The organism is Ruegeria sp. SAZD011 (assembly GCF_059612545.1).
The window spans coordinates 1-57,671 of sequence record NZ_JBXWQU010000043.1 but is presented as its reverse complement, the minus strand read 5'-3'; the positions used below and the strand labels follow the sequence as shown (position 1 = coordinate 57,671).

General features: G+C 64.6%; 44 protein-coding genes, 1 tRNA gene and 1 pseudogene (1 of these 46 running past the window's edge). 28 read left to right on the top strand and 18 right to left on the bottom strand.

The window, feature by feature from the left end; genetic code table 11:
• The 11 genes from AC2FLM_RS22345 to AC2FLM_RS22295 form a co-directional block, all read left to right on the top strand.
• On the top strand, positions 1 to 353 hold the 3' portion of the coding sequence (locus AC2FLM_RS22345) for a c-type cytochrome (protein WP_234140177.1). Its footprint begins 100 nt before the window's first position; only the last 353 of its 453 coding nucleotides appear in the window; the start codon falls outside the window, past its left edge; it ends in the stop codon at positions 351 to 353.
• 15 nt (positions 354 to 368) lie between these two features.
• Entirely contained in the window at positions 369 to 1,736 is a 1,368-nt protein-coding gene (locus AC2FLM_RS22340; protein WP_496860011.1) for a cbb3-type cytochrome c oxidase subunit I, read from the top strand.
• A gap of 5 nt (positions 1,737 to 1,741) precedes the next feature.
• Positions 1,742 to 2,551, top strand: a complete 810-nt coding sequence (locus AC2FLM_RS22335) for a CbbQ/NirQ/NorQ/GpvN family protein (RefSeq protein ID WP_496860010.1) — start codon at positions 1,742 to 1,744, stop codon at positions 2,549 to 2,551.
• 8 nt (positions 2,552 to 2,559) lie between these two features.
• Positions 2,560 to 4,482: a nitric oxide reductase activation protein NorD gene (locus AC2FLM_RS22330; protein ID WP_496860009.1), complete on the top strand. Its 1,923-nt coding sequence runs from the start codon at positions 2,560 to 2,562 to the stop codon at positions 4,480 to 4,482.
• Positions 4,479 to 5,027 carry a cytochrome c oxidase subunit 3 gene (locus AC2FLM_RS22325; protein ID WP_496860008.1) on the top strand — a complete coding sequence of 183 codons (549 nt, stop codon included), beginning with the start codon at positions 4,479 to 4,481 and terminating at the stop codon, positions 5,025 to 5,027. Before AC2FLM_RS22330 ends, AC2FLM_RS22325 begins: the two co-directional genes overlap by 4 nt.
• A 4-nt stretch (positions 5,028 to 5,031) precedes the next feature.
• Positions 5,032 to 5,289: a cytochrome C oxidase subunit IV family protein gene (locus tag AC2FLM_RS22320; RefSeq protein WP_234145755.1), complete on the top strand. Its 258-nt coding sequence runs from the start codon at positions 5,032 to 5,034 to the stop codon at positions 5,287 to 5,289.
• Between the two features lie 221 nt (positions 5,290 to 5,510).
• Entirely contained in the window at positions 5,511 to 7,193 is a 1,683-nt protein-coding gene (locus AC2FLM_RS22315; RefSeq protein ID WP_496860007.1) for a Na/Pi cotransporter family protein, read from the top strand.
• A gap of 1 nt (position 7,194) precedes the next feature.
• Positions 7,195 to 8,034, top strand: a complete 840-nt coding sequence (locus AC2FLM_RS22310; protein WP_496860006.1) for an EamA family transporter — start codon at positions 7,195 to 7,197, stop codon at positions 8,032 to 8,034.
• A gap of 85 nt (positions 8,035 to 8,119) precedes the next feature.
• Positions 8,120 to 9,421, top strand: a complete 1,302-nt coding sequence (locus AC2FLM_RS22305) for an NAD(P)/FAD-dependent oxidoreductase (RefSeq protein ID WP_496860073.1) — start codon at positions 8,120 to 8,122, stop codon at positions 9,419 to 9,421.
• Positions 9,422 to 9,682: 261 nt separating this feature from the next.
• Complete coding sequence (locus tag AC2FLM_RS22300; RefSeq protein ID WP_496860005.1) at positions 9,683 to 11,128, top strand: FAD-binding oxidoreductase; 1,446 nt, start codon at positions 9,683 to 9,685, stop codon at positions 11,126 to 11,128.
• Between the two features lie 16 nt (positions 11,129 to 11,144).
• Positions 11,145 to 14,168 (top strand): adenylate/guanylate cyclase domain-containing protein, encoded by a 3,024-nt coding sequence (locus AC2FLM_RS22295; RefSeq protein WP_496860004.1) that lies wholly within the window; start codon positions 11,145 to 11,147, stop codon positions 14,166 to 14,168.
• Here the strand turns inward: AC2FLM_RS22295 and AC2FLM_RS22290 are convergent.
• Complete coding sequence (locus tag AC2FLM_RS22290) at positions 14,163 to 14,864, bottom strand: Crp/Fnr family transcriptional regulator (RefSeq protein WP_496860003.1); 702 nt, start codon at positions 14,862 to 14,864, stop codon at positions 14,163 to 14,165. The two genes, AC2FLM_RS22295 and AC2FLM_RS22290, sit on opposite strands and share 6 nt — an antisense overlap.
• A 262-nt stretch (positions 14,865 to 15,126) precedes the next feature.
• Here AC2FLM_RS22290 and AC2FLM_RS22285 point away from each other — a divergent pair, with 262 nt between their 5' ends.
• Genes AC2FLM_RS22285 through AC2FLM_RS22275 form a run of 3 tightly spaced genes read left to right on the top strand, consistent with a single transcriptional unit; the run spans position 15,127 to position 23,194 of the window.
• Positions 15,127 to 17,892 (top strand): S8 family serine peptidase, encoded by a 2,766-nt coding sequence (locus tag AC2FLM_RS22285; protein WP_496860002.1) that lies wholly within the window; start codon positions 15,127 to 15,129, stop codon positions 17,890 to 17,892.
• Positions 17,889 to 19,895, top strand: coding sequence for a trypsin-like serine peptidase (locus tag AC2FLM_RS22280; RefSeq protein ID WP_496860001.1), 2,007 nt, complete (start codon positions 17,889 to 17,891; stop codon positions 19,893 to 19,895). Before AC2FLM_RS22285 ends, AC2FLM_RS22280 begins: the two co-directional genes overlap by 4 nt.
• Entirely contained in the window at positions 19,895 to 23,194 is a 3,300-nt protein-coding gene (locus AC2FLM_RS22275) for a hypothetical protein (RefSeq protein WP_496860000.1), read from the top strand. Before AC2FLM_RS22280 ends, AC2FLM_RS22275 begins: the two co-directional genes overlap by 1 nt.
• Here AC2FLM_RS22275 and hisD read toward each other — a convergent pair.
• From hisD to AC2FLM_RS22250, 5 genes are all read right to left on the bottom strand, one after another.
• The gene (gene hisD / locus AC2FLM_RS22270) at positions 23,191 to 24,492 is read right to left on the bottom strand and encodes a histidinol dehydrogenase (protein ID WP_496859999.1); all 1,302 of its coding nucleotides are present in this window, start codon (positions 24,490 to 24,492) and stop codon (positions 23,191 to 23,193) included. The two genes, AC2FLM_RS22275 and hisD, sit on opposite strands and share 4 nt — an antisense overlap.
• 101 nt (positions 24,493 to 24,593) lie before the next feature.
• Positions 24,594 to 25,133 (bottom strand): GNAT family N-acetyltransferase, encoded by a 540-nt coding sequence (locus AC2FLM_RS22265; protein WP_496859998.1) that lies wholly within the window; start codon positions 25,131 to 25,133, stop codon positions 24,594 to 24,596.
• Positions 25,133 to 25,609: a DUF2948 family protein gene (locus tag AC2FLM_RS22260; protein ID WP_496859997.1), complete on the bottom strand. Its 477-nt coding sequence runs from the start codon at positions 25,607 to 25,609 to the stop codon at positions 25,133 to 25,135. The genes AC2FLM_RS22265 and AC2FLM_RS22260 overlap by 1 nt, the downstream gene beginning before the upstream one ends.
• Positions 25,609 to 26,874: a UDP-N-acetylglucosamine 1-carboxyvinyltransferase gene (gene murA, locus AC2FLM_RS22255; RefSeq protein ID WP_234145744.1), complete on the bottom strand. Its 1,266-nt coding sequence runs from the start codon at positions 26,872 to 26,874 to the stop codon at positions 25,609 to 25,611. Before murA ends, AC2FLM_RS22260 begins: the two co-directional genes overlap by 1 nt.
• Before the next feature lie 6 nt (positions 26,875 to 26,880).
• Positions 26,881 to 27,036 (bottom strand): hypothetical protein, encoded by a 156-nt coding sequence (locus AC2FLM_RS22250; RefSeq protein WP_234145743.1) that lies wholly within the window; start codon positions 27,034 to 27,036, stop codon positions 26,881 to 26,883.
• Between the two features lie 126 nt (positions 27,037 to 27,162).
• On the opposite strand from AC2FLM_RS22250, the gene AC2FLM_RS22245 reads away from it, so the two are divergent.
• Positions 27,163 to 27,237, top strand: a tRNA-Thr gene (locus tag AC2FLM_RS22245).
• Between the two features lie 488 nt (positions 27,238 to 27,725).
• Here the strand turns inward: AC2FLM_RS22245 and AC2FLM_RS22240 are convergent.
• From AC2FLM_RS22240 to cuyA, 4 genes are all read right to left on the bottom strand, one after another.
• Entirely contained in the window at positions 27,726 to 32,162 is a 4,437-nt protein-coding gene (locus tag AC2FLM_RS22240) for a beta strand repeat-containing protein (RefSeq protein WP_496859996.1), read from the bottom strand.
• Between the two features lie 85 nt (positions 32,163 to 32,247).
• On the bottom strand, positions 32,248 to 33,093 hold the full coding sequence (locus AC2FLM_RS22235) for a hypothetical protein (RefSeq protein WP_496859995.1): 846 nt from the start codon (positions 33,091 to 33,093) through the stop codon (positions 32,248 to 32,250).
• 379 nt (positions 33,094 to 33,472) lie between these two features.
• Positions 33,473 to 34,459 carry a YeiH family protein gene (locus tag AC2FLM_RS22230; protein ID WP_496859994.1) on the bottom strand — a complete coding sequence of 329 codons (987 nt, stop codon included), beginning with the start codon at positions 34,457 to 34,459 and terminating at the stop codon, positions 33,473 to 33,475.
• A gap of 40 nt (positions 34,460 to 34,499) precedes the next feature.
• Positions 34,500 to 35,519, bottom strand: a complete 1,020-nt coding sequence (gene cuyA, locus AC2FLM_RS22225) for a D-cysteate sulfo-lyase (RefSeq protein ID WP_011241939.1) — start codon at positions 35,517 to 35,519, stop codon at positions 34,500 to 34,502.
• A 111-nt stretch (positions 35,520 to 35,630) separates the two neighbouring features.
• On the opposite strand from cuyA, the gene AC2FLM_RS22220 reads away from it, so the two are divergent.
• Entirely contained in the window at positions 35,631 to 36,518 is an 888-nt protein-coding gene (locus AC2FLM_RS22220; protein WP_496859993.1) for a LysR family transcriptional regulator, read from the top strand.
• Here AC2FLM_RS22220 and AC2FLM_RS22215 read toward each other — a convergent pair.
• Entirely contained in the window at positions 36,513 to 37,397 is an 885-nt protein-coding gene (locus AC2FLM_RS22215) for a LysR family transcriptional regulator (RefSeq protein WP_496859992.1), read from the bottom strand. The genes AC2FLM_RS22220 and AC2FLM_RS22215 overlap by 6 nt on opposite strands.
• A gap of 216 nt (positions 37,398 to 37,613) precedes the next feature.
• Between AC2FLM_RS22215 and dctP the strand changes: the two genes are divergently transcribed.
• From dctP to AC2FLM_RS22190, 5 genes and pseudogenes are all read left to right on the top strand, one after another.
• Positions 37,614 to 38,609 (top strand): TRAP transporter substrate-binding protein DctP, encoded by a 996-nt coding sequence (gene dctP, locus AC2FLM_RS22210; protein ID WP_234140136.1) that lies wholly within the window; start codon positions 37,614 to 37,616, stop codon positions 38,607 to 38,609.
• A gap of 74 nt (positions 38,610 to 38,683) precedes the next feature.
• Positions 38,684 to 39,193: a TRAP transporter small permease gene (locus AC2FLM_RS22205; protein ID WP_234163300.1), complete on the top strand. Its 510-nt coding sequence runs from the start codon at positions 38,684 to 38,686 to the stop codon at positions 39,191 to 39,193.
• Positions 39,193 to 40,494 carry a TRAP transporter large permease gene (locus AC2FLM_RS22200; RefSeq protein WP_234140138.1) on the top strand — a complete coding sequence of 434 codons (1,302 nt, stop codon included), beginning with the start codon at positions 39,193 to 39,195 and terminating at the stop codon, positions 40,492 to 40,494. The genes AC2FLM_RS22205 and AC2FLM_RS22200 overlap by 1 nt, the downstream gene beginning before the upstream one ends.
• Positions 40,494 to 41,252, top strand: coding sequence for an alpha/beta fold hydrolase (locus tag AC2FLM_RS22195; protein ID WP_496859991.1), 759 nt, complete (start codon positions 40,494 to 40,496; stop codon positions 41,250 to 41,252). The genes AC2FLM_RS22200 and AC2FLM_RS22195 overlap by 1 nt, the downstream gene beginning before the upstream one ends.
• A gap of 65 nt (positions 41,253 to 41,317) precedes the next feature.
• A pseudogene (locus AC2FLM_RS22190) lies at positions 41,318 to 42,261 on the top strand (carbohydrate kinase family protein).
• A 42-nt stretch (positions 42,262 to 42,303) separates the two neighbouring features.
• On the opposite strand, the gene AC2FLM_RS22185 reads toward AC2FLM_RS22190, so the two are convergent.
• The 6 genes from AC2FLM_RS22185 to AC2FLM_RS22160 form a co-directional block, all read right to left on the bottom strand.
• Positions 42,304 to 43,416 carry an S-(hydroxymethyl)glutathione dehydrogenase/class III alcohol dehydrogenase gene (locus AC2FLM_RS22185; protein ID WP_496859990.1) on the bottom strand — a complete coding sequence of 371 codons (1,113 nt, stop codon included), beginning with the start codon at positions 43,414 to 43,416 and terminating at the stop codon, positions 42,304 to 42,306.
• Between the two features lie 30 nt (positions 43,417 to 43,446).
• A complete protein-coding gene (locus AC2FLM_RS22180; RefSeq protein ID WP_496859989.1) occupies positions 43,447 to 44,661 on the bottom strand; it encodes a cytochrome-c peroxidase in 1,215 nt (404 codons plus the stop codon).
• Entirely contained in the window at positions 44,658 to 45,371 is a 714-nt protein-coding gene (locus AC2FLM_RS22175) for an SCO family protein (RefSeq protein ID WP_496859988.1), read from the bottom strand. Before AC2FLM_RS22175 ends, AC2FLM_RS22180 begins: the two co-directional genes overlap by 4 nt.
• 69 nt (positions 45,372 to 45,440) lie before the next feature.
• Positions 45,441 to 46,751, bottom strand: coding sequence for a methanethiol oxidase (mtoX, locus tag AC2FLM_RS22170; protein ID WP_496859987.1), 1,311 nt, complete (start codon positions 46,749 to 46,751; stop codon positions 45,441 to 45,443).
• 23 nt (positions 46,752 to 46,774) lie between these two features.
• Complete coding sequence (locus AC2FLM_RS22165; protein WP_234143615.1) at positions 46,775 to 47,587, bottom strand: IclR family transcriptional regulator; 813 nt, start codon at positions 47,585 to 47,587, stop codon at positions 46,775 to 46,777.
• Positions 47,588 to 47,785: 198 nt separating this feature from the next.
• Positions 47,786 to 48,700 carry a LysR substrate-binding domain-containing protein gene (locus AC2FLM_RS22160; RefSeq protein ID WP_496859986.1) on the bottom strand — a complete coding sequence of 305 codons (915 nt, stop codon included), beginning with the start codon at positions 48,698 to 48,700 and terminating at the stop codon, positions 47,786 to 47,788.
• Between the two features lie 218 nt (positions 48,701 to 48,918).
• On the opposite strand from AC2FLM_RS22160, the gene AC2FLM_RS22155 reads away from it, so the two are divergent.
• The 7 genes from AC2FLM_RS22155 (at position 48,919) to AC2FLM_RS22125 (ending at position 57,283) form a co-directional block, all read left to right on the top strand.
• Entirely contained in the window at positions 48,919 to 49,911 is a 993-nt protein-coding gene (locus AC2FLM_RS22155) for a TAXI family TRAP transporter solute-binding subunit (protein ID WP_234139043.1), read from the top strand.
• 112 nt (positions 49,912 to 50,023) lie between these two features.
• Positions 50,024 to 52,102 (top strand): TRAP transporter permease, encoded by a 2,079-nt coding sequence (locus AC2FLM_RS22150; RefSeq protein ID WP_496859985.1) that lies wholly within the window; start codon positions 50,024 to 50,026, stop codon positions 52,100 to 52,102.
• Positions 52,102 to 53,352, top strand: coding sequence for an NAD(P)/FAD-dependent oxidoreductase (locus AC2FLM_RS22145; RefSeq protein WP_496859984.1), 1,251 nt, complete (start codon positions 52,102 to 52,104; stop codon positions 53,350 to 53,352). Before AC2FLM_RS22150 ends, AC2FLM_RS22145 begins: the two co-directional genes overlap by 1 nt.
• Positions 53,349 to 54,458, top strand: a complete 1,110-nt coding sequence (locus tag AC2FLM_RS22140; protein ID WP_496859983.1) for an NAD(P)/FAD-dependent oxidoreductase — start codon at positions 53,349 to 53,351, stop codon at positions 54,456 to 54,458. Before AC2FLM_RS22145 ends, AC2FLM_RS22140 begins: the two co-directional genes overlap by 4 nt.
• The gene (locus tag AC2FLM_RS22135) at positions 54,442 to 54,765 is read left to right on the top strand and encodes a (2Fe-2S)-binding protein (RefSeq protein WP_234220984.1); all 324 of its coding nucleotides are present in this window, start codon (positions 54,442 to 54,444) and stop codon (positions 54,763 to 54,765) included. The genes AC2FLM_RS22140 and AC2FLM_RS22135 overlap by 17 nt, the downstream gene beginning before the upstream one ends.
• The gene (locus AC2FLM_RS22130) at positions 54,762 to 56,147 is read left to right on the top strand and encodes an FAD/NAD(P)-dependent oxidoreductase (protein WP_496859982.1); all 1,386 of its coding nucleotides are present in this window, start codon (positions 54,762 to 54,764) and stop codon (positions 56,145 to 56,147) included. Before AC2FLM_RS22135 ends, AC2FLM_RS22130 begins: the two co-directional genes overlap by 4 nt.
• A 5-nt stretch (positions 56,148 to 56,152) precedes the next feature.
• Positions 56,153 to 57,283 (top strand): NAD(P)/FAD-dependent oxidoreductase, encoded by a 1,131-nt coding sequence (locus AC2FLM_RS22125; RefSeq protein WP_496859981.1) that lies wholly within the window; start codon positions 56,153 to 56,155, stop codon positions 57,281 to 57,283.
• Between the two features lie 54 nt (positions 57,284 to 57,337).
• Here the strand turns inward: AC2FLM_RS22125 and AC2FLM_RS22120 are convergent.
• A partial coding sequence (locus AC2FLM_RS22120; protein WP_496859980.1) for an IS30 family transposase occupies positions 57,338 to 57,671 on the bottom strand: 334 nt, incomplete at its 5' end.

The window sequence follows — 57,671 nt, the reverse complement described above, 5'->3', positions numbered from 1 at the left end:
TGTATATCAGGTCGACCTCGACCAATGCCGAAACGCTGACCGCCAGTGTCGCCGACGGCAAGCATGTCTGGGAGAAACACGCCTGTATCAACTGCCATTCGATCCTGGGCGAGGGCGCCTATTTCGCCCCCGAACTGGGCAACGTGATGACGCGCTGGGGCGTGCAGGACGATCCCGATGCCGCCTTTGAGATGCTCAAGGGCTGGATGGAGGCACAACCCACCGGCATCGAAGGCCGTCGCCAGATGCCGCGCTTTGACCTCAGCGATACCGAAATGCGGAACCTGTCCGATTTCCTGCTGTGGACGAACACGATCGACACCCAGGGCTGGCCGCCCAACGACGCCGGCTGAGAAGGGAGCACAGAGATGAAATACGAATCCCAGAAAATCGCCCTTGTCTACTTTGCCGTAGCGATGGGCCTGTTTGCGATCCAGGTGCTGGGCGGTCTGCTCGCCGGCTGGATCTATGTGGCTCCCAACACGCTGAGCGAGCTTCTGCCGTTCAACATCGTGCGGATGTTGCACACCAACTCGCTGGTGGTCTGGCTGATCCTCGGCTTCTTCGGGGCGGCCTATTTCCTGATCCCCGAGGAGGCCGAGCGCGAGATACACTCGACCAAGCTGGCCTATATCCAGCTGGCGATCCTGGTTCTGGGCACGCTGGGCGTGGTGGTGACCTATGTGTTCAACCTGTTCGAGGGCCACTGGCTTTTGGGCAAGGAGGGGCGCGAGTTCATCGAACAGCCCAAATGGGTCAAGGCGGGCATCGTCGTGGCGGCGCTGATCTTTCTCTACAACGTCTCGATGACGGTGCTGAAGGGCAAGAAGACCGCGATCACCAACATCCTGCTTCTGGGCCTCTGGGGTCTGGCACTGCTGTTCCTGTTCAGCTTCTACAACCCGTCGAACCTGGCGCTGGACAAGCAGTACTGGTGGTACATCGTGCACCTCTGGGTCGAAGGCGTATGGGAGCTGATCATGGCCTCGATCCTGGCCTATCTGATGCTGAAACTGACCGGCGTTGACCGTGAGGTGGTCGAGAAATGGCTGTATGTCATCGTCGCCGCCGCGCTGTTCTCTGGCATCCTGGGCACCGGTCACCATTATTACTGGATCGGGACGCCGGGGTATTGGCAGTGGATCGGCTCGATCTTCTCCTCGCTCGAAGTGATCCCCTTCTTCGCGATGATGGCATTCGCCTTTGTCATGGTGTGGAAAGGTCGCCGGGATCATCCCAACAAGGCCGCTCTGCTGTGGTCGCTGGGCTGTGCCACGCTCGCCTTCTTTGGCGCCGGGGTCTGGGGTTTCCTGCACACGCTGCACGGGGTGAACTATTACACCCACGGCACCCAGATCACCGCCGCCCACGGGCACCTGGCGTTCTTTGGGGCCTATGTGGCGCTGAACCTGGCGATCTTCAGCTATGCGATGCCGATCCTGCGCAATCGCGATCCCTATAACCAGGTGCTGAACATGGCGTCCTTCTGGCTGATGAGCAGCGGCATGGTCTTCATGACCTTTGTGCTGACCTTCGCCGGTACCATCCAGACCCACCTGCAACGGGTCATGGGCGAGTATTTCATGGACGTGCAGGACCAGGTCGCGATCTTCTACTGGATGCGTTTCGGCTCGGGCCTGGTGGTGGTGATCGGCGCATTGCTGTTCATCTATGCCATGTGGGTACCGCGGCGCGAGATCATTGAGCGCGGCGCCGCCGAAACACCGGCCGAGTGATGCAGATGGACGGATCGAAACATTTGGGAACGGGGGCGGCAGACGCCCCCTTCTACCTCGCCCAGGGCGATGAATGCGATATCTTCACCGCCGCGTATGACAACAATCTGCCGGTTCTGCTGAAGGGGCCGACGGGCTGCGGCAAGACCCGGTTTGTGGCTCATATGGCGGCAAAACTCGGCCGCCCGCTTTATACCGTGGCCTGTCATGACGATCTGGCCGCCGCCGATCTGATCGGGCGTTACCTGCTCAAGGGTGGCGAGACGGTCTGGGTCGATGGGCCCTTGACCCGGGCGGTGCGCGAGGGGGCGATCTGTTACCTCGACGAGGTGGTCGAGGCGCGCAAGGACGTGACCGTTGTGCTGCACCCGCTGACCGACGATCGCCGCATCCTGCCGATCGACCGGACCGGCGAAGAGTTAGAGGCGGCACCCGGCTTCATGCTGGTCGCCTCCTACAACCCCGGTTACCAGAACATCCTCAAGACCCTGAAACCCTCGACCCGGCAACGCTTCCTGTCGCTGGAATTCGACTTTCCCGCGCCCGAGTTGGAGGCGCGTGTGGTGTCGCAGGAAAGTGGCCTGCCGCTGGAGCGGTGCAAACCGCTGATCCGGTTGGCGGGCAAGCTGCGCGGGCTCAAGGGGCAGGATCTGGAGGAAGGGGTCTCCACCCGCCTCGTGGTCTATGCCGCGACACTGATCGCCCAAGGCATGCCGACCGAACGCGCCATCCTGGCCGCCATGGTCGAACCTCTCACAGATGACGAGGATATCAAACGCGGGCTCCTCGATCTGACCACCGCCGTCTTTGGGTGAGGCCGGCGATGGTTCAGATCGACTTCGAGCCATGGGAACCCGAGGAGACAATCGGGAAACTGTGGCATAGCCTTGCCAGCCGTCTCGACGCACCATTGGTGCACGAAGGAGCCGCGGTCGACCTGTCAGAGGTCGCGGGGCGGCTGGCCGTTCTTTTCCGGGGCCTCGGTGGCAGCGCCGGGGTCGAGCTGCGCCCGGTCTCGCCCGAGATCTCGCGCCACCGGCTGAGCTGGCGCCGCCGTCTGGGCACCGAGGCCGAGGCACTGCCGCGCGCCAGTTTCGACGGCGAGGTGCTGCGCCTGCCCGACCGGCTGGCGGTGTTTCCGATGCGCGCGGCCAACGGGGCGCTGTATGTCTGGCTGGCCGCCGCCGCCGCCCATGCCGGCACCCGTGTCGACGAGGGCGACCCGCTGCGCGCCGATCTGCGCGCGCTGTCAGCGGCACAGGCAATGGTGGCGGCAACGCTTGCCGATGCACCCGGCCTGCGCCCGCTTTACGCCGAACTGTGCAAGGGCCTGTTGCAGCAGCGCGACCTGCCGAACCTGCCCCCTGCCGAGGCAGCAGTCGAAGAGCTGATCCGCCAGATGCTGGGCGACCCGCAACCGCTTTCGGCGCGGGCTGCGCAGTTTCAGGCGATGGACGAGACCCTCACCGCCCCACGCGGTTATCAGCCGTTTCGCCCAGTGCCGCTCTGGCCCGAGTTGCGCGCGGTGGCCCTGTCCGAGCATCACGAGGCCGAAAGCCGCGATACCGAGGGGCCGCCCGAGGAATCGGGCGAAAAGACCCACCGCGCCCGGCGCCGCAAATCCGACATGGCCGCGCGCCATGACAGTTTCATCCTGCACAAGTTCGAAGCGATCCTCAGCTGGGCCGAGTTCCTGAACCTCAACCGCCGCGTCGATGACGATGACCCCGACAACGCGAAAAAGGCCGCCGACGATCAGGACGAGATCGGGCTGGGCCAGATTTCCAAGGCGCCACCGACACGGCTGAAACTGCATCTGGATCTGGCGCCCGAGGATGTGGACCGCGAGCGGCTGTCGGGCCGGGTACTCTATCCCGAATGGGACGTGCGGACCGGCGCCTATCTGCCCGACCATGTCAATGTGCTGACGTCGGAGGCCGAGATCCGGGACGGCGCCGAGGCCTTTACCCACGACCCGGCCACCGCTCGCCGCATCCGCGCGGTCAAGCGCCAGTTCGAGGCGCTGCGCCCGGGCCGGATGATGACGCGCGGCCATCTGGACGGCGACCAGCTGGATGTCGAGGCCGCCGTGCGCGGCCATCTGGACCGGCTCGCCAATGGCGAGGGCAGCGAGCGCATCTGGTTGCAGTCGCGCCCGGTGGCGCGCGATCTGGCGGTGTCGATCCTGCTCGACGTTTCGCGCTCGACCGAAAGCGCGGTCTCGGGCCGTGCGGTGATCGACATCGAACGCGAGGCGCTGGCGGCGCTGGCCTGGGGGCTGGATGCCTGCGGCGACGATTTCGCCATCCACGCCTTCAGTTCGCTGAAACGCGCGCGGGTCTATGTGCAGCGCTGCAAGGGCTTCGGCGAGGTGATGAGCACCCAGGTCGAGGCGCGTATCGCCTCGCTGCGGCCCGGTTTCTACACCCGGCTTGGCGCCGCGATCCGCCATGCCTCGGCCGATCTGGCCGGGCAGGGGCGCAAGCGGCGGCTGCTTTTGGTGATCACTGACGGCAAGCCCAACGATCTGGACCATTACGAGGGCCGCCACGGGATCGAGGATACCGCCATGGCAGTTCGCGAGGCACGCCGCGCCGGGCAATCGGTGTTCGGCGTCACCATCGACAAATCCGGCAAAAGCTGGTTCCCCCGCATGTTCGGGCAGGGCGGTTTTGCCGTGATCCCCGACCCCAACCGGCTGACATTGGCCCTGCCGCAGATCTATCGGCAACTGGTCGGAGCATGAGCGAGCGATCCCTGATCGACGAACTGCCGGGCGAACTCATGATGTGGGTTCTGATCCTGTCCGAGCTTTTGGTGTTCGGCGCCGGTCTGGTGGCGTTGCTGGCGGTGCGGCTGACCGATCCGACAGGCTTTGCCGAGGCGCAGGATCATCTTTACCGCACCGGGGCCGCGCTCAACACCGTGGTACTGGTCACCTCGGGTTACCTCGCGGCTTGCGCGCTCCGCTGGCGCCGCTCGGGCCGGCGCGCGCAGGCCCGGTGGGCCCTGCTGCTTGCGGCGGGGTTGGGGGCTCTGTTTCTGGTGATCAAGGGGGCGGAATATGCCGACAAGGCGGCCCAGGGGATCAGCTATGACACCCATCCGTTTTTCATGTTCTACTACCTGCTGACCGGATTTCACGCGGCGCATGTTCTGGCCGGGGTGGTGATCCTGCTGCTGTTGGCCTGGCTCGACGCGCCCCGCAATATCGAGGCGGGCGCGCAGTTCTGGCATATGGTCGATCTGGTCTGGGTCCTGCTCTATCCGGTCGTCTATCTGGCGGGGTGAGCCGATGCGCAGGTTCCTCTCCGACCCATTGAGCCGCGCCTGGCTGGCGCTGCTGGGGTTGAGCCTTGCGGGCGCCCTGCTGACGCTGGTGCCGGTGCCGCAGGCACTGATCGGCGCGGGCGTGTTGATCCTGGCGCTGGTCAAGGCCCGTCTGATCCTGTCGCGCTATCTGGAACTGGGGCAAAGCCCGGCCTGGATGCGCGGCATCGGAACAGTCTTGACCGGGTTTGTACTGTTGTTGCTGGCGCTGTCGCTGCTCTGATCGCCATTTCGTGACCGTCTTTGCCCGGAAAATACCGGTTTTGTGGGTTTGCCCATTGCACGTTTGCGCAAACAAAGGCAGCTTGGGCCAATTCTGGCCCCCGACCCATTGAGTCTCACTTCTTTCCGAGAGCGGCGGGGACCACTCGGACACAAGAACAGGAGCCCGCCACGTTGAACCACCCCTTGCACCCAAGCGCGACCTGCCCCGAAGGCTGAGCCGTGGCGATCTTTTCCTTTCTGATCAGCCTGGCGGGCGCGACGATGCTGCTGCTGTTTGCGGTGCGGATGGTGCGCACCGGGATCGAGCGCGCCTATGGCTCGTCGTTCCAAAGGGTGATGACCGGCAATAGCGGCGTGATGCGGGCCGGGGCGGTGGGGCTGGTCATGGCGGTCGTGCTGCAAAGCTCGGCCGCGGTGGCACTGTTGACCTCTGGCTTTGCCGGGGCGGGGCTGATGGGGTTCGGTCAGGGGCTGGCGATCGTGCTGGGCGGCGATCTGGGCTCGGCGCTGGTGATCCAGATCCTGTCCTGGCGGCTGGACTGGCTGGTGCCGCTGCTCTTGGCGGTGGGCGGCTGGCTGTTCGTCAAGACCGAACAGCGCAAGGCGCGTCAGTTCGGGCGCATCCTGATGGGCATCGCCTTTATCCTGATCTCGCTGCGGTTCCTGCGCGAGGCGATGGACCCGATCCGCGACAGTGCCTTTCTGCCCGCCATCGCCGACTATCTGGCGCGCGACTATGTCACCGCCTTTATCGTCGGCGGCGCGCTGGCCTTTGTCATGCATTCCTCGGTTGCGGCGATCCTGATGTGCGTGACGCTGGTTCAGATCGGCGCGATCCCTTTTGCCGCCGGCCTGTCACTGGTGCTGGGCGCGAATTTCGGCAGCGCCTTTATCCCGGTCTGGCTGTCGCGCGGCATGACGATGCCCGCCCGGCGCATCCCATTCGCCAACCTGGCGCTGCGCGGCACCTGGGCGGTGCTATGCCTGTTCGCGGTCAACCTGGCACTGCGCAACGGTCTGGGCGCCGGTGAGCATGGCGGACAAGAGCTGGTCTATGCGCATCTGGCCTTCAACGCCTCGCTGTTGGTGCTGGCGCTGCCGTTCTGCAACCTCTTGGCCGCGCCGCTGGCACGGCTGTTGCCGGACCCGGCGCAGCCGGTCGATGCGGACGCTCTGGCGCGCCCGGCCTCCAGCCTCGACCCCGCCCATATCGGCAGCCCGGCACAGGCGGTGTCGAGCCTGAAGCGCGAATTGCTGCGCATGGCCGATCTGGTCGAGGCGATGTTCCGCCCGGTTCTGGGCCTCTACCGCGATGGCGACAAGACCCGGATCAAGGCGGTGCAGTCGCTGGATAAAGAAGTAAACGCCTGCCTGTCGGGCATCCGCCGCTATGTCGCCGCACTGCCCGCCGATCAGATCGGTAAGGACGCAGCGCGCAGCGCGCGTGACATGCTGGAATATGCGGTGCGGCTGGAAACCGCCGGTGACGTGGTGGCCGGGCGGCTTTGCGTTCTGGCGGGCGATCTGCGCAAGACCGGCAACCAGTTCTCGAAAGAGGGTTGGTCCGAATTGCAACAGATGCACGAGACCATTCTGGCCAACATGAAACTGGCCTCGAACGTGCTGATCTCGGACGATCTGGAAAGCGCGCGCCTGTTGAGCCTTGAAAAGACCGAGCTGAAACGCGCCGAACGCAGCAGCCGCAAGCGGCATTTCCGGCGGTTGCAGAATGGCGAGGTGCAAAGCTTCGACACCAGCGACTGTCATCTGGAAACGCTGCGCGCCCTGCGCGAGTTCAACAGCCATGTCTCGGCGGTGGCCTATCCGATCCTTTATGCCAACGGTCAACTGCTGGAGACCCGCCTGATCGAAACCCTGCCCGCCACGCAGGACGAGGACTGAGATGTCGGCGGGCATCGTCGCCATCATCCTGTCGGCGGCCCTGTTGCACGCGGTCTGGAACGCCATCGTCAAAAGCGCGGCGGACCGTACCACGATGCTGGGCCTTGTCGCCTCGGGCCATGTGCTGGCGGGCGGGGTCATGGTCATGCTGCTGCCGCTGCCGGCGCCTGAAAGCCTGCCCTATATCCTGCTCTCGACGGTGATCCATTTCGGCTATTACTACATGCTGGGGCAGGCCTATCGTCATGGCGATCTGAGCGTGGTCTATCCCATCGCGCGCGGAATCGTACCGGCGCTGGTGGCGCTTTGGGCGCTGCTCTTGCTGGGTGAAACCCTGCCGGCGCAGGCCTGGGTCGGCATTGCCACCATCGCCGCCGGTATTCAGCTGAGCAGCTGGTCGGCGCTGCGCCACGGGGTCGGGCGCGCGGCGCTGGGGTTTGCGGTGGGCACAGGCCTGTGCATCTCGGCCTATTCCGTGGTGGACGGGATCGGGGTGCGACTGTCGCAGAACACGCTGTCCTATTGGGCCTGGGGGGCGTTCCTGCATCTCTTCATCGCGGGTTTTGTGGCGATCCGCAAACGGAGCACGCTGGCGGGGCTGAAGCCAAAGGTCTGGGCCACCGGCATCCTGGGTGGACTGGTGTCGATGGCGGCCTATGGGCTGGTCCTGTATGCCAAGAACTTTGCCCCCCTTGGTGCCGTGTCCGCGCTGCGCGAAACCTCGGTGATCTTTGCCGCCCTGATCGGCTTTGTCTTTCTGGGAGAAGGCAACTGGAAACGCCGTCTGGGGGCGGCGGCGCTGATGGCGGCAGGGGTGGCGCTGATCGGCATGTCGGGTTGAGATAACGGCGGGTCAAAAATTTGATCATATCTGGCAGATCTCTGAATTTGCTGCTATAGCAGGCGGCGAAACAGGGGATGAGATGATGGACCTGCTGACCGTAAACGACCGCCCCGGCGAATACCCGCCGTCTTATTATGCCGCGCAGGCAAAGAAGCTCGACCCGTTCCCCCAGGCAAAGGGCGCGCTGAGCTGCGATGTCTGTATCGTGGGTGGCGGGTTCACCGGCCTTTCGGCGGCGCTGCATCTGGCGCAGCGCGGTTATGACGTGGTCCTGCTCGAGGCGCAGCGCGTGGGATTCGGCGCTTCTGGCCGCAATGGCGGCCAAGTGGGGCAGGGTCAACGGCTGGAGCAGGAAGAGCTGGAAAAGATGCTGGGCCGCGACCATGCCCATGCCCTGTGGCAGGTGGCGCGGCAATCGGTCGATCTGGTGCGCGAGCTGGCGGCCTCGGATCTGGTGCATGCCGATTTCCATCCCGGCATCATCCATGCCGATCATCGCGAACGCTTTGTCCGGCACAGCCACGACCATGTCCGCCATATGCGCGAGGACTATGGCTATACCGCGATCCGGGCGCTCGACCGGGACGAGATGCGGCACCTGGTGGCCTCGGATGCCTATCACGGCGGATCGATTTATGAGGATGCGGGCCATATCGACCCGCTGGAACTGGTGTTTGGCTTGGCGCGGATGGCGGTGGCCGCGGGCGTGCGCATCTTTGAGCGTTCGAAGGTAACCGCGCTCACCGAGGGCGATCCCGCCCATCTGCGCACCGATCAGGCCGAGATCACAGCGCGCCATGTGGTCTTGGGCTGCAACGGCTATCTGGGCCGGCTCGACGACCGGGTGGCGGCGCGGGTCATGCCGATCAACAACTATATCATCGCCACCGAACCATTGGGGCCCGAACGGCAAGAGGCGCTGATCCGCAACAATCACGCGGTGGCCGACAGCAAGTTCGTGATCAACTATTTCCGGTTCTCCGACGATCACCGGCTGCTGTTCGGTGGCACCGAAAGCTACGGATACCGCTTTCCGTCCGACATCGCCGCCAAGGTGCGCAAGCCGATGCTGGAGATCTTTCCGCAGCTTGCGGATGTGCGCATCGACCATGCCTGGGGCGGCACGCTGGGCATCACCATGAACCGGATGCCGCATTTCGAGCGGCTGTCGGGCAATATGCTGAGCCTGTCGGGCTTCTCGGGTCATGGCGTGGCGCTGGCAACGCTGGCGGGTCAGATCGCGGCGGAAACCATCGCCGGACAGGCGGAACGGTTCGATCTGATGGCACGCGTTCCCGGGCGCCCGTTTCCGGGCGGTCCGGCCCTGCGCACGCCGCTGCTGATCCTGGCGATGCTGTGGTTCAGCCTGCGCGACAGGCTGTGACAGAGACGTCTCAGGGGTAGAGCCGGGACAGATTTTTCGACCTAAACGAGAGAACCGATTGCAAAATACGGGGCGCCTCTCTTACGATACCCCCAGATATTCTCTGTTTAGGACATAGCCGTGCTTTGGTATGATAGTCGTGCGCAACGTTTGCGCGAAAGATCCGCAGTTTGGGCCGTAAATCAAAAGGCTGACCCCAATTTTCAGGGGCTTCCGCCAAAATACGCCGAAGAGCTTCAAAAGAACATCCTGGGCACCGTGGTGCTGCCGGGTGATCCCGAATACGACACCGACCGGATGCTGTCGAACCCCCGGTTCTCGGCCTATCCGCAGGTCATCGTCTATTGTGAGGTCGAGACCGACGTGGCCGAATGCCTGCGGGTGGCGCGGGCGCTGTCGATGGCGGTCGTGGTGCGCTCGGGCGGGCACAGCACGGCGGGCTTCTCGTCGCAGAACGGGTTCCTGATCGATGTCAGCCGGATGAACGATGTCTGCATCAGCCCCGAGGCGCTGCGCGCCTGGGTCGGGCCGGGCACCAATTTCGGCAAGTTCAATGCCAAGCTTCTGCCCTATGATCTGCACACGCCCGGTGGTGCCTGCCCCGATGTCTGTGTCGGCGGCTATATGCAGGGGGGCGGATACGGTTTTACCGCGCGCATCTTCGGCATGAACTGCGACCAGGTCGAGGAAATCCGCGTGATGATGACCGATGGTCGCATCGTGCATGCCAATGCCGAGTTGAACCAAGATCTGTTCTGGGCGGTGCGCGGCGGTACCGGCAGCAATTTCGGCGTGCTGCTGGGGGTCAAGTACCGGCTCTATCGCGGCTCGACCTTCGCGGGCTTTTCCGTGCGCTGGTCGATGCAGACCGATGCGGGCGTGCAGGATACCGCCACCTCGCTGGCCTGGCTGCAAGAGAACTTCATGCGTACCGGTGCGCCCGACACCATGGGTTATCAGATGATCTGGGCCTTTGAAGGGCCCGAGGGGCAGACCAAGGAACCGGTGCTGTTGATGCGCGGCATGTATCGCGGCACCCGTGAGGAGTTGCAGGAGAAGCTGGCCCCGGTGCTGGCGCTGCCCGGCGCCACCCTGCAGGCGCTTTATGACCCGCAGCAATATATCGACCTCAACCGTATCCTGCTGAGCGAACCCTACGAGGTGCCGGAATTCCCGGCCGACATGACGCCGATGCCGCCGCCCGAGGCAAAGATCAGCCGCTATGTCGCCAAGCCGATCGACGCGGCAGGCTGGAAGGTGCTGCTGGATTATTTCCGAACCTCGCCCAGCCCCTATACGATCGCCGCGATGGAGATCTATGGCGGTGCCATCGCCCGCATGCCCAAAGGCGAAAACGCCTTCTTTCACCGGGATGTGTATTGCGACCTGTTCTTTGACGTGTTCTGGCTGACGGAACAGGAGAAGGAAACCATGCTGGCGTTCATCGCGGGGTGGGAGGCGGCCTTTGCCCCGCATTGGACCGGGCAGAGCTATCAGAACTATCCCAGCCCGGACAATCCCGGCTTTGCCGACGAATACTGGGGCGATACCTATTGGCTGCTGCGTTTGATCAAGCACAAATACGACCCGCTCAACCTGCTGCGCTTCCCGCAGAGCATCGAGCCGCTGGAATGGCATCCGCCGGGACCGGGTTTCCCGCCGGGGTTCCATGGCTTCGAGGAACCGATCAAGGCGATCACCGGATAACGGAGAAATGACCGACATGTCCCGAACCATCGGCTCTGTCACCTCCTGGCTGGCCGATCTCGGCCTGGAGGTTTATGCCGAGCGGTTCGAACAGGCCGATATCGACCTGGAGGTGCTGGAGCATCTGTCGGATCAGGATCTGACGGATCTCGGGGTGACCTCTCTGGGGCACAGGCGCAAGATCCTGGCACGCATCGCCGACCTGCGCGATGCGCCTGCCGCCGTTGTGCCTCCCGCCCCGGTCGAGGATCAGAGCGAACGCCTCTATCTGACCGTGGTGTTCTGCGATCTGGTCGGGTCGACCCAACTTGCCCATTCCCTGGGCGAGGAACGGTTCACCGATCTGCTCGGCGAATTCTACCGTGCGGTGGACGGCGCGGTGGATCGCTATGGCGGACATGTGGCGCAGTATCACGGCGACGGGGTGCTGATCTATTTCGGCTATCCGCAGGCGCTGGAAGACGCGGCGCTGCGCGGGGTGATGGCGGCCTGCGAGTCCTGCCGCCGCGTCGGCGCCATCGCGGTGCCGGGGGCGCGGCAGATGCAGGTGCGGGTCGGGGTCGCCTCGGGGCCGGTGGTGATTGGCGACCGGCACCTCAGCCAGCACGCGCGAGGCGGGCGGGCCTATGGCGCGGTGGTCAATCTGGCTGCGCGGCTTCAGGCCGAGGCGCAACCGGGCGGTGTGGTGGTCTCGGACACCACGGCGCCGCTCATCAAGCATCATTTCGAGTTGAATTTCCTGGGCCTCAGGCAGCTCAAGGGGATCGACGAACCCGCGCCGGTCTACGCGGTCGAGGCACGCCGGACCCCCGATCTGGGCATGGCGCTGCTGGCGCGTCCAGACCGGGTGCCCTTTGTCAATCGCCGGGCGGAACTGGCGCGGCTGTCGGCCTGCTGGAACGCGGTGGCGATGGGGGCGTTCAACCTGATCACCGTGGCCGGTGAGCACGGGATCGGAAAATCACGGTTGGTGGGAGAGTTCCTTGACCGTCTCCGGCGCGAGGACCGGCCGGTGCGCCATGTCAACTGTCCCCAGCAGGGCCGCGACACACCCTATGGCGCCTTCCGGCTGCTGTTGGATCACGATCACGATCTGCCTGCCGCAGCGACCCTGCGGGCCGAGTTGGAGGCCGTTCCCAGAGCCACCCAGGCCGAGCGCCGTCAGCGCCGGGCGCGTGCGATCGGCCTCTTGGCCGATCATTTCGGCAGAACCGCATCCGGGCCCAAGGTATTGTGGATCGACGATCTGCAATGGGCCGACCCCTCGACCATCGACGTTCTGCTGACACTGGCCTCGCGCCGCCCGCCGGGCCTGATGCTTATTGTCAGCGCCCGCAACGCACTGCCCGACCCGCGCTTGATGCATGTGGACGGATCGGTGCCGATCTCGCTGGGGCTGATGTCACCGGAGCATACCAACAGCATCGTGCGCGAGGTGCTTGGAGATGTGAAGGGCGCCGAGGCGCTGGTGGCGCCGCTGGTGGCAAGGGCCGAGGGTATTCCCGTCTTTGCCGAGGAACTGGCGTTGGAGATGCGCGCGCGGCTGGCCGGGCCCGAGGATGTGGATGCCGACAGCCTGCCGGACATGTCGGTGCCCTCCAGCCTGCAACAGAGTCTTCAGGCGCGGATCAGGCGGCTGGTGCGGGCGCGTCCGCTGCTGCGGCTGGTGGCAAGCATCGGGCGCGAGGCGCCCTTGCCGCTGCTGCGCGATCTCTGGCCCGGTCCCGGCTCCATCGAAGAGGCGCTGGACGAGCTGATCGCGGCCGGGCTGGCGGAACTTCACCTTGCTCGCGACAGCCAGCACGACAACCGGCTGATCCTGCGGCACCAGCTTCTTCAGGATTGTGCCTATGACATCATCCTGACCCGAGATCGCGAGCGCATTCACACCGCCATAGCCGAAGCTCTGGACCGGCGCCGCGCGGCGGGGCAGGCGGTGGAACCGACCTTGCTGGCCGATCAGCTGGAGCGCGCCGGGCGGTTGCGCCCTGCCGCAGAACTGTGGGCCGAGGCCGGGCGCGCCGCCGCCGCGCAATCGGCTGATGCCGAGGCGGTGGCCCTGTTCCGCCGGGCATTGGCGCTGCTGCCCCGGATCGGCACCAGCGAGGGCGACTGGAGCGATCAGTTCGAGGCCGACACGCTGCTGGCGCTGTTCCCGGCGCTGATCGGGGCCAAGGGATACCGAGCCGCCGGCGAGGATGTGCTGGGTCGGATCAATGCGCTGATCGAGCGTACCGGCGGCAGCCAGCGGGTGTTCTCGACCATGTTCTTTCGCTGGATCGACATCTGCGTGCAGGGCGATATCGACGCGGGCCACGAATTTGCCGTGGGGCTGGCCGATATCGCGCGCTCGGATCCGACCGGCCTGCATGCGCTGGTGCTGGACCGGATGCTGGGGTCGAGCCACATGTTCCGGGGGGAGTTCGACGACGCGCGACAATATCTGGACCGGTTCCTCGCCACCTATGACCCGGCCCTCCATGCCGAGCCGTTGCGGCCGTTCGGCGCCACCGACAATCACGCCACCGTTCTGTGTTGCATTGCCGCGATCGAGGCCTTCATCGGCACCCCCGAAGATACCCGCGCCGCCACGGCGGCGGCGCTGGCGTCGGCACGCGCCACCGAGATGACCCACACGTTGTGTCACACGCTGACCTTCGGCGCCGCCTTTCCGGCGGCGATCCGCCGCGACTGGGGGGCGTTTCGCGACCATGCCAGCGAGTTGAAGCAGTTGGCCCAGAGCAGGCAACTGGCCTTTTGGCTGGTCTATGCCCGGATGCTGACCGGCATCGGGGATATTGCCGCGGGACGGGTCGGCGAGGGCCAGGCCGAGTTCGCCTATGGCAGCAAGGTCCTGGGCGAGCAGGGGTTCGAATTCCTGCAACCCACCTTTCGGGTGATCCATGCCATGGCCGAGGAAACCGCGCGGCGCGACGGACCAAGCGGCGATCTGGCGGCGCTGGAGCGCGCGATCCGTTCGGGCGAGCGCTGGATGCTGCCCGAATGCCTGCGGCTCAAGGAGCGCTGGGGCAGGTCATAGCCCTTCGAACAGTTGCTCGATATCCGCGATTTCGAGCCGCCGACGCCCGGTCTCGATCACTCCGGCGGCGGCAAGCCGTGCCATCACGCGGCTGACCGCCTCGCGGGTGGCACCGATATAGTTGGCGATCACGTCATGGGTGGGGCTGGGATCGAGCACACCGCCCGGTTTGAGCTGCTGCGCCGCCTGCGCCTGCTGGATCAGCAGCGCCCGCACCCGCTTGTCCACGTCGTGCACCACCAGGCCAAACACCCGCTCGGTCAGCGCCCGGTTGCGCTCGGCCAGGTCGATGGCCAGGTTATGCGCCAGCCGCGGCTCTCGCGCCATCCAGTCAAGCAACCGCTGCGCCGGCATCCGCGCCAGAATCGTGGTTTCGGCGGCAGAGATGGTGAGAGAGCGCGGCCGCCCGTCCAGAGCCGACAATTCGCCGAAATAGCGCCCTGATGTGATCTCGGTAAACGCGACTTCCTTGCCATTGGGCGACAACAAAAGACCGACCAGACGACCGCGGACCACCACGTACATTTCGGTCGAGGTTTCACCCTGTTCCATAACGGTCTGGCCGGTATAGACGGTGACAAGCTCCAGATCGGCCGCGAATTCGGCCAGAACCTCGGTCTCGAGCCCGGCCAACAGCGAAACGCCGGCCAGCACGGTTTCAAGCGGCGGAATGGTTTTTCGGTTCGTGGGGCGCACGCGCTGCCTTCCTTCTCGACCGAGACTTGTAAATCCAAGGGGTTAAAACGTCTATCTGGACAGAGGAGTACTGCGTCGGCGCCCAATTGCCAAGTCCCGTGCGCAGGGGCGGACCGAGAAGCGATTGCACAACGCAAGGTAATGCCCGCGCCCCACATGCCCGCAAGGCGCGAGGGTTTTTCTTCAAATCACGGGGCGTCGGTGCTAGAGTTGCGGGATATTTGAGACCTGATTTCCCATTCGCATATTGAAGGAGACCGCCATGCTGGACCTGTTGAAAGCCGCGGCGCGGGTGGCAACACCCACGGGGCAAGAGGCGCTGCCGACCGATATTCTGTCCTTTACGCTGGAATATCCCGAAGCGGTCACCGCCGAGGCCGCACGGGACGCCATCGCGACGTTACTGGAAGGGGGCCGGTTCGACCTGTTCCGCGCGACCCAGGCGGATGACGATATGCTGGTCCTGCAATTCCCGGGCGTTCCGATCGAACAATCGCCCGGATACCTCTTTGCCGAGGCGGCGGCGTTGAAAGAGGCGCTGGGTCTGGTTTCGGTCACGCCCGATATCCTGCCGCCCTTCACCGATGCCGAAAGCGTGCCGCCCCCGGTCGAGAACGTGGGCGATGTGACCTGGGACCTGTGCCGGGCGCACACGCCGCCACTGGCGGATCGCAACTGGGCGCTGCGACTGATCCGGGCCGACCGGGCAATGTCGCGGTTCGGGGTCACCGGCGCCGGTCAGCGGATCGGCCAGCCCGATACCGGCGTGGCCGCCCATAACGAACTGGATCACGGTATCGACATGGCGCGGGGTTACAATTTTGTCGACAACACGCCCGACCCGACCGACCCGCTGTTGCCCTCGATGGGATCACCTGGCCATGGCACCGGCACCGCCTCGCTGGTGATCAGCCGCCGGTCGGGCCGGGTCAATGGCAGCGCGCCGCGCGCCTCGCTGGTGCCGTTGCGGACCAATAACGCCGTGGTGGTCGGGTCCTGGGTTCCGGTGGCCCGCGCGCTTGACCACGCGCGGGCCCAGGGCTGCCGGATCGTGACCATGAGCCTGGGCAGCGGCTTTGGCCCACGGGTGATGCGCCGGGCTGTGGCACGCGCGGTCTCGGCGGACATGATCGTGATGGCGGCGGCGGGCAATTGCGTGCGTTTCGTCACCTATCCCGCCTTTGACCGCAACGTGATCGCAGTGGCCGGGGTCGACCATGCCGGGCGGCGCTGGCGCGGCTCGTGCCGGGGCCCCGAGGTCGACGTCTCGGCCCCGGCCGAGAACCTGCATGTGGCCCGCCGCCGCCCGGGTCAGGTTGATCTGAGTGATGTGACCGATACCGGGCAGGGCACCTCCTTTGCCGTTGCGCTGACGGCCGGGGTGGCGGCGCTGTGGCTGGAGCATCATGGCTGGAGCGCGCTGCGGCAGGAGGCGCATCGTCGTGGCTGGCCGCTGCAAGAGCTGTTCCGCGCCGCTTTGCGCCAGACCGCGCGCGCGCCCGCGGGCTGGGATCACGGAATGATGGGTGCGGGCATCGTCGATGCCGAGGCGCTGCTGGCGCTGGACCCCGCCGACATCGTCGGGGGGGCAGCCTCTGAAAGCGCCGGTCCCGCCGAGCTGCTGTTCGGCGCCGATTTCGACGCAGGCGGCTTGCAGGCCGAGGCGGAACACCTCGCCTTCGACTGGCGCCTGCGCGAACAGCCCGAAGCCTCGGTCACGGTCGAGAACGCGATGCGCGAAATGCCGTCCCCGGCGTTGGCCGATCTGCTGGGAGACCGGCAACCGCTGGGCGAACCGGGGCTGGTGCTGGCCCCCGCCGCGCCACCCGCGCCGCTGGACCGCGCCTTTCGCCGACTGGCTGCCGGGCGCGGCGGCACGACTGAGAGCGCGGCTGACCTCAGCTATGAGGCCTCGGTCGACCGGCTCAGGGGCGAGGGGCTGGATACCGTGATGGAAACGGTCAACGACTTGTTCAAGGCGCGGGCCGAGTCCGCGCCCGATCTGGTCGATACCGCCATGCAGGCCGAAGCGGCAGACAAGATCCGGCAGGCGGTGCAATCGCATCTCGACCCGGACCGCGATGTGCGGCTCAGCCCGGGCGAGGTCGGCTATGCGCTCGAGGCGCTGGTCAAGCTCAGCGGGCGACCCGCGATCCGGGTCCATGAGAGCGGAGACGAACTGTTCGACCCGCTGCTGGGCAGTTGGCGCGCCGACCTGTTGACGGCGGTCGACCGCTGGCAACCGCTGGTGCGCGCGGTGGGCCGCATCGACGCCCGCAACCCGCAGGGGGTCTGGGTGCATGTGGGCACCGGGTTCCTGCTGTCGGACGGGCTGGTGATGACCAACCGCCACGTGATCGACGCCTTTGCCGAGCCGATGCCCGAGGAAAACGGCCAGCGCCCGTTCAAGCTGCGCTTTCCGGTCTCGATCATCTTTGACCCCGAGGCCGCCGACGAGACCACCCGCTATACCCTGACCGAGGTGGTGACGGCGGGTGCGGCCCGGATCGGGCGCACGGTCAACATGGCGCGGCTTGACATGGCGCTGATGCGGATCGACCCCGACAACAGCCACGCGCCCCCCCCCGACCCGATCGACCGGGGCCTGATCTCGACCATCGATCCGGCACTGACCAAGATACTGGTCGCGGGTTATCCGGCCGAGCCGCGCAATGTGCGCGGCCCCGATCCGCGCGAGGACCGGGATACCTATCTGGCCTTCTGGGCGCGGCTGGGCGAGCTCTATGGCGACCGCTATGGAGTGAAATACATCAGCCCCGGCATGATCGAGGCGCGCCCCGGCGCGGTGGCGGGCGATCCGCGCGGCTGGGCCTTCAGCCATGATGCGACCACCTTGCCCGGAAACTCGGGTTCGGCCATCCTGTCGCTGCACAATCCGGGCCAGCTCTGCGGGCTGCATTTCGGAGGGCAGTCGATGGAGACCAACCTGGCACATGATATTGAGGCGGTGCTGGGGATGGGCGACGGGGCCTTTGCCACCGGGTTGCTGAACGGGCAGGGGGAATGACGGAACAGGACTGGACCGAGGAACGGCTGATCTCTTGCATTCACGGCGTGGTGCAGGGGCTGCATTTCGCCCGCCCGCAATTGCGCGGGTGGTACGATGGCTGGCTGGCCGCCCGGCGCTTGCCGGGGGCGCCGGTCAGCTTTGCCCATGCAATGGTGGTGACCGGGCGCGGTGGCGGGCTGGACCCGGCCCGCGGCGCCGATGCGCTGTGCCTGGCGCTGGCCGCCCTGCGCGGACCGCAGGCGGTGGCCGACTGTTTTGCCGCCGCCGTGTCGGCGGGCCTTTTCGATATCGGTGCCGAGGCACCCTTGCCGGTGCATCGCCGTCAACTGGCGCAAAAGATGATCAGCGCGCTGGGGTTGAAGCGCGCCCACGCCACGCTGCAACGGGCCAATACCGAGTCTCTTGTAAACGAGACCGCGTTCTGGACCGATCCCGGCAACATCCTGCCCGGCATCATCCTGGGGCGTCGCCGGCTCTGCCGGGTCGAGGCCCTGAACGAGATGGGCGACCGGGTCACCGGCAGCGGCTTTCTGATCGGGCCCTCGACGGTGCTGACCAATTTCCACGTGATCAAGGATATGATCGACCTGCCGCTGGAGCCGGGCGATCTGCAGATCCGCTTCGACTATTCGTCGACAACCGGCATCGAAGAGGGCAGGGGCGCGGTGTTCGACGTGGCCGAGGACTGGCTGGTCGCGCAGAGCCCGACCGGCCCGCTGCTGGAAGAAGATTACGCCTGGGACAAGCTGGCCAAACGGCGCGCCTGGCTGCGCGCGGTTGAGGGGTTCTGGGACTATGCGGTGATCCGCCTGACCGGCGCGCCGGGGTTGCAACGGGGTTGGTTCGATCTGGCCCGTGTGGCTGACGCCGCGCCCGACGGGGTCTGGGTGCTGCATCATCCCGGCTCTGAACAACACACGATCACCGGCGGCAAGGTGGTCTATGGCCAACCGCGCCAGCACCGCCTGTTTCATCAGGCAACCACGGCGCACGGCTCCTCGGGCGGGCTGGCGCTGGACCAGAACGGCCAACCGGTGGCGCTGCACTATCTGGGGCTCGAGGCCCTGACCCCGCCACCCGATGCCCGTCACCACCGCGCGCTCAACGTGGCGGTGCCGCTGACCGCGATCGCAGCTGATCTGACGGCCAAGGGGATGCTGGGCAAGCTGGCCGAGATCCCCGGTCTCAGCCCGGTGGGGGGCTGTCTGGACGGGCGCCGCCCGGTCTTTGGCCGGGCCGATTACATCGCCGCGCTGGAAAAGCTGTGGAAGGGCGACCGCCGTATTCTGCGGGTACATGTGGAAACCGACGAAGACGTGCTGATCACCCGTCCCGGCAAGAGCTTCTCGGTCGAGATCCTGCGCGCACTCTTTGCCGCGCCCGAGCATCACCATATCGTGTTTCGCGCCGGAGACGTGCAGGTCGACGCCTATCGCATGGCCTGCGATACGCTGGCCAGCTTTGCCCCCGATGCAGTGGCCAGCCTGCCCGAAGCGCCCGACACGACAACGCCCGCCTATGTCAAGCGGCTGGTCTCCAAGTTCATGCAGCAGGTCAACGAACGGCTGGGCGACCGCATGGTCTGGATCCTGCTCGACGATCTGGACCGGCACGACCTGTCCGATGCCTCGGGACGCGAGTTCCTGTCGACGCTCTATGACCAGATCGGGCGGCAGGACAATCTGCGGCTGGTGCTGATCGGCCTGCGCGAGGATATCCAGATCAACGGGCTCGACCCCAGTCTTGTGTTGAAATCGGCAATCCGCACTCGGGATCTGGCCGATCCGGGACAGGTATTCCGTCACTGGCTTAACATGCGCGGGGCGCGGGACAAGCCCTTTGACGAGACCAGCCTTGGTTTTCTCAGCAATATCGTCGCCTCGCTTGCTGGCGCGGACGCGCCGCTGGAGCGGATGTCGGAGTTTGTCGAAACCCATGTGGCGGGTGCGGCGGATGCGCTCTTTGGACGGGTCGGCGCACGGGTTAGAGAGGACGAGTAATGCGAGAGGCCCTGATCGATCTTGCGCAGGAGCTGAGCGCGGTTTGCGGTTGTTACGAGCCTGACGAGCTGTGCGACGCGCTCGGGGTCGACGGACGACCCGACCTGCGCAACGACGTGCTGGGCGCGCTGTCGCGCGGCGTGACCGAGGTTCTGTGCCCGGCGCCGGGGGCGGCGCCCCGCTATGGCTGGATGCTGGCACCCGATCCGCGCAACGCCGCGCTGCGCCGGTTCCTGACCCGGGCACAGCTGGATCAGGCGCTGGACCTGGCGCCGCCACCCTGGGCCGACGATCTGTTCGGGCAGGTGCTGCACCAGCTGCTGGCCGGTGCGCGGGTCGAGGTGGCCCGGCCCAAGAACAGCGATGACGAAACCCGCCTGCTGACCCATCTGCGCCACAACGCCGCGATTCTGGATGCGGTCCAGTTTGCCCGTGCGGTGCCGGCGCTGAACGGCAGCCCGCTCGAAACGCTCGAAAGCGAGGCCAAGCGGCAGATTCAGGAGGTGCAGAAATGGCGCGATCTGGTCATCGTGCTGCCGCGCCGCCATTTCGGCTATGACAATGTCCGTCGGCGCCTGTCCCGCTTTCTGCGCGGCAAGACCAAGGATACGCGGCCTCTGCTGCTGACCGGTACCGGGGGCATCGGCAAATCGGCTGTGCTGGCCCGGCTGTTGCAGGATTGGCAGACCCGCCGCGATGCACCGATCACCGTGATCCTCGATTTTGACCGGCCACAACTCAAATCCGGGGCGCCGTTCCAGATCGCCCGCGAGATTCTGAACCAGATCGCCGTGGGCGTGACCCGCACGTTGGAACCGCCCGAGGCCGCTGCGAATGTGTCCAAGCAACTGCGGGCACGGCGGGCGGCCCTGTCCTCGACCGATCTGATGGGCGAGGTGCGCGATCATGGCGCACAGGCCGATTTCCTGGAAAGCCAATTGCCCGGCTGGTTCCGAGGCGACTGGGCACATGGTCTGCGCTCGCAACCCATCGCGCTGGCCTTTGACAGTTTCGAGGCGGTCGACCGGCAGGGCGGCGAGGTGGTGCGCCTGATCCTCGACGTCGAGGAACAGTTCCGCCGCGAGCTGCCCGGCCTGCGCTGCGTGCTGTCGGGTCGCGCCGAGCCGCTGGAGGGCGACGAACTGGATGACCGCTTTGGCCCGGCCTCACGACGCATCGCACTGGAGGGCCTCTCGGTCGAGGCGGGCGCGCAGCTGATCGAGGAAGAGGACCGGCGCCTGTCCGAGGAGGACATGCAGCGCAAGGGCCTCGACCGCCCCCCGGTATTGACCGACGAGAGTTTGCGTCACACGGTCAGCCGCCTGCTCAAGGGGCATCCGTTGGCGTTGCTGATCTTTGTGCAATACGCGCGCGGCCATGACGGCGATATCGCCGATCTGATTGCTGACCTCGAAGAGGATGGCGCCGAAGCGTTCCGCTCGGAATTCGCCCATCGCTTCCTCTATGAACGCATCCTCGACCGGATCGACGACCCCGAATTGCGCAGCCTGGCCCATCCCGGTCTGGTGCTGCGGCAGATCAACACCGACCTGATCCGCTTTGTGCTGGCGGTGCCCTGTCTGGGCCTGCCCGAGGGTACCGTGCTGCCGCTGAGCAAGGCAGAGGCATTGCGCGAAAAGCTGGAGAACGAATACTGGCTGGTCGAACCGGGAGAGCCGCCCTTTGACCTGCGCCACCGCGCCGATGTGCGGCGCATGATGGTGGCCGGCCTGTTTGCCGGACCGCGTGAGGCCGATACCGCCGCCGACCGCAAGCGCAAGGCGCGGCTGCGCGCGGATGCGCTGGCGGTCTGTTCCGCCGCGCGCGACTATTTCCGGCTGGGTCCGCCCGATGGCGCCGATCAGGGCGCCCGCCAGCGGTGGGAGAAGATGGACCCCGAGATGCGCGATCTTCAGGCGCTCTATTACGCGGCGTTTCTGTCACCGCGCGAGGTGCCGGAATTCGATGCCGTTACCGCGCGGGCGCTGGACCTGTCGCTGGGCGAGGATCTGGACACTCTGCCCGCCGCCTGGCGGGCGCGGGTCAATGTGCTGCTGGGCCGGGTGCTGAGCAAGGAAGAGGCGTTCGATCTGGGCGACGACCTGCGCGAACTGGCCGAAGAGCAGGAATTCACCTCGGCCGCGCAGCACGGGCTGAGCACGGCGGACGAGGATTTCACCACCGTCAGCGAAGCCAGCGAAAGCCGCGCCGCTGATCTGCTGGGCGTGCGCACACATGAGGATGTCTATCGCCCCGACGGGTCCGACTGGCGATCGGCCTCGCGGCTATCGCGCGACATCCAGCGCGCCTTTGCCGCCGCCCGGTTCGCCGAGGTGGCCGATCTGGCGCCGCGCTATTTCGATGCCCTGGAGTTCCGCAGCAAACAGGAAGTAGCCGATGATCATGCCAATGCCATGCAGCGCGGATACTGGCGACACCCGATGTGGCAATGCCTGCTGGTGGCGGGCAGCGGGGTTGAAACATCCGCGATGGCCGACGCCGCCAGCGTTTTTTTGGAATCCGCCGATCATCAGCGCGCCTTGCCGGGTGTGATTGCGTTCATTGCCCGGCAAGCCGATCCGATGCAACGTCACAAGGAACTTGATGTACTTCAGGGCGCGGATTTCAAATCCTACGTGGATGCGTATCGCATGTCCGGGAGCATTCTTGACGGATGGCTGGGACGCAAGACCGCCGTGATGGCGTCGGGGCGAGGTGTTCCCTTGTCAGGTAAGCCTGTTTCGCGCTCTCCCCGCGCCCTGTCGCTGGCGGCGGGGCGGGTCAAACTGGCGGAGTGGGAATTTGGCACCCTGTTCGAGGCCGCCCCGGATCTGACCAGGCGGCTCGAGAAGCTTTGGGCGCATGACGCTCCGGGGATTTCGGATATCACCGACCTCTATCGTCAGTTCGGCGAGGAAGAGGACCTGACCCGGTTGCTCGCCAGCGATGCCCTACCGCAGACGGACCTGGCGTTTCGCATGTTCCGGGGGCTGAACCCCGACCTCTACCCGCCCTTGCGGCGCATTCTCGAGGAGCAGGAGGGTGAGGTGGTGCTGCGTCTGGCCGAGGCGCTGGCCCAACGGGCCCGCCACTGGCCCGAAGAGCTGCGGATGTCAGCGCTGAGCGGGTACAGCCGCAACCAGTCGGCAACGCTGGTCGAGGTGGCCGATCAATGCGGCGAGCTGGGCACGCTCTGCGCCTGTCTCGCGGAATTCGACAGCCGCGCGGGGACCGTGCGCGAGATGTTCGACAGCCTCACCGCCTGGTTCTTTCCCTTTGCCCGCGATCTGGAGATCTAGCCGTTCAACCGGTCGAGCCGGGCCTGAACCGAAAGCCCGTGCGCCTCGAGGCTTTCCGAGCGCGCCAGTTGAGCCGCCGCCGGGCCGATGGCGCGCAGCGCTTCGGGGGTCATGCGCGACAGGGTGGTGCGCTTGAGGAAGTCCATCACGCTCAAGCCGGAAGAGAACCGGGCCGAGCGCGCGGTGGGCAACACGTGGTTCGGGCCACCCACGTAATCGCCGATCGCCTCGGGCGTATACTGGCCCAGGAAGATGGCGCCGGCATGCACGGTTTTGGCCGCCAGCGCCTCGGGATCGGCGACACACAGCTCCAGGTGCTCGGGTGCGATCCGGTTCGACAGCGCCGCCGCCTCGTCCAGATCCGCCACGGTGATGACGGCGCCGAAATCGCGCCAGCTGACCCCGGCGATGGCGCGGCGTTCCAGTGTCTCCAGTCGCTTGTCCACCGCATCGGCCACCGCCCGGCCAAAGGCCGCATCGTCGGTGATCAGGATCGATTGAGCGCTTTCGTCATGTTCCGCCTGAGAGAGGAGATCGAGCGCGATCCAGTCGGGGTCGTTGTCACGGTCTGCAATCACCAGGATCTCGGAAGGGCCTGCAATCATGTCGATGCCCACCTTGCCGAACACCCGCCGCTTGGCCGCCGCCACAAAGGCGTTGCCGGGGCCGGTGATCTTGTCGACCGGGGCGATGGTGTCGGTGCCATAGGCGAGTGCGGCAATCGCCTGCGCGCCGCCGATGCGATAGACCTCGTCAACGCCCGAGATCTGCGCGGCCAGCAGGACCAGCGGGTTGACCTGCCCATCCGGCGTGGGCACGGCGATGGCTAGACGGCCGACACCCGCCACCTTGGCCGGTATCGCGTTCATCAGCACCGACGAGGGGTAGGAGGCCAGACCGCCCGGCACGTAAAGCCCCGCCGCCGAGACCGCCGACCAGCGCCAGCCAAGCCGCGCGCCGGTGTCGTCGGTCCAGTCCGCGTCCTGCGGCATCTGCCGTTCGTGATAGGCCCAGATCCGCGCGGCGGCCAGTTCCAGCGCGGTGCGTTCGGCGGCGGGCACCTCTGCGACCGCCTGTGTGATTTCTTCGGCAGAGAACCGCAGCGTCTGTGGTGTCAGCGCGATACGGTCGAACCGCTCGGTCAGCTCGATCACCGCCGCGTCGCCACGGGTCCGCACATCGGCAATGATGTCCGCCACCACCGCATCGACATCCGGGCTGTCCTCGCGCTTGGCACCCAGGAGGGCGGCAAAGGCGGTCTCGAAATCGGGCTGACGGCTGTCGAGGAACTGGGGCATCTGGCTCTCCTTTGGCGCTGACATAACCGGACTGCCCGCTCGCCTCAAGCGTCACACGCTGCGGCGCGGCAGCGCGCGGCGGGCTTTATCGTCGGCAGCGTTCAGCAGGCGAGCGTCTTGGTCATTGGATGGCCCAAAATCCAACGACCTTGCCGGGCTGGGCCATCGGCCTGCCAGCCTCGCGACAGGTAGAAATCGCGCGCCGTCGCAGTGCTGGTCAAAACCCCGCGCGTGATGCCCTGATCGCTCAACCGCGCCTCCATCCCGGCCAGCAGGGCGGCACTGGCCCCCTGACCGCGACAGGCGGGATCGACATAGTTGAGCGTGATGCGTCCGGTACCAGCGCCCCGGTCGATCTCGGCCAACGCGCCTACGGCCGCAATCTGACCAGCGCGGATGAGCAGCCAGAACTCCCAACCCTCTGCCATCATCTGCACGCGCAGCGCCTGCGGCGTCTTGTTGGCGCACCAGCGCGCAATCGCCTCGGCATTGCCGCCATGATCGGCAGTGCATAGCTGGCTGATCGAACGGGTCAGCACCCGCGACATGTCGAAAAGGTCAAAGGGGGTGGCCCGGCGCAACAGCTCGCCCCCGGTGCCGGCGGGGGAAAAGGCCTGCGATATCCCCCGCTTGTTCTGCATCAGTCCGAGTGATGCGGGGCCTGGCGCGAGGGGGCCAGATAGGGCCGGGTCACGTCCTTGAGCGTGACGTCCACCGCCTCGACCATCAGCCGGATGGCACCATCGCCCGCTAGCGTCAGGAGGAGCTGCCCGGCGCCATCAGTGTCCGGCTCGAATGTCACGGACAGCAGCGACAGAACGGTGTCGGTGTCGGATCGGTCGATACCCTGACTGGCAACGCCCAGCACGCTGTCGATCACCAGCAGCGACTGCACCCGCTCGTACCCGCGCCCACGCTTGTCGGCGGCGGCGCGATCCTCCCACCGGAACCGGTTCAGCAGCAGGGCAAAGCGGCGCGAGCCGGGGCGCCAGGACATTTCGGTGATCGGAAACACCGCGTCCTGTATCAGGGTCGAGATGATCTTGAGATCCTCGCCATCCTCGGCGCCCAGGTTCAGCGGCGCCTCGCGCCCGTCCTTGAATGTTGCGTCCGACATCAGCCTTTGATCCGTTCGATTTTGGCGCCCACCGCTTCGAGCTTTTGCACCACATGCTCATATCCGCGGTCCAAATGATAGACCCGGCTGACCAGGGTTTCCCCTTCGGCGGCCAGCCCCGCCAGGATCAGCGACACGCTGGCGCGCAGGTCGGTGGCCATCACCGGCGCCCCCTTCAGCCGTTCAACCCCGCGCACGGTAGCTGTCCCGCCATGTACCTCGATCCGGGCGCCCATGCGGGTCAGTTCGGGCGCATGCATGAACCGGTTCTCAAAGATCTTCTCCTCAAGCACGCTGGTGCCTTCGGCCGTACACAAGAGCGCCATCATCTGGGCCTGCAAGTCGGTGGGAAAACCGGGGAACGGTTCGGTGGTGACATCGACGGCCGAGACACGGCCATTGCGGCGGCTGACCTTGAGGCCCTTGTCGGTCTCTGCAACGTCGATACCGGCGGCGTCCAGCTTTTCTACAAAGGCGCCGATCAGGTCGAGCCTGCCGCCCAACAGCTCGACCTCGCCGCCGCAAATGGCGGGGGCCAACATATAGGTGCCCAGTTCGATCCGGTCGGTCACCACCTGGTGGGTGGCGCCATGCAGACGGTCGACGCCCTGAATTTCGATGGTCGGGGTGCCCTCACCCGCGATCTGCGCACCCATCGCGCGCAGACAGCGCACCAGATCGACGATCTCGGGTTCGCGCGCGGCATTCTTGAGCACAGTGGTGCCCTTGGCCAGCGTCGCGGCCATCACCATGTTCTCGGTCGCGCCGACAGAGGCAAAGCGCATCTCGTGTACCGCTCCTTTCAGCCCGCCGGGCGCCTTGGCGTGCAGATAGCCGTCGCGCAGCTCGATCTCGGCCCCCAGCGCCTCCAGGGCCTCGATATGCAGGTCCATAGGGCGGGCGCCAATGGCACAACCACCCGGCAGGGAAACCACCGCATGACCCAGCCGTGCCAGCATCGGCCCCAGTACCAGATTCGAGGCACGCATCTTGCGCACGATGTCATAATCGGCGGTATGGCTGGTCAGGTCGTGGCTGGACATCGCCAGCACCTTGCCATCCTGCAAGGCCGACACCTCGGCCCCCAGAGATTGCAACAGCAACGTCATCGTCTTGATATCGGACAATCGCGGCGCATTGGTCAGCGTCAGCGGTTCTTCGCTGAGCAGCGTGGCGGGCATCAGCGTGAGGCAGGCATTCTTTGCCCCTGCAATCGGAATCTGGCCATTCAGCGGCCCGTTGCCGGTAACGAGAATCGAATCCATCTGCTCTTAACCTTTGTTGTCGTTTTCCGCGTCGGCCTGCGCAGTTCGCGCCTTGGCCTGCGCCTTGCGCCGGGCCAGGTTGGCCTTGAGCGCGGCCTTGAGCCTGTCCTCGCGGCCCGCAGGTGCGGATTTGCTTTTTGAAGGGGTTTTTTGCTCTGCCATACCCTTTCTCTACAGGAGGCGAAAAAAACCGTCCAGATGCCCTTGCGCCGCGTTTCGTTTGAGTCTAATCACCCGCTCACCGCGACGCTGTGGCTCAGAAACGGGCCGGCCGCGTCGACACAGCGGGCTGCCGTAGCTCAGGGGTAGAGCACTCCCTTGGTAAGGGAGAGGTCGAGAGTTCAAATCTCTCCGGCAGCACCACTTCTCAACGAAAAATATGTCCGGTTTCCGTGATCCTTCCAGAGGTCAGGGCCGGTTGATCTGGCTCAGCTTTGGATCGAGAGCTTTCGTCTTGTCGTGCAAGACTGATAGGCACAAACCCCACAACCGAACCCATCGAATATAACCGACCGGGGGTAAGGGTCGGCGCGCTAACACATTGATTTTTTGAACTTGGTCACTCTATACGCCGGTACCCGGGCGTACATGGATACCAGCGATCCGATGCGCGCGTGCGAGGGTTTCCCGGAAATGCCGCGGCAAACCTGTCTACGCGCAAGGGAGATGGGCGTGACAGGCGCCATGTCCTTGGCGATTCTGGGCGGTGAAAACGCCGACCATGCCGGTTCGGCGTGATCCTTGATCTCAAAGTACAACAGTTTCGCTGGCACCGGGCGCAGCGAGCGATTTCCGCAGGACATTCGGGCAGGCCTTCGCCTGCCCGAATTCTTGATGCCCGGTCGCGGGTCTCAGACCAGCGGCAGATCCCAGATCCGCACATCCTGATCGTCGAACCGGAAATATTCGACGTCGATCAGACTGTCATTGCCGTCGGGTCCCACCACGGTCACCCGGTTCTCGGCCGTGCGCGTCAGCGTGTAGTCGGCAAGATCGCCGTCGAACAGCGCATAGTCCGAAGACCCGCCACCATCGATGGTGTCATTGCCGGCACCGCCCTTGAGATAGTCGATATTGCCGTAGCCGAACAGGAAATCGTCACCATCCAGACCCGAAAGCTGGTTCCGATCGGACGAGCCTGTCAGATGGTCGCCAAAGTTCGAGCCAACCAGGTTCTCGATCTCGAAATACAGGTCTCGTGCGGCCCAACCCTGGGTTCCGTAGCCCGATTCATTGCCGTTCACCACGGCCCCGTTGCGCAGGTTCGCCGTCACCGCGCCGGGCGCGTTGAAATAGGTCACCGTGTCGACACCGTCGCCGCCATAGTACCGTTCACGCCCGCCATCAGAGGATACGAACCAGTCGAAATCGCCCAGACCCCGGAAATCGTTCTGCCCGTCATCGCCATAGAAGACGTCCTGACGCGCCGAACCGGTCACCCGTTCGACACTGACAAGGGTCAGCCCGCTTGCCAGATTGGTGTTCTGGGTCGGGTTGGCGAGATTGACGAGGACACCGGTCGCTTCGGCCCCGGTCGGCGGTGCACCGTTCGGAGTAAATGCATCGCTGATCGTGTTCGGGCCGGTATTTTGCCATTCCAGGAACGAGATCATGTCCTGACCGGTACCGCCGTCGATCGTATCCGCGCCTTCTGTCGCGACGATCCAGTCATAATCGCCCAGACCCCGGATATAGTCGTCACTCGACGTCCCGGTGATGTGATCGGCAAAGATGGTGCCGGTCAGACGCTCGATATTGGCGAACTGGATGCGCTCGGCCCCGTCATGGCTGACAGCCGTTCCCGCGGCCATGTCGATGGTCAGGCGATAGTCCAGGTTGGTCCGGCCCGGAGTGTCGGGCAGGTTGAAGAAGCTCAACATGTCATTGCCGGGACCGCCATCGACCGTATCCGAACCGCCACCGGGAGAGATCCAGTCAGCGCCGTCCAGACCGTTGATGATCTCGGTCGCCGTGGTGCCATCCACCGACTCGCCCGCATTGGTACCGTTGATGGTGCTGGGGATGGTTCCGGCCAGCGCCGCTGCCTGAGTCAGGGTCAGGGTACCGTCATTGAACTGGACGAATTCGATATCCGATCCCAGGAAATCGACCCCCTGGCTCGACGTCAGCTGAACACCTCCGGTCACGTTCTGGCCCGACACGAATTGCTGTGACACGTTCAGGATCGCGGTGTCGTTGCCATCGCCCCCCGTCATCGAGTCGTCGCCCAGACCGCCGATCAGCGTGTCGTCGCCTCCGCCGCCTTCGAGCGTGTCATTGTCGGCGCCACCATCCAGCAGATTCGTGTCGGTGGTCGACACCGGTGGCACGGTGACTCCGGTCGCCGAGATGTTCAGCGTCGCCGTCTGGGTAGACGAGATCGTCCCGCCGCCAAAGCGCTGCAGGGCGATGATATAGGTGCCATCGGCCGCGAACGTGTGTTGAATGAAGGAATCCCGCCCGCTTGTGGAGCCTCCGGCACCACTCGACGTGCTGCTGTCATCATTCGACGTGATCTGCGTGCCGTTGTTGTCATAGAGGGCAAGCACGGTATCGAAATCCGCACCGTCGATATCAAAGGTCCAGATCTGACCCGCGGTGGCGGTAAAGCGGAATGCCTCCTGCGTTTCGTCAGAGCCGGTGATTTCAAGCGTCTGGTGCGGAACGGTGGTCGAATCGGCAACATCGTCAAACGCTTCCAGCGACCAGTTCTCGGGAAGGGTCATCGGGCTGGATACCGGGTTGCTCACGGTGTTGTCGATCACCGTGGGGGCGATCGTCTGCGTGACACGCAGAAGGTCGTCACCGGGTCCGCCCAGCAAGGTGTCCTGGCCCTCGCCGCTGTTCAGCACGTCGTTGTCCAGGCCGCCGTCAAGCTCGTCATCACCGTCGAGACCCAGAATGGTGTCGTTGCCGTAGCTGCCGCGCAGCGTGTCATTGCCGGGCGTACCGATCAGGGTCTGGTCGCGCAGCGCCTGCAATTCGGTGAGGTTGAACGTCCGGTCGGTAAAGCGCACGAATTCGATATTGCGCAGCGTCACGACACCCTGTCCGGTGTCGATCCGCAGCGCATCGTCCGGCCCGTCGACCGAGGCGCTTGCGCTGGCAATGTTGAACACCGCCGTATCGGTGTCGTCACCACCGTCCAGTGTGTCGTTGCCGCCCCCACCGGACATCTGGTCGGCCCCTTCGCCACCGTTGACGGCATCGTTTCCAAGGCCGCCATCCAGGGTGTCGTTGCCACCGTTACCATTGACGGTATCGTTGCCCTCGCGCCCCCAGAGACGGTTGCCATCGGCGTCGCCATCCATGCTGTCGTCGCCACGGCCGCCAAAGGTATTGACGGTCGTCAACGTGCCCAGATCCGCAACCGCCATGGTCCGATCCAGGAAACGCACGAATTCGACATTGCTGATGACCACATCGCCATCCGGGCTCTGGATGGTGATCGGGTCCGCGCTGCCGATGATGTTCACGTCACTGCTGTTGGCATTGACGACAACGGTATCGGTGTCCGCACCGCCGTCGACAGTGTCATAACCGGCGTTGCCACGCAGGCTGTCATCGCCGGCACCGCCGTTGAGGACGTCGTCACCGGGACCGCCGGACAAGGTGTCGTTGCCGCCTTCGCCCGAGATCGTGTCATTGCCAGCCAAACCACCGATCGAGTTGGCATTGTCGTCGCCGGTCAGACTGTCATTGCCATCCGTGCCCGACGAGGCGTTGATGGCCGCGATCACGTTCTGGGCCGCCTGCGACGGGTCGCTGGTGCTGGCGTTGAACACCTGTCCGTTGGTCTGGTCGGCCAGCGATTCAAGATCCGAGTTGGCCGTCGAACTGTTCCCGATCACCACCGGCAGGATTTGCAGCGGCACCGGACCATAGGGATCCGAGAAGGGGGTGTCGGTGTAGTCGACGAAACTGGTGCCCTGAACCTGTTCGATCGCGGTCTGCAACGGCACCGCATTGCCGACCGGCGGCGGCGGAACCGAGATATCCGCTGCAAGCGCCTTGCTCACCACTTCGGCACGCAGATGGGGATCGTCGGCATCCTCATCGGTGAACACGATGATCTTGTTGGACTTGTTGCGGGTGTCCCAGGTGCCGGCATTGCCGTTGATGGCATGCAGAAGCGCGGTGTTGAGGTTCTCGGTACCGCCCGAGGTCGAGGTCGAGAGGTTGTTCAGCGCCGCCAGCGCCGCCGCCTTGCGGTCGGCCACGCTGTCATGCTTGGTAAACGACAGGTTGGTGACCGTGTTGCTGTCCCAGTAGGTGACGATCGCCAGGGTGCTGGCTACCGGTTTCTCGGTCGTCCCGAACAGGGCATTGGCGATCTCGATCGACGCGGCCTTTGCCGCCGCGATGTCATTGGACATCGAGCCGGTCTTGTCGATCACGATAACCACGTTCTGACCCGGACAGGCAAATTCGCCGGTGGTCAGGTTCATCTCGCCATCGGCGAAACGGGCATATTCCACATCTTTGAGCGTGTCGGTTCCATCCGGGCTGTTGGCCCGGTTGTCCGCAACCGTGATGGTGCCGTTGGCGTTCGAGGTGATCGTGTAGTCGCTGCAATTGCCGCTGAAGACAGCCCGGTCGGTTCCGGTGCCCCCATTCACCGAGTCGTTGCCGCCGCCCCCTTCGAGAACGTCGTTGCCGCCATTGCCGTAAAGGTAGTCGGTACCACCCCCCGACTTGAAGTAGTTGCTGCCGTTACCGCGACCCCAAAGCAGATCGTTGGTGGCCGGGTTGTTGCCCGACGTGTCCTCGTTGCCCGAACGGGCAAGAGCCAGGTCGATGGCCGCCCCGCCGGTATACTCGGTGCCCGGAATGATCGCGGTGTCGGAATCGACGCCCTCATAGGACAGCCGGTTCGGTTTGGACAACTCGTCGTTGATCGCCTTTTCAAAAACCAGCGTCGGACCCTTGGCGCTGTCCGTGCTGGTCGTACCCCGAGGAGAATCCCCGATCCCCTGAAGCGCGTGAACCAGTTCGTGCCGCAACACATGTTCGATCTCGACCGCAACACCTTTGCCGTTGGCATCGAAATAGGCCAGATCGGCAACCGCCGCGAAATCCAGCTCGACCCGACCGGTTCCGGTGAACGCCCGGGCCTCGCCGGCCACGAACTTGATATCGAGCGGCAGGGCGGCGGTGACCTTGTCTAGAAGCGTCTTGCCGGTGGCCGAATTCGCATACATGTCACGCAGCGCATTTTCCAGAATGGTCTGCTGCGCAGCCGAATAACCTGTGAATGTCGTGTGCGACAAAACTGTTTCAATGGTCATGATCGTTCCCCCAATTGTTCAATGATCCGGGCGGCGCGGCCTCTCCATCCGCCACCGACAACAAACTCTCCGCAACCCCTCGCGCTCACTCATCAACCTCGTGCAATGCTGCGTGCCACCAAGTATCGACAGCACCGGCCTCGTCGTCGAGCAACGGCAGGCCATGTCGCAGAAGCGCGACATACAGCGCCTTGTAGAACGCGGCGCTATTGCCGCGTTCCGTCTCGATCCATTTCGTCACCGTCATGTCGAATGGAACGAAGAAATTCTGTGGGGCGGTGCGAAACGCCCAAGCCAGCGGACCGGCAAGCGGTCCGGGCACGCAATCGTCTGTGGCGGTCCAACTTTCGGAAGGCTGTCCGGCGGAGACATGCGATACATAGGATTCCGTTGCACCCGCCAGGCAGGCAAAGGACATGCTGCGCCAGCCCGGTCCGGTTGCATAGGCCTCGGGTGCTGCGCCCTGCGCCCGCAGGGCACCATCAGCGATCACACGCAGGTCGGACGCGAACAGGGTCAGCGACACCCGCCCCGATCCGGTCTTTGACAAAGCCAGCCATGGTGAAACCAGCCGCGCCCCGACCGGCGGCCAGGAAACCGGTCCGGCGGTAGAGTCCGTAAAGGCCGGGGCCGTCATCACGGTCAGATCAACAGGCACGCCAACACGACCCGCTGCCGCCATCGCGGCAACAAGCAAATCAAGATGCTGCCGCGCCAGTCGAAGCGCATCCTCGTCGGTTTCGGGCCGCTTGCTGACGCTGTTCAGGATGTCCCCTGAAATTTCAGAAACAGTCATCTTCCAACCGTCACCTTCATTGCAGTCCCCCTTCGCAACGAGTTCAGACCCAAGAAAACCGAGCACCGCAACAAGGCAGAAGAGCAGGCGCCAGCCAACCGGACCCTTCGTTTCGCATGTCACGTCAATGTGCATGCAACCCACCAATCACCCTGTGACACACGTGGTTCGGCCCCCGTTCGACCTTCTTATCAAACTACTGTGCGCGTCCTGACGCATTCGTTACTCGAAAACCTATTCCATTTGTAATATAGATTGAAAGCGCGATATTTGACGCAGATCAATTCCGAAATTTTCCCCGATAGCCGGGGAGCAATGAAAACTGGCGGCGTTCGTTTTTTGCCGCCAATGAAAACCCTTACGCTCTTCAAGTTCGTGAAACGACATCGTGGCGTCGAGTCTAAAAGAATCGCCCGCACATTTCAAATCATGGATCATAGCAAGGCACAGCGCCGGGCTGCCCATCGGAAACAGCATGAAAACGGGGGCGGCACGCGAAAGGATCGGGGGCGGCTCAGACCCCGCTGAGCAACACGAAACCGATGGCGATGGCCAGCAGGAAAAGGGTTTCGACCACGAGAATGACGCCGTAACTCGGCTTGACATGGGCAATGGTGGCAAGGCTTGTCTTGACCCCCAGGGCCGAGATGGCAATCACAAGGCACCAGCGCGACAGGGTGCCGATGGCGTCGATCACCGCTTGCGGGATCACGCCGGTATTGGCCAGCACCGCCAACACGATGAACATCACCAGGAACCAGGGCAGGGTGACCCGCTGGCTCTGCGCGCCGCGAAAGCTGAACATCACGACCAGCATCACCACAGGCAGCAGCGCCACCCGCACCATCTTGACGAATGTGGCGATCACGCCGGCCTCGTCGCTGATGGAATAGCCAGCGCCGACCACCTGCGCCACGTCATGGATGGTGGCCCCGATCAGGAACCCTGATTGCAGATCGCTCATACCCAGGCTGGCGAACAGGATCGGATAGGCGATCATCGCGATGGTCGACAACGCGGTCACTCCGATCACCACGAACAGCGTGTCCTGCTCGCGATCGGCCCGCGCGGGCAGGACCGACGCTATGGCCAGCGCCGCCGACGCCCCGCAGATTGCCACCGAACCGCCCGCCAACAGGCCAAAGGCCATGCGCCGCCCAAAGAGATAGGACAGCATGGCGCCACAGGCGAGCGTGGCGAGAACAAAGCCCCCTACCGCCGCCACGGCGCCATAGCCGATGCTCTCCACATCGCCGATGCTCAGCCGCAGGCCCAGCAACCCGACCCCGAACCGCAACAGTGTCTTGGCCGAGAAATCGAGGCCGGGGGCAAAGGCGGCATCGCGATGCAGAAAGTGAAAGGCCATGCCGATCAGCAGCGCGAACAGCATGACCGGCGCCCCGTAATGCTCGGACAGAAAGGTAGCGGCGGCGGCCACAACGCAGACCAGAAGAATGCCACCAAAGTGGGTGTCCCAACGGGACTTGAGCGCCGATACCATCGGTTATGTCCTTGGCAGGATAGGGGGGGTAGGGGTGGCCTTAGGCCACCCAGCGTCCCGAATAGTCAAACGCGTTGTCATAGCCGAACAGCGCCACTGCGCCGCCGGTATGCAGGAACACCACCCGCTCGCCCTTCTTGAAATGCCCCTTGCGGATCAGGTCGATGAAGCCCGCGGCGCCCTTGGCCGAATAGACCGGGTCGAGCAGGATCGCCTCAAGTTCGGCAAACATGCGGATCGCCTCCAGCCCGCTTTCGGTGGGGATGCCATATCCTTCGCCGACATAGTCGGTATTGGCGACCACGTCCTCGCGCGCGACGACACCGGGGCAGCCCAGTTTCTCGGCGGTGGCGCAGGCCAGATTATAGACATTCTCTTCCTGCTTGGGCTTGGGCGCGCGCACGCCGATGCCCAAGAGCGGGATCTGCGCGTTCATCGCCTGAAGGCCAGTGATCAGACCCGCCTGGGTGCCGGCGCTGCCGGTGGCGTGCACGATATGATCCACCTTCAGCCCGCGCTCGTTGAACTGGTTCAGCATCTCGAAGGCGCAGTTCACATATCCCAGCGCGCCGGTCGGGTTCGAGCCGCCACCGGGGATGGTATAGACCTTGCGGCCGTCGGCACGGAACTTTTCGGCGACCTTTTCCATCTCGGCATTCATGTCCAGACCGCTGCCCGGACGCTTTTCGGTGGTGGCGCCATGCAGATGGTCCAGCAGCACGTTGCCGTTGTTGTTGTAGTTGGCGTTGTTCGAGCCGGTCCGGTCCTCGAGCAGGATATGGCAATCCATGCCCAGCTTGGCGGCGAATGCGGCGGTCTGGCGAGCATGGTTCGACTGGGTCGCGCCCTGCGTCATCACCATATCGGCGCCTTGCAACTCGGCCTCGGCCATCAGGAATTCCAGCTTGCGGGTCTTGTTGCCTCCGGTGGACAGGCCGGTGCAGTCGTCCCGCTTGATCCAGATCTCGGGCCCACCCAGTTCGGCGGTCAGCCGGTCCAGCCGTTCCAGCGGCGTCGGCAGATGGGCGATGAAGCGGCGGGGATAGCGGGCAAGATGCATGGGTTGAGCTCCTGAATTGGGTTTAGGGCAACTTACCCTCGAATTTCCGGGCAATCTAATGCAAACTGCGCGGGATAACATGCATGATCGGCATATTAGCGGGGCAGGGCGATGCAACTGGACTGGATCGACGATATCCTTGCGGTGATCGACACCGGGTCTCTGGCGGCGGCGGCGGAGAGGCGACTGTTGACCCAGCCCGCCTTTACCCGCCGGGTGCGCGGGATCGAGGAGCGGATCGGCGCGGCGCTGTTCGACCGCAGCCGCAAGCCGGTGGCGGTGCTGCCCGGCGTACTGGCACTGGAACCCGAGCTGCGCGAGTTGAGCGGCCGCTTGCGACGCTTGCAGCAGGATCTGCGGGTCTCGGCCGAGGATGCCCGGCGCGGGGTCACCCTGGTCTGTCAGCATGCGATCACCACCACCATCTCGCCCCGGATCGTGCGGGATCTAACCGCGTCTCAGGACATCTCGGTCCGGGTGCGCTCGGGCAACCGGGATGAATGCCTGATGCTGCTGTTGTCGGGCGAGGCCGATTTCGCGGTCGCCTACGAGGTCCCGGGCGAGCGTGATCCGATGCTGCCACAAGCCTTTGACCGGGCCGAACTGGAAACAGACCTGCTGGTGCCCGTGCACGCATCGGGGCTTGAGACATCAGAGGCCCGCACCGCGATGCCGGTAATCGGCTATCCGCCGGATGTGTTCCTGGGACAGGTGTTCGACCGCTTTGTCGCGCCGCGTCTGCCGGCGGGATTCACCTATGAGGTGCGAGCCGAGACCGCGCTGACGCTCGCGGCCTGTGAATACGCATTGGGTGGCATCGGAGTGGCCTGGTTGCCGTTGACATTGGTGGCACCACATCTGGCGGCGGGGCGACTGTGCCGGGCCGAGGGCCTGCCAGACCAGCCGCTGACCGTTACCCTGATGCGGCTGTCGGGTGGCAGCCCACGCCGGAGCGATCAAAGCTGGCAGATGCTCAGCGGCCAGCCCGGCCTATCATAGGGCGTTCCATACTTTCTGGCCGGTCTCGTCCAGCCGGTCACGTGAACAGAACAGCGACAGGGTCAGCGGCGCCTGCCAGTCCGGGCCACCGATGATGGTGACCCGCCCGGCGGCCAGTTCCTCGGCAATCACGCTTTCTGGCAGCCAGGCCATGCCGCTGCCCGACAGAACCCGCCGCTTGATCGCCTCGGTCAGCGCATCCATGTAGCGGATCGCCAGCGGCGGGGTACGATTGCCGATGGTCTGATCGACCACGGTGCCCAGGAAGCTGCTCGGGTCGTAGCTGAGATAGGGGATCGGCTGACGCCCGTCGCCGTCCAGATCCCAGCCACCCGCCCGCGCGGCGCCGCTCTCGGCCACCGGATACATCAGCTCGACCCCGATATCCTTGCGCGCGAACTGCTTCTCCTCGAATACCGGCTGCACGTCCTGATGCCGGTAATAGAGCAGGAAATCACAGGTGCCGTCCGACAGCAGCTGGCAGCAGGTGCGCAGGTTGTCGGAATAGACCCGCACCCGCAGGTTGGGGATCAGGTCCTCGAACTCGGCGATGCGCCGGGTCAGGTAATTGACCGAGATCGTGTGCAGCACCGCAAAGCGCTGGAACGCGGTCACCCCCTGTTCCTGTGCGCGCAGCACCTGACGGATATCGGTCAGGCTGGCGATGGTTTCCTGCGCCACCGGCAGGAACTGCTGCCCTGCCTCGGTCAATTGAACCGGATAGGTCGAGCGTTTGATCAGCGGCATACCCAACCAGTTTTCCAGCGATTTGATGCGGCGACTGAACGCGGATTGGGTGATATTGCGCTCTTCCGAGGCGCGGGTGAAATTCAGCGTTCGCGCCAGGCAGGTGAAATCGCGCAGCCAGTTGATATCCATCTTTGCGCCCCCGTTTTCACCATAATTGCCTGATTTCGCTTATTTATGCAACATTCGCATAGTTTAATGATGTATTTGAGTTGGCCATAACGCCCGACCCGTGCCTAGCCTTTTACCAGCATCCGACCGTCACCAGCTGAGGACGCGGAGCACATATGCGGGGCAGACGGCACCAAGAACCGAACCACCCCCGCCCATCCAACCGGGAGACACTGAATGACCCTGAACCTGAAAACCGTAACCGCAAGCGCGTTGGCCCTGACCTGTGGCCTGGTGGCGGGCACGGCCTCGGCCGAAACCACGCTGCGGCTGAGCACCTATGTGAACGAAGCCGATATCCGTTACGCGGGCTTTACCCATTTCGCCGATCTGGTCGCTGAAAAGACCGGCGGCTCGGTCAAGGTCGAGGTATTCCCCTCGGCCACCCTGCATGGCTGGTCCGAGGGCGTCGATTCCGTCCAGGGCGGCGTGTCCGATATCAGCTGGATCAATGCCGACAACCGGCTGCCCTGCTATGCGGTGACCTCGCTTTATCCCGCCGAGGTGAGCCTTGAGAACCAGACCGGGCTGGACGCCGCCTATGCCGAACTGATCCGGGACGAGGCTGCCAATGCCGGGTTGGTGCCGCTCTTTAACTCCAACTACTCTTACGATCAGGAATGGTGGTTCGAAGAGCCGGTTGCCGATATCGGCAATCTGGACGGCAAACTGGTACGCTCGATCGGGCCGCTGGTCTCGATGATGATCGAAACCTGGGGCGGCGAGCCGGTCTTTGTGGCCCCCAAGGAAGTGTTCCAATCCGCCGAGCGCGGCGTGGTCGACGGCATCAACATGGGCGTGGCCACCTATTCCTCGTGGAAGCTGTGGACCGTGATGCCCTATATGGTCAACGCCAACCTGTTCTATGGCAACATCCAGTACATGATGAACAAGGCCAAGTTCGACGCGCTGAGCGCGGATGAACAGGCCGCACTTACCGCCGCGGCGGCCGAGACCGAAGCCTGGCTTCAGCCGCGCTACGAGGCCTGGGTCGACCAGCAGGTCGGCAATGCCGTCATGCAGGGCGGCGGGGCTGCCGTATCCATCTCGGACGACCAGCGCGCCAGCCTGATCGCCAGCGTCAAACCCAAATGGGACGAGACCGTGAACAATGCCTGCGGCAACGAGCTTGCCGACAGCATCCGCTCGCTGCTGGCCAGCCACGCGCCCTGATCGGCGGATAATCCCTGTGGCCCCGCATGACCGGGGCCACAGTTGCCGCTTAATCAAAACCTGAGAGGTCTGTCATGAGTGACGGAATCGACCGCCTGATCCGGGGTGTCGAGCGCGGCGTCGTATGGCTCGCCGGGCTGGGGGCCGTCATCGTTCTGGTCCAGATGGTCTGGATCACCTACGGCGTCTTTGTCCGCTATGGTCTGGGCAAGCCCGACCGGATGGTGACCGAGGCCACCGCGCTGTTGCTGTTCCCGGTGGCCTTTGCCGGGCTCGCCTTTGCCCTGCGCGAGGATGCCTTTCCCAAGGTGACCATGATGACCGACCAGCTGCGTCCGGGGGCGCGGCGGTTCTTTGACATTCTCAATCACCTGCTGATGCTGGGGGTCGGGGGCTTTTTTGCCTATGCCGGTGTCAGCGCCACGATCCGCTCGTTCAACTCGGGCGTGGCCTCCGAGATCCTGCACTGGCCCCGCTACATGTTCTGGGCACCGGGCGCGGTCGCGCTGGTCCTGTTCACCCTATACACCGCATTACGCCTGATCCGCCTGATCACGCGTCCGGCCCCGTCGGGAGACCTCTAATGGAATGGTATGTTGTCGGCCTGGGACTGCTGGGCCTGTTGATGCTCTTCATCTCCATCGGGTTGCCGATCCCCTTTGCGCTGGCCGCCGCCTCGCTGCCGTTTCTCTGGCAGATCCAGGGCTGGAAAACCTCGATCGTGTCCTCGGAGTTGAAGCTCTGGGGCGTCTGGATCGACTATATCCTGCTGGCGGTGCCGCTATTCGTGTTCCTGGGTGAGCTGATCGGCAAATCGAATATCGGGCCGAACCTCTATCAGTTCCTGCATCAGGGCGTGCGGCTGCGCGGCTCTGCCGCCTATGGCTCCATCGGGGCCAGCGCCGGGTTCGGAGCGGTCTGCGGCTCGTCCATGGTGGGGGCGCTCACCATCGGCGGCGTGGCCCTGCCCGAGATGCTGCGGCTGGGCTATGGCAAGCGCCTTTCGTCGGGTGTGCTGGCCGCCGGTGGCACCCTGTCGGTGCTGATCCCGCCCAGTCTCATCCTGCTGTTCTATGGCATTGTCACCGATCAGAGCATCGGCGACCTGTTCATCGCCGGTGTCATCCCCGGCATCATCCTGGTGTCTAGCTTTGTCGTCGTGGTGCTGATCTGGGGCATGCTGCGCCCCGAAGACATCCCCGGCAGCGAGGATGCCGCCAAGATGCCGATGCGGATGATCCTGGCCACGGTCGGCCCGGTCGTGCTGATCGGCCTGGTGATCACGGTTGCCATCTATGCCGGTATCGCCACGCCCACCGAGGCCGCCGCCGTCGCCGCCTCGCTGACGGTTCTGCTGGCCTTCTGGGTCGGCGGGCTGACCTGGCAGGGGTTCAAGGAGGCGATCTTTTCCACCATGCGGACCATGGGCTATCTGGGTCTGCTCTTGTCGGCGGGGGTACTGTTCGGTTTCGTGCTGACCTATTACCGGGTGCCGCAGCAATTCACCGAGCTGTTCTTGTCCTTCGACCTGTCGCCCTATACCGTTCTGGCCATCGTGCTGGTGTTCTACATCATCCTGGGGATGTTCCTGGAACCGGTGTCGATGACCTTCATCACCCTGCCGACCATCTATCCGCTGATGAGTGCCGCGGGCTTTGATCTGATCTGGTTCGGCGTGGTCTACACCATCACCATGGAAATCGCGGTGCTGACGCCACCGGTCGGGCTGAACCTTTACGTGATCCAGGCGATCAGCCGCGATCAGGTGACCATCGGTGACGTGATCATGGGCTGCCTTCCCTTCATCGCGGCGATGATCCTGCTGATCGCGGTGCTGATCATCGCACCCGATGTGGCGCTGTGGCTGCCGGAGCAGATGCGCTGATGCCGGGCCTGCCATATCTGCGCGAAGGGTCCGGACCGGTTCTGGTCTTTGTCCACGGCTACCTGGGCGGTGCCGCACAGTGGGCGCAGGAAATCGCCCGGTTCAAGGACGGGTTCGACGTGATCGCGCCCAACCTGCCGGGGTTCGGCGCTGCCGCCGACCGACAGGGATGCGCCAGCATCGAGGAGATGGCCGCGGCGGTGCTGGGTCTGCTGGACGAGCTTGGCATCGCCGAGTTCCTGCTGGTCGGCCATTCCATGGGCGGCATGATCGCGCAGCAGATGGCCGCCGACCGGCCCGATGCGGTCAAGCGGCTGGTGCTTTACGGCACCGGGCCGCTGGGGCTGATGCCCGACCGGTTCGAGCCGATCGACACCTCGCGCGAACGGCTGCTGGCGGATGGGGTCGAATGCACCATCCGCCGGATCGGGGCCACCTGGTTCAAGGCCGGTGCGGCGGCGGCGGGCTATCCGCTGCTGGTCGAAATCGGCGCCCGGGCCAACCCGCAGGCGGCAATGGCCGGGCTGGGGGCGATGGCCGCCTGGGACGGGCGCGCGGCACTGCCCCGTCTGAGCATGCCGACCCTGGTCCTGTGGGGCGACGGCGACAAATCCTATCGCTGGCCGCAGGTCCATTCACTCTGGTCCAACATCCCCGATGCGCGCCTGTCGGTGGTGCCCGGCACCTCGCATGCGGTGCATCTGGAGAAACCGGGCTTCTTCCACGCGATTCTGGCCGATTTCCTGACCGAGACCTGAACCCTCTGGCCAGCCACCCCTGTTTGCGCTGAAATGCCCGCGCATCAGGCCAAACGGGGGTGAAGATGATCCTGTGCTGCGGCGAAGCGCTGATCGACATGATCCCGGCCCCACTATCGGTGGGGCACGCGGTTTCCTGCCTCAACCGGGGGGCGGGGCGCTCAACACCGCGATTGCCCTGGGGCGACTGGGGCAGTCGGTCGGGCTTGTAACAGCGGTCTCGAGCGACATGTTCGGCCAGCAGCTGGCCGAGGCGCTGACCGCCAGCCATGTGGACGTGTCGGGCGCGGCGCGGGTGGATCGGCCGACCACGCTCGCCTTTGTCCAACTGCGCGACGGCCAGCCCGAATATGCCTTTTACGATGAAAACAGCGCCGGGCGGATGTTGGGCGCCGCCGAACTTCCCCCTTTACCAGAGGCAGCCAAGACCTTGTGTTTCGGAGGCATCAGCCTTGCCTGCGAACCCGGCGCCGACGCCTATGCCGATCTGCTGAGCCGCCACGGGGCAGGGCGGGTGGTGCTGATAGACCCCAATATCCGGCCCGCCCTTGTCGAGGACGAGGCGCGCTATCGCACCCGGCTTACCGCGATGATGGTACGGGCGGATATCCTGCGCCTGTCGGACGAGGATCTGGGATGGCTGTACCCCGAGGCGCCCGATCTGCGCACCGGGGCGCGGGCCCTGCTGGCTCTGGGTCCGGCGCTGGTGGTGGTGACGCGCGGCGCGGCGGGCGCGGAGGGCTACCTGCCGGACGGCACCGCAGTCTCCGTGCAGGCACCGCAGGTCACCGTGGCTGACACGGTCGGCGCGGGGGACACGTTCATTGCCGGGTTGCTGGCCTCGTTGTCGGATCAGGGCCTGCTGACAGCGGCGTCGCTGGCGCGTCTCGACCCGGAGCAGCTGACGGTCGCCATGACCCATGCGGCGCGGGTGGCGGCCATCGCCGTGTCACGCGCCGGGTCGAACCCGCCCTGGGCGCATGAGCTGGCCATGCCGCACCCCGCGTGACCGACGCCCGTTTTGGGCTCCGGTTCGGGGTCAGTATGCGCCTCAGTAGACGACGACGGAGCGGATGCTTTCGCCGGCATGCATCAGGTCGAAGCCCTTGTTGATCTCGTCCAGGCTCAGCGTGTGGGTGATCATCGGGTCGATCTCGATCTTGCCGTCCATGTACCAATCCACGATCTTGGGCACATCCGTCCGGCCCTTGGCGCCTCCGAACGCGGTGCCCTTCCACACCCGGCCCGTCACCAGCTGGAACGGACGGGTCGAGATCTCGGCCCCCGCCGGCGCCACGCCGATGATGATGCTTTCGCCCCAGCCCTTGTGCGCGCATTCCAGCGCCGTGCGCATCACGCCCACATTGCCGGTCGCATCGAACGAATAATCGGCGCCGCCCCTGGTCAGCTCGACCAGATGCGCCACCATGTCGCCCTCGACCTCGGCCGGGTTGACGAAATCGGTCATCCCAAAACGCTTGGCCATCGGCACCTTGTCGGGGTTCAGGTCGACGCCCACGATCTGGTCGGCGCCCGCCAGCCGCAGGCCCTGGATCACGTTCAGACCGATGCCGCCCAGGCCGAACACCACCGCGCGGCAGCCGATCTCGGCCTTGGCGGTGTTGATCACCGCGCCGATGCCGGTGGTGACGCCACAGCCGATATAGCAGATCTTGTCGAACGGTGCGTCGGCGCGCACCTTGGCCAGCGCGATCTCGGGCAGGACAGTGTGGTTCGAGAATGTCGAGCAGCCCATGTAATGCAGGATCGGCGTGCCATCGAGCATGGAAAACCGGGTGGTGCCGTCGGGCATCAGGCCCTGACCTTGGGTGGCGCGAATGGCCTGGCACAGGTTGGTCTTGCCGCTCAGGCAATACTCGCACTGGCGGCATTCCGGCGTGTAGAGCGGGATCACGTGATCACCGGGCTTGAGCGAGGTGACGCCCGGGCCCACCTCGAGCACGACGCCCGCGCCCTCGTGGCCCAGAATGGCCGGGAACAGCCCCTCGGGATCGGCGCCCGAGAGGGTGAATTCATCGGTGTGACAGATGCCGGTGGCCTTGATCTCCACCAGAACCTCGCCGGCCTTCGGCCCTTCGAGGTTCACCTCCATCACTTCCAGGGGCTTGCCCGCCTCAATCGCTACCGCCGCGCGCGTCCGCATGTGTTCCGTCTCCTTGGTTCAAAAGTAGTGTCAGAAATTGTCAGGGGGGTGGCTGCGCGCCTCGGCCACGAGGCAATCGAGCCCCTCCGAGGTGAGCGCCAACAGAAAGGCCTCGATATCCGCCAGTTCGGTGGGGCTGAGGCCCAGCGGGCGGATGCGCGCATCCTGATCGGGGTGTCCGGCGCCGCCCGCATTGTAGAACTCCAGCACCTCCCCCAGCGTGGTCAGCGCGCCGTCATGCATATAGGGCGCGGTCACCGCCAGATTGCGCAGGCCGGGGGTACGGAATTTCCAGCGATCCGCGGGCTCCTCGGTCACCTCGTAGCGGCCCAGGTCGGCCTCGCGCGGGGCGCTGACCGAAAGGATGCGGGCGAAATCGAGCTGATGCACCACGCCGGGCGCCACCTGGACCGGGTGGCTGGCGGGCGGGTTCTGGCGCCGCTTTTCGCGCATCCGGCCATAGCCGGTGTCGTGGAACTGCTGATCGGTGAACAGCGCATGGTCTGTGTCGATCAGGTGGCACGAGGCGCAATCGGCCTTGCCGGTGAACAGCGCAAACCCGCGCTGCGCCGCCGCGCCCATCGCGGCCTCGTTGCCGCCGAAATACCAACGGTCAAAGGCGCTGTTGCCCAGCGTCAGGCTACGCTGATAGGCGCCAAGTGCCTGACCGATCCGGTCAAGCGAGGCGGGCGCCGCAAAGGCCGCGTCAAAGAGGGGCCGGTAATCGGGCAGGCGATTCAGCTCGACCACCACATGGCCGATCGAGGGGTTGGCCATCTCGTTGCGGGCCACCAGGGGCGCGACGAACTGGGTCTCCAGTGCCGGATCGCGCCCATCGTGAAAGAGCGGGGTCAGAAAGCCCACATTGATCACGCTGGGCGCGTTGCGCTTGACGCTGCGCCCCTCGACCCCGATGGCGGTGGCCAGTTCCCAATTGGCAAAGCCCTGTTCGGGCACATGGCACATGGCGCAGGACATGGTGCGGTTGATCGACAGGCGCCGGTCGAAGAACAGCTTGCGCCCCAGTGCGATCTTGGCCTCGGTCGGCGGGTTGTCCACCGGATGCGGCACCGATGGCAGGCCCAGCTGCGGGGTCAGGCTGCGCTCCAGCGCGGCCTTGGTCCAGTCTGTCGCATCTGTCGGGCAGGTCTCGGCGCTGATCGGGGCGGGCAGGGCGGCGCCATAGTCCCCGGCCAAAGCGGCGGGGGCGATGAGGGCCAGCGCTGTCGCTAGGGCGCGGATCACGCGCCCGCCTCTTCCATCAGCAGGGTTTCGATATCGGTCAACAGCAGGCGCGGGTCGAGAAAGCCCAGACCATAGACGTTGCGGATGTCGCCCTGCCGGTCGACCAGATAGAGACGCAACAGGTGGCTGATCGTCTCCTGATCCTCGGACCGGTCGACCACCTGACCATAGCCGTCCAGAATGGGGGCCAGCGCCTGTGAGCCGGACGTGGTCAGCACATGCCAGTCCAGCTTGTCACCCGATTGTTGGTCCGAGGTGATGGGATAGGCAAAGGCTTCGATCGCCTCGACCGTATCACGGGCGGGATCGAAGCTGATGGTCAACAGCTGCACATCCTCGTTGAGGCCGGGCAGGTCGCCGCTGGCATCATGCACGTCGAAAAAGACAGACATCGCCAGCGGGCAGCCATTCACGTCGCCGCAGGTCAGATAGACGAAGCTGACGAGTGAGATCTTGCCCCGTGTCAGGTCGTGCAGGCCGTGTTCGCGTCCGTTGATATCCAGCACCCGCCCATCAGGCGCGGATTTGATGCGGTTCAGGCGGTAGCTGCCCGGGGCGGGCGGGTCGAACTGGTAAGCATCGCTCGCCTCGATAACCGAGGCCATCGGGCTGGGCCGGGCCGCCGGCTGGAGCTTCCAGACCTGCCACCCGAGGGCTGCCGCCGCCAGCGCCGCGACTGTCAGCCCGGAAAGGAGGTATCTCTTGCGCATCCGCCGCCACCGTCCATGTCAAAGGAAAAGCCGGGGCAGCGATGGGCCGCCCCGGAAGTCTGGGAGGTATCAGGACGAATAAAGCGCCGAGCTGCCAAAGCGCATGATATGCGCGCGGCCCAGACCCAGTTCATAGAAGTCGACGGCGAAATCCTCGACCAGTTCCTTGCCGTCCCAATCATAGGCCTTCAGGTACTGGACATCGTCGTCGCCCTTCTTGTCCCAGTTGGCGAGCAGCGAGGACGAGAAATAGACGCGCTTGCCGTCCCAGCTCTGGCTGACCATGTTGACCTGGCGGTCGATGACCTTTTCGTAGATCTGGAACGGTTTGTGCGGATCCGAAATGTCGAACAGCCGGGTCTTGCCATCCATGAAGCTGTTGATCCACAGCGTCTGGTCGTCGGCGGCGATCGAGATATCGACCGGCAGCGGGATGTCCGCCGGGTTGCCGATATCTGCCACCGCCTTGGCCTGCCACTCGCCCGCGTCATCCTCGTAGATCAGCCAGAGCTGCGAGGTCAGCGCCGTGGTCGAGAAGGCGTAATTCGCGTTCGACCCCCAGGGGAAGCGGATTTCCAGCGGCGCGCCGGGGACGTTGAACACCTTTTTCGGCTGACGGGTGTGCAGATCCCATTGCACGATGGTATTGCCGAACCGCTTCATCGCCTCGGCGTCCTGCAACATCTGGCCGAAATCCATCATGTAGTTGGACCAGCCGGTAAACGACGAGGTCAGCATGACGTTCTTGCGGATCAGCGCCCGGATGTCATAGCCGTAGCCATCGGCCACCGCGTCACCCACGGCAACCGCGCCCTGCATGTCGGCGGTGGTGGGCATCCAATAAGTCGCCACGTAATCGCCGTCGTCATTGTATTCGACCAGTGCGGTGCGCCCGCCATGGTCGTCATCGTTGCTGAGACCGGTGATCATCATGCTGCCGGGCAGGGCAAAGAAGGTATGCGGCCCCACGACCCCGCCGCTGTCCTTGACGAAAGTGTCGATGGTCTTGTGCAGTTTCGGGTTCGACGGGTCGGAATGCACGTCGAAGATGAAGATGCGGTTGGTGTCCAGCCCGCCGGTCCAGAAATAGCGCCGGTCGGCCGAGAACCCGCCATGATGCGCCTCGTTGCGGCCGCCGACCGAGACCGAGTTGATCACCTGACCCCGCGTGGCCGAGCCGGGGCGCAGGTCGATGGTGACCAGCTTGTCCTGCTCGTCGCCCATGCCCTCGACCCCCAGGGTCCAGACATAGACGAATTCCTCCTGCCCGGTGATCTTGGGCATATAGGGCGACTGACAGGTTTCGTCTGCAAATGCGCGAAACGGCAGACCCATCGCCAGGGCACCGGCGGCCAGGGCGCCGAATTCTCTTCTCTTCATGATCTTCCTCCCAAAAAAATTTGTTAATGCGTTTCGTTCAACCCCGCGCTCGCGCTGGCCAGCGCCTCGGCATTGGTGGTCTCGGCATCGACCACCGAACAATGCTGGATTGCCGCTGCCGCGCGCACCGCTTCGGCCGACAGGACCGGCAGGATGCGGTTCTGGACCATCGGCTTGATGCGGTTCGAAGGTCCCACGACCCCCATGGAAAAAATCGCACCCAGCCGTTCCACATTGATCGGCACCGCGATGCTGCTGACGCCCTCGTCAATCTCGCCATCACAGATCGCATAACCATAGCGCCGCACCTGGTTGAGCTCGCGCTGGATCAGGTCGGGATCGGTGATGGTGTTCTGGTTGAAGCGCATCGGCTGGATGTCCAGCAACTCCTCGCGCAGTTCCGGCGTGATGAACGCCGCGATGGCCTTGGCCGAGGAACAGGCATGCGCCGGGCGTGGCCCAAGGCCGGGATAGATATAGGACAGCGACGGATCGTCCGGTGTCTCGATATGGATCAGATCGACCCGCCCCCCCCGATAGCGGGCCAGAAAACCGGTTTCGCCCGTGGTCTTTACCACTTGCTGCATCATGGACGAGACCGCGTTGATCACATGCATGTCCGATTTGCCGGTCAGCGCGATTTTGACAAAGCGCATGCCCAGAACATAGCGGCTGCCGCAGTCCGTCACCTCGACAAAGCCGCAATCGACCAGAGACGAAATGTTGCGATAGATCGTCGCCCGCGGCACGTCGGTCAGACGCGCCAGCTCCGTTGCGTTCAGCGGGCTGGCCGCACCGGCAATGGCTTCGAGAAGGCGGATCAGGCGTTCTTGCATGGCAGTCTCACATTTCGGACGTTTTCACCGTAATGTGAGAATCACTTTTCTGACAAGACCCTTTCTGAACCCGCTCCTTCGGTGATTCTTGCGGGCAGAACATCCCCGCCATGCCTGGACAATTCGCCCGCACCTGAAGGTCGGATCGTGTCTGATTTCCCGGAGCATTCGGAGCGCACCGGCAAAACCGGCGATGCTCTACATAGGATCGAGGCCCGCGACCCGCCGGACTTCGCCGATCAGGACATCAGCAAACGCTCGCGCCAGGCGCGACACGGGCGTGTGGGCGGGCGTCAGGACGGCGATGCGATAGACGATCGATGGGCGAAACGGCCGAAACACCACGCGCGGCTGGTTGAGCTCGGATTGCTGATAATAATGAACGCTCATCGGGCTGATGATCGCCCAGGCCAGCCCATCCTCGACAAATGCAAATTGCGAGGCCGCGTTCTGCATTTCAAACCGAATGGCAAGGTCCAGGCGTTCTCTGGCAAAGGCAGCCTCGACCTGGCGACGGATGAAGTGACCGTCGATAAAGGTCGTCATCGGCAAACCGACCAGATCATGCGGTGTAAGTACCGGTTTTCGCGCCAGTTCGCTGTCGGCGGCCACGGCGCACAGGCAATCCATGCTGGTCTCGGCCTCGGTCACCAGCGGCGAATGGGTGGTTGCCTCGGCAATGCCGACATCGAATTGCTGCGATGCCAACCGTTCATAGACCCGTTCCGAGGACTGGCTGACCAGCGACACTGAGACATTGCCGCGATCCTTGACGAAACTCGAAATCAGTCGGGGCAGCATGATGGTGCTGAACACCGGCAGGCAGGCGATGTTCAGATGCCCCTCTTGCAGACGTCCGACCGCGCGCATGTTGTGAGACAGCTTGCCCAGATCGTCGAGGATCGACGCTGATTGATCCAGCAGATAATGCGCCTCGGGAACCGGGTGCAATCGACCCCGCCTGCGCTCGAACAAGGGGTATCCGACCGAGTTTTCGAGCCCGGCGATCAGGGAACTGACAGCCGGTTGGGTCCGGCCCATGTTGCGTGCCGCCTCGGTGACCGATCCGGTCAGCATGACCTCCCGGAACGCTTCAAGCTGTCTGAGGTTCATATTCCGACCTGTGTACTGCGTGACTGGCGGGATCATGCCATAAGAAAAATCGATCATATCAAAAATATTTACAATTTGCCCTAATTGGTTGAACCCGTCACTCTTTTGCCAGGGCCCTGTAGAAGGCGCCGGATTGTTGGCTTGTTCCTGACACCCGTGTCCTGTTCCCGCCGACGACGACCAAAACCGTGAAAATAACCACCAACGGAGAGTGACACATGAAATTGCGACACAAACTGATTGCGGCGACCGCAGGTCTGTTGCTGGCGGCTGGCGCCGCGACTGCGCAGGACATGAAATTCTGGCGTATCGGTACCGGCGGGGCCGGCGGCACCTATTTCCCGATCGGGGGCCTGATCGCCAACGCAATCTCGAACCCGCCGGGCGCGCGGGCTTGTGAAGATGGCGGCACCTGTGGCGTGCCCGGTCTGGTGGCAATCGCAGTGTCGACCAATGCGTCGGTGGCCAATGTCAACGCCATTCACGCAGGCCAGCTCGATGCCGGTCTGGCAGGCGCGCAAAGCGTGGTGCAGGGCTATAAGGGCGAAGGCAAGTTCGACGGCGTGCCCAAGGACAAGATCCGCGTCATTGCCAACCTCTATCCCGAGGATATGCACCTGGTTCTGGCCAAGGGTACCAGCATCGACGACCTCAAGGGGCTCGAAGGCATGCGCGTCGGCGTGGCGGCGGCCGGGTCCGGCACCCAGGTATCGGTGCGGATGATCCTCAAGCATTACGGGATCACCGTCGAGGAGCACGAACTGAGCCTTGGGCAAAGCGCACAGCGCCTGGCCGATGGTCAACTGGATGCGTTCTTCTATGCCGGCGGCACGCCTTTTGCGGCGCTGATCCAGTTGGGGTCGACCAAGGGTTTCGAGCTATACTCCTTCTCGGATGACGAGCGGGACGCGATCAACGGCATCATCCCCTATTATGTGCACAGCAACATCGCGGGCGGCGTCTATGAGAACATCACCGCCGATACCGCCACGGTTGCCGTGAACGCCCAGCTGATCACCTCGGTCGATCAGGACGAGGACCTGGTTTACGAGATCACCAAGGCGCTCTGGAGCGACAAGACCCGCGGCCTGCTGGACAAGGGCCATGCCAAGGGCAAGGCGATCCAGCTTGAATCCGCGCTGACCGGTGTTCTGATCCCGCTGCATCCCGGTGCCGAACGGTTCTACAAAGAGATCGGGATGATCAAGTAACCGACGCGCCCTGTCGAAACGGGCGCAGGGTTGCGCCCGTTTCCCTCACCGACCCCGAGGCGCCGCGCGCCTGCGGACGGGTAAACAATGTTTCACATCCGGAAAGACTGACATGGCGACCTTTGACGTTAACGAGGCCGAACAGCTTGAAAAGAAGTATGACAGCGCGCTTCAGACCCGAACGGTCGGCCCCTGGATCGTCAGGTTCGTCTTTCTGTTCTCGCTGGTGTTCGCGGCCTATCACTATGTCACCGCCGGAATCGGGGTGCCGGTCGATTACTGGCACATGGGTTTTCACATGGCCGGCGTCATCACCCTGATCTTTATCAGCTTTCCCATGTTCAAGCGCGACCGGAACCAACCCATGCGCCCGAATGCGTGGTACCGGTTCGGGAACGTGCCCCTGATCGACTGGATCTTCATCGTCGTCGGGATCACCACGTCGCTCTATATCGGGGTGACCTGGTACGGGGTCGACTTCACCGTTTTCGGCATCCATTTTCAGATGGTGGAGCAGGTGATGCGACAGGGGGACCCCTGGCTGATCGACGTCGTCTTTGGCACCGCGCTGATCGTGGTTCTGCTCGAAGCGGTCCGGCGCACCTTGGGCATGGTCGTTCCGATCATCATCCTGCTGTTCACCGGCTACGCGGTTTTCGGCCAGTACATCCCGATCCAGACCATCATGCATCCGGGCATCAACTGGTCGCAGTATATCAACAACATGTATTTCCCGTCCGAAGGCATCTATGGCGTGACGCTGTGGATCGTCTCGACGGTTGTGTTCCATTTCGTCCTCTTTGGCGTGCTGGCGCAGCGGATGGGGCTGGGACAACTGTTCGTCGACATGGCGACCGTGGTCGCCGGCCGCTACACCGGCGGGTTGGCCAAGGTCAGCGTCGTTTCCTCGGCCTTCTTCGGCACCATTTCGGGATCGTCCATCGCCAACACGGTGTCGACCGGTTCACTGACCATCCCGAACATGAAACGCATGGGTTATCCCGGTCATCTGGCGGGCGGGGTCGAGGCGGCCTCGAGCGCGGGCGGACAGATCACGCCGCCGATCATGGGGGCTGCGGCCTTTATCATGGCCGAGTTTCTCGAGGTGCCCTATACCACCATCGTGCTGGCGGCCGCGATCCCGGCAGCGATGCATTATATCGGCGTGCTCTGCATCGTGCATTTCCAGGCCAAGCGCATGGGGCTGAAAGGCGTGCCCGAGGCCGAGATCCCGCAGCTCTGGCGCGTGATCAAGCGCGGCTGGCCCGCCTCGATCCCTCTGTTCGTCCTGATCTATGTGCTGTTCAGCGGCTACTCGCCCCATATGGCGGCGTTCTGGGGGATCACCTCGGCCCTGGTGGTGGGTTTTCTCAACCCGATGCACAGGATGACCATCCGCGACGTTATGGACAGCGCGGTGCTGGGGACCAAATACGCGCTGGCCGTGGGTGCCGTCGTGGCCGCCATCGGCATCGTTGTCGGCGTGGTCAATTCCACCGGGCTGGGTTTCCGGCTCGGTTTCATGGTGGCCAATGGCGCCCTGTCTCTGGCCGAAACCGTGCACGGGCTGATCAGCTGGATCCCGATGCTCGAGATCTCGATCCCCAGCCTGACATTGTTCATCTCGCTGGTACTGATCGCGATCACCTGCATCCTGATGGGCGCGGGCCTGCCGACCACGGCGCTTTACATCATGCTGGCGACGGTCGCGCAGCCGGCGCTGGCCAACCTCGGAGTTCCGCCGCTCGCCTCGCATCTCTTTGTCCTCTATTACGGCGTGATTTCGGAAATCACACCGCCGGTCTGTGCCTCGGCCTATGCCGCGGCGGGTATCGCGGGGGCCGATCCGTTCAGAACCGGTCTGTCGGCCTTCTCGCTTGGCATTGCCAAGCTGATGGTGCCGATGGTGTTCGTCTATTCACCCGCGATGCTGATCGTGCTCGAAGAGTACTTCACCTGGGTCGAGTTCCTGCAAACCGTCCTGACCTGTGGTCTGGGCGTGGTGATGATGGCAACCGCCGTCAGCGGCTTCTTCATCGCACCGATGCCGAAACCCCTTCGCTGGGTAATCGCCTTTGCCGCGCTGTTCATGGTCACGCCCGGATCGAAAAGCGACCTGTTCGCGATGATGGTGGCGCTGCCGGTATTGCTCCAGCAAGTCTATGCCAGCAAACGGGTACAGGTTGCGTAATGCCGGGCGCCGCGCGAGGCTCTGTTCACGTTCTGGGGGCGGGTATCGTCGGTATCTGCACCGCGCTGTCCCTGCTGGAAAAGGGGTTCGATGTCGAGCTGATCGACAGAAACGATCCCGCCAGCGGGGCCAGCCATGGCAATGCCGGGGTGATTTCACCATGGAGTTGCGTCCCGCAGTCGATGCCGGGCCTCTGGAAACAGGTGCCGGGATGGCTGATCGACCGCGAGGGGCCGCTGTCAGTCAGACTGTCCCACGCGCCGCGCATGTTGCCCTGGCTGCTGCGGTTCCTGCGCGCGGGGGGTGCTGATCGACTGCCCGCGATTGCCGATGCGATGAACGCGCTCAACCGTCCCAATGTCGAACTCTATCGCCAGCACCTGAAAGGGACAGGGCAGGAGGGGCTCTTGCGGGACGCAGCCTATGTGCATGTCTTTCGCAACCCCGTAAACGCGGATCTCGATACGCTTGGCTGGCGGATGCGACTTGATCGCGGAGTGCCGCTGGAGCGGATCGACGGCAATACGCTGCGCGAGATCGAGCCAGAGATCGCGCCCGACTACAGGGCGGCGATCGTGATCCGCGATCAGGCCCGCGCCACCGATCCCGGCGCCTTGGGCCGGGCGCTGATGGACAAGGCCCTGCGCATGGGCGCCCGGTTTCGCCGGGCCGAGATTCGCGGTCTGCGACGCGACGGGAGCGAATGGCGGATCGACACAACCGGGGACGCGATCACAAGCACTTGCACCGTTGTCTCCATGGGAGCATGGTCAGCACGGCTCTTGGCGCCGCTCGGACTGACACTGCCGCTTGAGGCAGAGCGGGGCTATCACCTGATGTTTGCCAACCCGGGGATCGCGGTGAACAATTCGGTCATGGATGTCGAAGGCAAGTTTGTCGCCAGTTCCATGCGCGACGGGTTGCGTTGTGCCGGAACCGCCGAATTCGCGGGGCTGGACGCGCCACCTGATTATCGCCGCGCCGAGGTATTCCGGCGTATGGCCAAACGGCTGTTCCCAAGGCTCGATACCGAAACCGTCACCCCCTGGATGGGGGTGCGGCCCTCCTTTCCCGACAGCCTGCCCGCGATCGGGGCGGTGCCGGGCGCGGCTGGCCTGTTCGTGGCCTTCGGGCATTGCCATTACGGGTTGGGCATGGCGCCCAATACCGGGCGCATCCTGGCCGGGCTGATCGCGGGCGAGCCACTGAACCTCGATCTTGCGCCCTACGATATCGGCAGGTTCGCATGACCAGCGCCGACGCCATCGTGATCGGCGGCGGGCTGGTCGGGGCCGCGATTGCCTTTGGCCTGCAACGCCGCGGGGTCAGGGCCCTGATGCTGGACGAGGGCGATGTCGCCTTTCGCGCGGCGCGTGGCAACTTCGGGCTGGTCTGGGTGCAGTCCAAGGGGGTCGAGATGCCCCCTTATGCCCAGTGGACCTGGCAATCGGCGCAGGGCTGGGAACAGCTGGCGAGCGACTTGACCGATCTGACCGGGCTGCGCCTCGATTATCGGCGGCCCGGCGGGATCGAGATCTTTCTCTCCGATGACGAGATGACCGAAAAGGCCGAGCGGATGGAGCTGCTGTGCCGCCACGCCCCGCATGTGGATTATCGCATACTGGAACGCCGCGCGCTGGGAAACATGGTGCCCGGCCTCGGTCCCGATGTGGTGGGGGGCTGCTATTCTTCGACAGACGGACATGTCAATCCGCTGGCCCTGTTGCGGGCGTTGCACGCGGGGTTCCAGTTGCTGGGCGGCACGATCAGAAGTGGCGAGAAGGTGCTGGAAATCCAGCAGCGGTCGCACAGGTTTCAGGTCAGAACCGCCAGCCAGAGCTTCGATTGCGAACAGGTTGTCGTCGCCTGTGGTCTTGGCACGCCGGCCTTGGCCCAACAGGTCGGGTTGCAGGTTCCGGTCCGCCCGCAGCGTGGTCAGAACCTGATTACCGAGCGTATGCGCCCGTTCCTCGACCTGCCCCTGTCCGGCATCCGGCAGACCGCCGAAGGCAGCGTGCAACTGGGCGAGAGCAAGGAAGAGGTGGGGTTCGACGATGGCACAACCGCCGCCTGCCAGGCCCGGATCGCGTCGCGTGCGGTGCAGACATTCCCGCATCTGCGCCACGCCCGGATCGTCCGCGCCTGGGGCGCGTTGCGGGTGATGTCGCCGGATGGCGCACCGATCTATGCCCGCTCGGAAACCTGTCCCGGCGCCTATGCCGCCACCTGTCACAGCGGCGTCACCCTTGCCGCCGCCCATATCCAGAGCCTTGCCGCCGCGATTGCCGAGGGCGGGCTTCCGAGCGAAACTAGCGGCCTTGGCCCGGAAAGGTTTGAGCATGTCCCGAGTGTTTGAGGTCCCGGGCGCGCCCGTCCGCATCCATTTCGAAGGCACCGTGATCGAGGCACAGCCCGGAGACACCGTTGCGGCGGCGCTGCTTGGCGCCGGGATCCGGCAGTTCCGCACCACCGCCCTGTCCGATACACCGCGCGGGCCGCTCTGCATGATGGGGGTATGTTTCGACTGCCTGGTCGAGATCGACGGCAAGGGCAATCAGCAGGCCTGCATGCACGAGGTGCGCGACGGAATGCGGGTGTCCCGTCAGAAAGGGGCCTTTGACGTGACCGCCGTCCTGTCTCTCGATCCCGAGGAGGCACCATGACCGAGCAGCACGATATCGTCGTCATCGGCGCCGGTCCTGCGGGCATGGCCGCCGCGACACGGGCCAGCCGACATGGCGCCTCGGTTCTCGTGCTGGACGAGCAACCCCGGCCCGGTGGTCAGATCTATCGCGCCGTCGAGCGGCGCCGCGAGGACGGCGCCGCGATCCTGGGGGCAGAGTATCTCGATGGCGCAGGGCTGGTCGATCGGTTTCGGACCAGCACCGCCCGCTATGTTCCCGGCGCGACCGTCTGGCAGGTCGACGCAAGCGGCGAGATCGGCGTGACTGTCGAGGATCGCGCACAACTGCTTCGGGCGGATCAGATCATCCTTGCCAGCGGCGCACAAGAGCGCCCCTTTCCGGTGCCGGGCTGGACCCTGCCGGGGGTGATGAACGCGGGCGCCGCGCAGATCCTGCTCAAGACATCGGGCATCGCCATGCCGGCGCCGGTATTCGTCGGCACCGGGCCGCTTCTCTACCTCGTCGCGCATCAATACCTGCGCGCCGGGGTCAAGGTGGCGGGCCTGCTCGACACCACGCCGCGAGGGAACTACACCCGCGCGCTGCCTCACCTGCCCGGAACGATGCGCCACGCGGCCAGCCTGTGGAAAGGCTGGCGCTGGCAACGGGAGATCCGTGCCTCGGGGATCCCGGTAATGAGCGGGGTCGAGGATATCCGGATCGTTGGGGCAGGGGCCGCAGAGGCGGTGGAATATTGCAAGTCGGGCCGCTGGAGTCGCGTGCCCGCCGAGACGGTACTGCTGCATCAGGGTGTGGTTCCAAATGTCAATCTGGCGATGGCTGCCGGATGTCGGCACGACTGGCATCCCGAACAGGCCTGTTGGCATGCGCGCATTGATGATTGGGGCACGTCCAGCCATCCAAACATTGCCGTCGCCGGTGACGGGGCCGGGATCGCGGGCGCCGTGGCCGCCGAAGCAGGTGGGCAGATCGCGGCACTTGGCGCGTTGCACCGGTTGGGCAGGATCACGACCGAACAGCGCGACAGCCTTGCCGCGCCCATGCGCCGGGCGTTGGATCATCAGGCCGGATTAAGGCGGTTTCTCGATACACTCTATCGCCCGGCGGACCGCTTTCGCATCCCGCCCGGTGATGACACCATCGTTTGCCGCTGCGAAGAGGTGTCCGCCGCCAGTATCCGCGAGGCGGTCGCGCTGGGTTGCAGGGGCCCCAACCAGCTCAAGAGTTTTACCCGCGCTGGCATGGGTCCGTGTCAGGGGCGGTTCTGCGGCTTGACGGTGACAGAGGTAATCGCTGCCGAACGGGGATGCGCCATAGCCGATGTCGGCGCCGCGCGCCTGCGCGCGCCGGTCAAGCCTCTGGAGCTTGGGCAGTTGGCGGCGCTCGACGAGGCGGAGTGACGACGATGGTCCGGGCGACCGTAAAGGCCGATGCCGTGGTCGTCGGCGCAGGGTTGCACGGATTGTCGGTGGCGCTGCATCTGGCCCGCGCGGGACTGCGGGTCGTGGTGGTGGAAAAGGACCGCGCCGGGCGGCATGCCTCGGGCGCGAATGCCGGTGGGGTACGCCGACTCGGGCGTGCGGTGCCGGAACTGCCTCTGGCTCAGGCGGCGTTGCACCGGTGGCACAGGATATCCGACCTTGTCGATGACGATTGCGGCTTTGCCCCGGCCGCACAGATCAAGGTGGCCGAAACCGAAACCGAACTTGCCGCGCTGCAAATACGCCGTGAACACCTTCTTTCCCATGGCTTCTCGCATGAAGAGATCATCGACCAGGCGGCCTTGCGCACGGTTCTGCCCGCCGCCGCCGCGCATTGCGTCGGTGCAACCATTGTCCATGGTGACGGCCACGCCGACCCGTTCCGCACGGTCCGCGCTTTCAGCAGAAAGGCGCGGTCTCTCGGGGTGGCGCTTGTCGAAGGGACCAGGGTCGCAGGGGTCGACGGGACCAACGGGTGCTGGACCATAGAGACCACCGGCCCCACATATGCCACCCCGGTGCTGATCAACGCCGCGGGCGCCTGGGGCGGAGACCTGGCCGCAATGATGGGCGACCGGGCACCGGTCACCGCCTCGGCCCTGATGCTGATGATCACCGAACGTCTGCGCCCGTTCCTGTCCCCTGTAGTGGGTGCACAGGGGCGGGCGCTGAGTTTCAAGCAGTTCGGCAATGGCACGGTGCTGATCGGTGGGGCCTATCAGGGAAGTGCTGATCCCGATACCGGCACCACAATGCTCGACATGCGCCAACTGGCCCGCAACGCCGCCGCGGCGGCAGCGATCTTTCCCAACATGGCGCGCGCGCGTGTGTTGCGAGGCTGGGCAGGGATCGAAGGCATGACCCCCGACCGGTTGCCGGTGATCGGCCCGGCGAGCCGTGACGGAGGATATCACCTGTTCGGCTTCTCGGCCCATGGCTTCGCGCTGGCGCCGATCACTGGCCAGATCACCGCCGATCTGATCCTGAACGGGAGAACGGACCTGCCGATTGCAGATTTCGCCGTCCAGCGGTTTGCACCCCAGCGCACCTCATAGACCGAGGCCGCTATGGTCCGGCTGATGGCTCAAGGGTCGTTGCGACGGTTTCCGCTATCTCAGTTTCATCATTTCTTCTCTGAAGGCCTCGGTTGGGGTTTGCCATCCGAGGCACTTTCTTGGCGTGCCGTTAAGGCGGTCGCAAATCGCCTTCATATTGCGATTTGAGAGCGCCGCGAGCTGCGTGTCACGGGGCAGGTACCGACGCGCACGTTTGTTCAGGTTTTCAACTGAACCTTTCTGCCAGGGTGCCTGTGGATCGCAAAACCAGCTTTCTGTGCCAATCTGGGCTTGCAGCCTGCGCCATGCACGGAACTCGAAGCCACGGTCAAAGGTGATCGAGCGCCGTGCCGGTTGGGGCAGGGGTTCCATCACATCCATCAGTTTG

Coding starts and splice junctions, on each gene's coding strand:
- AC2FLM_RS22135 (WP_234220984.1), top strand. CDS start 54,442: ATGTCCCGAGTGTTTGAGGTCCCGGGCGCGCCCGTCCGCATCCATTTC.
- AC2FLM_RS22150 (WP_496859985.1), top strand. CDS start 50,024: ATGGCGACCTTTGACGTTAACGAGGCCGAACAGCTTGAAAAGAAGTAT.
- AC2FLM_RS22230 (WP_496859994.1), bottom strand. CDS start 34,459: ATGGTATCGGCGCTCAAGTCCCGTTGGGACACCCACTTTGGTGGCATT.
- AC2FLM_RS22330 (WP_496860009.1), top strand. CDS start 2,560: ATGGTTCAGATCGACTTCGAGCCATGGGAACCCGAGGAGACAATCGGG.
- AC2FLM_RS22200 (WP_234140138.1), top strand. CDS start 39,193: ATGGAATGGTATGTTGTCGGCCTGGGACTGCTGGGCCTGTTGATGCTC.
- AC2FLM_RS22160 (WP_496859986.1), bottom strand. CDS start 48,700: ATGAACCTCAGACAGCTTGAAGCGTTCCGGGAGGTCATGCTGACCGGA.
- AC2FLM_RS22195 (WP_496859991.1), top strand. CDS start 40,494: ATGCCGGGCCTGCCATATCTGCGCGAAGGGTCCGGACCGGTTCTGGTC.
- AC2FLM_RS22310 (WP_496860006.1), top strand. CDS start 7,195: ATGTCGGCGGGCATCGTCGCCATCATCCTGTCGGCGGCCCTGTTGCAC.
- dctP (WP_234140136.1), top strand. CDS start 37,614: ATGACCCTGAACCTGAAAACCGTAACCGCAAGCGCGTTGGCCCTGACC.
- AC2FLM_RS22285 (WP_496860002.1), top strand. CDS start 15,127: ATGCTGGACCTGTTGAAAGCCGCGGCGCGGGTGGCAACACCCACGGGG.
- AC2FLM_RS22140 (WP_496859983.1), top strand. CDS start 53,349: ATGACCAGCGCCGACGCCATCGTGATCGGCGGCGGGCTGGTCGGGGCC.
- AC2FLM_RS22305 (WP_496860073.1), top strand. CDS start 8,120: ATGGACCTGCTGACCGTAAACGACCGCCCCGGCGAATACCCGCCGTCT.
- AC2FLM_RS22340 (WP_496860011.1), top strand. CDS start 369: ATGAAATACGAATCCCAGAAAATCGCCCTTGTCTACTTTGCCGTAGCG.
- AC2FLM_RS22295 (WP_496860004.1), top strand. CDS start 11,145: ATGTCCCGAACCATCGGCTCTGTCACCTCCTGGCTGGCCGATCTCGGC.
- murA (WP_234145744.1), bottom strand. CDS start 26,874: ATGGATTCGATTCTCGTTACCGGCAACGGGCCGCTGAATGGCCAGATT.
- AC2FLM_RS22260 (WP_496859997.1), bottom strand. CDS start 25,609: ATGTCGGACGCAACATTCAAGGACGGGCGCGAGGCGCCGCTGAACCTG.
- hisD (WP_496859999.1), bottom strand. CDS start 24,492: ATGCCCCAGTTCCTCGACAGCCGTCAGCCCGATTTCGAGACCGCCTTT.
- AC2FLM_RS22185 (WP_496859990.1), bottom strand. CDS start 43,416: ATGCGGACGCGCGCGGCGGTAGCGATTGAGGCGGGCAAGCCCCTGGAA.
- AC2FLM_RS22130 (WP_496859982.1), top strand. CDS start 54,762: ATGACCGAGCAGCACGATATCGTCGTCATCGGCGCCGGTCCTGCGGGC.
- AC2FLM_RS22145 (WP_496859984.1), top strand. CDS start 52,102: ATGCCGGGCGCCGCGCGAGGCTCTGTTCACGTTCTGGGGGCGGGTATC.
- AC2FLM_RS22165 (WP_234143615.1), bottom strand. CDS start 47,587: ATGCAAGAACGCCTGATCCGCCTTCTCGAAGCCATTGCCGGTGCGGCC.
- mtoX (WP_496859987.1), bottom strand. CDS start 46,751: ATGAAGAGAAGAGAATTCGGCGCCCTGGCCGCCGGTGCCCTGGCGATG.
- cuyA (WP_011241939.1), bottom strand. CDS start 35,519: ATGCATCTTGCCCGCTATCCCCGCCGCTTCATCGCCCATCTGCCGACG.
- AC2FLM_RS22240 (WP_496859996.1), bottom strand. CDS start 32,162: ATGACCATTGAAACAGTTTTGTCGCACACGACATTCACAGGTTATTCG.
- AC2FLM_RS22220 (WP_496859993.1), top strand. CDS start 35,631: ATGCAACTGGACTGGATCGACGATATCCTTGCGGTGATCGACACCGGG.
- AC2FLM_RS22265 (WP_496859998.1), bottom strand. CDS start 25,133: ATGCAGAACAAGCGGGGGATATCGCAGGCCTTTTCCCCCGCCGGCACC.
- AC2FLM_RS22215 (WP_496859992.1), bottom strand. CDS start 37,397: ATGGATATCAACTGGCTGCGCGATTTCACCTGCCTGGCGCGAACGCTG.
- AC2FLM_RS22325 (WP_496860008.1), top strand. CDS start 4,479: ATGAGCGAGCGATCCCTGATCGACGAACTGCCGGGCGAACTCATGATG.
- AC2FLM_RS22275 (WP_496860000.1), top strand. CDS start 19,895: ATGCGAGAGGCCCTGATCGATCTTGCGCAGGAGCTGAGCGCGGTTTGC.
- AC2FLM_RS22175 (WP_496859988.1), bottom strand. CDS start 45,371: ATGCGCAAGAGATACCTCCTTTCCGGGCTGACAGTCGCGGCGCTGGCG.
- AC2FLM_RS22320 (WP_234145755.1), top strand. CDS start 5,032: ATGCGCAGGTTCCTCTCCGACCCATTGAGCCGCGCCTGGCTGGCGCTG.
- AC2FLM_RS22250 (WP_234145743.1), bottom strand. CDS start 27,036: ATGGCAGAGCAAAAAACCCCTTCAAAAAGCAAATCCGCACCTGCGGGC.
- AC2FLM_RS22125 (WP_496859981.1), top strand. CDS start 56,153: ATGGTCCGGGCGACCGTAAAGGCCGATGCCGTGGTCGTCGGCGCAGGG.
- AC2FLM_RS22155 (WP_234139043.1), top strand. CDS start 48,919: ATGAAATTGCGACACAAACTGATTGCGGCGACCGCAGGTCTGTTGCTG.
- AC2FLM_RS22335 (WP_496860010.1), top strand. CDS start 1,742: ATGGACGGATCGAAACATTTGGGAACGGGGGCGGCAGACGCCCCCTTC.
- AC2FLM_RS22205 (WP_234163300.1), top strand. CDS start 38,684: ATGAGTGACGGAATCGACCGCCTGATCCGGGGTGTCGAGCGCGGCGTC.
- AC2FLM_RS22235 (WP_496859995.1), bottom strand. CDS start 33,093: ATGCACATTGACGTGACATGCGAAACGAAGGGTCCGGTTGGCTGGCGC.
- AC2FLM_RS22280 (WP_496860001.1), top strand. CDS start 17,889: ATGACGGAACAGGACTGGACCGAGGAACGGCTGATCTCTTGCATTCAC.